The sequence below is a fragment of the Acinetobacter sp. AS5 genome, from assembly GCF_048957595.1.
Lineage (GTDB): Bacteria > Pseudomonadota > Gammaproteobacteria > Pseudomonadales > Moraxellaceae > Acinetobacter.
Genome location: NZ_JARDAL010000030.1, coordinates 1 through 50,912 on the forward strand (window position 1 = coordinate 1; position 50,912 = coordinate 50,912).

46 protein-coding genes are annotated in these 50,912 nt (G+C 43.0%); 26 read left to right on the forward strand and 20 right to left on the reverse strand.

Going from position 1 to position 50,912, the window contains the following annotated elements:
• Positions 1-79 precede the first annotated feature (79 nt).
• From PV763_RS10735 to purL, 3 genes are all read right to left on the reverse strand, one after another.
• The gene (locus tag PV763_RS10735) at positions 80-844 is read right to left on the reverse strand and encodes an IS5 family transposase (protein ID WP_262043250.1); all 765 of its coding nucleotides are present in this window, start codon (positions 842-844) and stop codon (positions 80-82) included.
• A 158-nt stretch (positions 845-1,002) separates the two neighbouring features.
• Entirely contained in the window at positions 1,003-1,128 is a 126-nt protein-coding gene (locus PV763_RS10740) for a KGW motif small protein (RefSeq protein ID WP_005103832.1), read from the reverse strand.
• Between the two features lie 311 nt (positions 1,129-1,439).
• On the reverse strand, positions 1,440-5,273 hold the full coding sequence (purL, locus tag PV763_RS10745) for a phosphoribosylformylglycinamidine synthase (RefSeq protein ID WP_420937811.1): 3,834 nt from the start codon (positions 5,271-5,273) through the stop codon (positions 1,440-1,442).
• Between the two features lie 1,302 nt (positions 5,274-6,575).
• Between purL and PV763_RS10750 the strand changes: the two genes are divergently transcribed.
• From PV763_RS10750 to ruvB, 5 genes are all read left to right on the forward strand, one after another.
• Positions 6,576-8,213, forward strand: a complete 1,638-nt coding sequence (locus PV763_RS10750) for a sodium:solute symporter family transporter (RefSeq protein WP_253112055.1) — start codon at positions 6,576-6,578, stop codon at positions 8,211-8,213.
• A gap of 11 nt (positions 8,214-8,224) precedes the next feature.
• The gene (locus PV763_RS10755; protein ID WP_004645659.1) at positions 8,225-8,356 is read left to right on the forward strand and encodes a putative transporter small subunit; all 132 of its coding nucleotides are present in this window, start codon (positions 8,225-8,227) and stop codon (positions 8,354-8,356) included.
• A 195-nt stretch (positions 8,357-8,551) separates the two neighbouring features.
• Positions 8,552-9,892, forward strand: a complete 1,341-nt coding sequence (locus PV763_RS10760) for a deoxyguanosinetriphosphate triphosphohydrolase (RefSeq protein ID WP_005106412.1) — start codon at positions 8,552-8,554, stop codon at positions 9,890-9,892.
• A 117-nt stretch (positions 9,893-10,009) separates the two neighbouring features.
• On the forward strand, positions 10,010-10,612 hold the full coding sequence (ruvA, locus tag PV763_RS10765; RefSeq protein WP_004731726.1) for a Holliday junction branch migration protein RuvA: 603 nt from the start codon (positions 10,010-10,012) through the stop codon (positions 10,610-10,612).
• 335 nt (positions 10,613-10,947) lie between these two features.
• Complete coding sequence (ruvB, locus tag PV763_RS10770; protein WP_420937812.1) at positions 10,948-11,955, forward strand: Holliday junction branch migration DNA helicase RuvB; 1,008 nt, start codon at positions 10,948-10,950, stop codon at positions 11,953-11,955.
• A 14-nt stretch (positions 11,956-11,969) separates the two neighbouring features.
• Here ruvB and PV763_RS10775 read toward each other — a convergent pair whose 3' ends face one another.
• Positions 11,970-12,602 carry a hypothetical protein gene (locus tag PV763_RS10775; RefSeq protein WP_420937813.1) on the reverse strand — a complete coding sequence of 211 codons (633 nt, stop codon included), beginning with the start codon at positions 12,600-12,602 and terminating at the stop codon, positions 11,970-11,972.
• 134 nt (positions 12,603-12,736) lie between these two features.
• Entirely contained in the window at positions 12,737-13,966 is a 1,230-nt protein-coding gene (locus tag PV763_RS10780) for an acetamidase/formamidase family protein (RefSeq protein ID WP_121979862.1), read from the reverse strand.
• Between the two features lie 369 nt (positions 13,967-14,335).
• On the opposite strand from PV763_RS10780, the gene PV763_RS10785 reads away from it, so the two are divergent.
• The 7 genes from PV763_RS10785 to pal all read left to right on the forward strand — a co-directional run bounded on the left by PV763_RS10785 (position 14,336) and on the right by pal (position 20,913).
• Positions 14,336-15,679 carry an amidohydrolase gene (locus PV763_RS10785; RefSeq protein WP_420937814.1) on the forward strand — a complete coding sequence of 448 codons (1,344 nt, stop codon included), beginning with the start codon at positions 14,336-14,338 and terminating at the stop codon, positions 15,677-15,679.
• A 267-nt stretch (positions 15,680-15,946) separates the two neighbouring features.
• Positions 15,947-16,354, forward strand: coding sequence for a tol-pal system-associated acyl-CoA thioesterase (gene ybgC / locus PV763_RS10790; RefSeq protein WP_004645668.1), 408 nt, complete (start codon positions 15,947-15,949; stop codon positions 16,352-16,354).
• Between the two features lie 27 nt (positions 16,355-16,381).
• The gene (tolQ, locus tag PV763_RS10795) at positions 16,382-17,080 is read left to right on the forward strand and encodes a protein TolQ (protein ID WP_004645669.1); all 699 of its coding nucleotides are present in this window, start codon (positions 16,382-16,384) and stop codon (positions 17,078-17,080) included.
• The gene (gene tolR, locus PV763_RS10800; RefSeq protein WP_420937815.1) at positions 17,080-17,529 is read left to right on the forward strand and encodes a protein TolR; all 450 of its coding nucleotides are present in this window, start codon (positions 17,080-17,082) and stop codon (positions 17,527-17,529) included. Before tolQ ends, tolR begins: the two co-directional genes overlap by 1 nt.
• Before the next feature lie 3 nt (positions 17,530-17,532).
• Complete coding sequence (gene tolA / locus PV763_RS10805; protein WP_420937816.1) at positions 17,533-18,798, forward strand: cell envelope integrity protein TolA; 1,266 nt, start codon at positions 17,533-17,535, stop codon at positions 18,796-18,798.
• A gap of 204 nt (positions 18,799-19,002) precedes the next feature.
• Positions 19,003-20,286: a Tol-Pal system beta propeller repeat protein TolB gene (gene tolB / locus PV763_RS10810; RefSeq protein ID WP_171056997.1), complete on the forward strand. Its 1,284-nt coding sequence runs from the start codon at positions 19,003-19,005 to the stop codon at positions 20,284-20,286.
• Between the two features lie 54 nt (positions 20,287-20,340).
• The gene (pal, locus tag PV763_RS10815; RefSeq protein WP_420937817.1) at positions 20,341-20,913 is read left to right on the forward strand and encodes a peptidoglycan-associated lipoprotein Pal; all 573 of its coding nucleotides are present in this window, start codon (positions 20,341-20,343) and stop codon (positions 20,911-20,913) included.
• Between the two features lie 79 nt (positions 20,914-20,992).
• On the opposite strand, the gene PV763_RS10820 is transcribed toward pal, so the two are convergent.
• Positions 20,993-21,178 (reverse strand): NF038105 family protein, encoded by a 186-nt coding sequence (locus PV763_RS10820; RefSeq protein ID WP_420937818.1) that lies wholly within the window; start codon positions 21,176-21,178, stop codon positions 20,993-20,995.
• 181 nt (positions 21,179-21,359) lie between these two features.
• Between PV763_RS10820 and PV763_RS10825 the strand changes: the two genes are divergently transcribed.
• From PV763_RS10825 to PV763_RS10845, 5 genes are all read left to right on the forward strand, one after another.
• Positions 21,360-22,334 (forward strand): class 1 fructose-bisphosphatase, encoded by a 975-nt coding sequence (locus PV763_RS10825; protein ID WP_420937819.1) that lies wholly within the window; start codon positions 21,360-21,362, stop codon positions 22,332-22,334.
• Positions 22,335-22,385: 51 nt separating this feature from the next.
• Positions 22,386-23,162: a TrmH family RNA methyltransferase gene (locus tag PV763_RS10830; protein WP_004279118.1), complete on the forward strand. Its 777-nt coding sequence runs from the start codon at positions 22,386-22,388 to the stop codon at positions 23,160-23,162.
• Positions 23,163-23,329: 167 nt separating this feature from the next.
• Positions 23,330-23,944, forward strand: coding sequence for an RNA polymerase sigma factor (locus PV763_RS10835; RefSeq protein WP_129717051.1), 615 nt, complete (start codon positions 23,330-23,332; stop codon positions 23,942-23,944).
• Positions 23,941-24,258: a hypothetical protein gene (locus PV763_RS10840; protein ID WP_004645680.1), complete on the forward strand. Its 318-nt coding sequence runs from the start codon at positions 23,941-23,943 to the stop codon at positions 24,256-24,258. Before PV763_RS10835 ends, PV763_RS10840 begins: the two co-directional genes overlap by 4 nt.
• The gene (locus PV763_RS10845) at positions 24,248-24,658 is read left to right on the forward strand and encodes a DUF3106 domain-containing protein (RefSeq protein WP_420937820.1); all 411 of its coding nucleotides are present in this window, start codon (positions 24,248-24,250) and stop codon (positions 24,656-24,658) included. Before PV763_RS10840 ends, PV763_RS10845 begins: the two co-directional genes overlap by 11 nt.
• 51 nt (positions 24,659-24,709) lie before the next feature.
• Here the strand turns inward: PV763_RS10845 and PV763_RS10850 are convergent, their stop codons facing one another.
• The 4 genes from PV763_RS10850 to cxpE form a co-directional block, all read right to left on the reverse strand.
• The gene (locus PV763_RS10850; RefSeq protein WP_420937821.1) at positions 24,710-27,121 is read right to left on the reverse strand and encodes a CSLREA domain-containing protein; all 2,412 of its coding nucleotides are present in this window, start codon (positions 27,119-27,121) and stop codon (positions 24,710-24,712) included.
• 9 nt (positions 27,122-27,130) lie between these two features.
• The gene (gene rbtA, locus PV763_RS10855) at positions 27,131-28,930 is read right to left on the reverse strand and encodes a rhombotarget A (RefSeq protein WP_420937822.1); all 1,800 of its coding nucleotides are present in this window, start codon (positions 28,928-28,930) and stop codon (positions 27,131-27,133) included.
• A gap of 120 nt (positions 28,931-29,050) precedes the next feature.
• Positions 29,051-29,755 (reverse strand): DnaA regulatory inactivator Hda, encoded by a 705-nt coding sequence (gene hda, locus PV763_RS10860; RefSeq protein WP_278357081.1) that lies wholly within the window; start codon positions 29,753-29,755, stop codon positions 29,051-29,053.
• 14 nt (positions 29,756-29,769) lie between these two features.
• Entirely contained in the window at positions 29,770-30,990 is a 1,221-nt protein-coding gene (cxpE, locus tag PV763_RS10865; RefSeq protein ID WP_420937823.1) for a chloramphenicol efflux transporter CxpE, read from the reverse strand.
• 135 nt (positions 30,991-31,125) lie between these two features.
• On the opposite strand from cxpE, the gene purM reads away from it, so the two are divergent.
• Entirely contained in the window at positions 31,126-32,196 is a 1,071-nt protein-coding gene (gene purM, locus PV763_RS10870) for a phosphoribosylformylglycinamidine cyclo-ligase (RefSeq protein WP_420937824.1), read from the forward strand.
• A gap of 6 nt (positions 32,197-32,202) precedes the next feature.
• Positions 32,203-32,832 carry a phosphoribosylglycinamide formyltransferase gene (gene purN, locus PV763_RS10875; protein WP_420937825.1) on the forward strand — a complete coding sequence of 210 codons (630 nt, stop codon included), beginning with the start codon at positions 32,203-32,205 and terminating at the stop codon, positions 32,830-32,832.
• 64 nt (positions 32,833-32,896) lie between these two features.
• Here purN and PV763_RS10880 read toward each other — a convergent pair whose 3' ends face one another.
• Positions 32,897-33,700 (reverse strand): alpha/beta fold hydrolase, encoded by an 804-nt coding sequence (locus tag PV763_RS10880; RefSeq protein ID WP_004279132.1) that lies wholly within the window; start codon positions 33,698-33,700, stop codon positions 32,897-32,899.
• The gene (gene sppA, locus PV763_RS10885; RefSeq protein ID WP_420937826.1) at positions 33,697-34,719 is read right to left on the reverse strand and encodes a signal peptide peptidase SppA; all 1,023 of its coding nucleotides are present in this window, start codon (positions 34,717-34,719) and stop codon (positions 33,697-33,699) included. The genes PV763_RS10880 and sppA overlap by 4 nt, the downstream gene beginning before the upstream one ends.
• A 125-nt stretch (positions 34,720-34,844) precedes the next feature.
• Here sppA and PV763_RS10890 point away from each other — a divergent pair, with 125 nt between their 5' ends.
• Complete coding sequence (locus tag PV763_RS10890; RefSeq protein WP_420937827.1) at positions 34,845-35,819, forward strand: lysophospholipid acyltransferase family protein; 975 nt, start codon at positions 34,845-34,847, stop codon at positions 35,817-35,819.
• On the opposite strand, the gene PV763_RS10895 is transcribed toward PV763_RS10890, so the two are convergent.
• The 3 genes from PV763_RS10895 to PV763_RS10905 all read right to left on the reverse strand — a co-directional run bounded on the left by PV763_RS10895 (position 35,808) and on the right by PV763_RS10905 (position 40,268).
• Complete coding sequence (locus PV763_RS10895; RefSeq protein WP_420937828.1) at positions 35,808-38,270, reverse strand: DNA internalization-related competence protein ComEC/Rec2; 2,463 nt, start codon at positions 38,268-38,270, stop codon at positions 35,808-35,810. The two genes, PV763_RS10890 and PV763_RS10895, sit on opposite strands and share 12 nt — an antisense overlap.
• An 86-nt stretch (positions 38,271-38,356) precedes the next feature.
• On the reverse strand, positions 38,357-39,040 hold the full coding sequence (gene lolD / locus PV763_RS10900; protein WP_004645694.1) for a lipoprotein-releasing ABC transporter ATP-binding protein LolD: 684 nt from the start codon (positions 39,038-39,040) through the stop codon (positions 38,357-38,359).
• On the reverse strand, positions 39,033-40,268 hold the full coding sequence (locus tag PV763_RS10905; RefSeq protein ID WP_312325528.1) for a lipoprotein-releasing ABC transporter permease subunit: 1,236 nt from the start codon (positions 40,266-40,268) through the stop codon (positions 39,033-39,035). The genes lolD and PV763_RS10905 overlap by 8 nt, the downstream gene beginning before the upstream one ends.
• A gap of 26 nt (positions 40,269-40,294) precedes the next feature.
• Here PV763_RS10905 and PV763_RS10910 point away from each other — a divergent pair, with 26 nt between their 5' ends.
• Positions 40,295-40,858: a PilZ domain-containing protein gene (locus tag PV763_RS10910; protein ID WP_262466902.1), complete on the forward strand. Its 564-nt coding sequence runs from the start codon at positions 40,295-40,297 to the stop codon at positions 40,856-40,858.
• A gap of 20 nt (positions 40,859-40,878) precedes the next feature.
• Here PV763_RS10910 and PV763_RS10915 read toward each other — a convergent pair whose 3' ends face one another.
• Positions 40,879-41,793: a DMT family transporter gene (locus PV763_RS10915; RefSeq protein ID WP_262466901.1), complete on the reverse strand. Its 915-nt coding sequence runs from the start codon at positions 41,791-41,793 to the stop codon at positions 40,879-40,881.
• Between the two features lie 21 nt (positions 41,794-41,814).
• Positions 41,815-42,300, reverse strand: coding sequence for a YaiI/YqxD family protein (locus PV763_RS10920; RefSeq protein WP_171054293.1), 486 nt, complete (start codon positions 42,298-42,300; stop codon positions 41,815-41,817).
• Positions 42,301-42,550: 250 nt separating this feature from the next.
• On the opposite strand from PV763_RS10920, the gene PV763_RS10925 reads away from it, so the two are divergent.
• Complete coding sequence (locus tag PV763_RS10925) at positions 42,551-43,483, forward strand: hypothetical protein (protein ID WP_219308810.1); 933 nt, start codon at positions 42,551-42,553, stop codon at positions 43,481-43,483.
• A 410-nt stretch (positions 43,484-43,893) separates the two neighbouring features.
• Here PV763_RS10925 and PV763_RS10930 read toward each other — a convergent pair whose 3' ends face one another.
• Together PV763_RS10930 and serC are read right to left on the reverse strand one after the other, a co-directional pair.
• Positions 43,894-44,025, reverse strand: coding sequence for a hypothetical protein (locus tag PV763_RS10930; RefSeq protein WP_420937835.1), 132 nt, complete (start codon positions 44,023-44,025; stop codon positions 43,894-43,896).
• Between the two features lie 40 nt (positions 44,026-44,065).
• Positions 44,066-45,145, reverse strand: coding sequence for a 3-phosphoserine/phosphohydroxythreonine transaminase (gene serC, locus PV763_RS10935; protein WP_420937829.1), 1,080 nt, complete (start codon positions 45,143-45,145; stop codon positions 44,066-44,068).
• A 360-nt stretch (positions 45,146-45,505) separates the two neighbouring features.
• Between serC and PV763_RS10940 the strand changes: the two genes are divergently transcribed.
• Genes PV763_RS10940 through PV763_RS10955 form a run of 4 tightly spaced genes read left to right on the forward strand, consistent with a single transcriptional unit; the run spans position 45,506 to position 50,335 of the window.
• A complete protein-coding gene (locus PV763_RS10940; RefSeq protein ID WP_420937830.1) occupies positions 45,506-46,966 on the forward strand; it encodes a TolC family protein in 1,461 nt (486 codons plus the stop codon).
• Between the two features lie 11 nt (positions 46,967-46,977).
• Positions 46,978-48,108: an HlyD family secretion protein gene (locus PV763_RS10945; RefSeq protein WP_420937831.1), complete on the forward strand. Its 1,131-nt coding sequence runs from the start codon at positions 46,978-46,980 to the stop codon at positions 48,106-48,108.
• Positions 48,108-49,238: an ABC transporter permease gene (locus PV763_RS10950; protein WP_420937832.1), complete on the forward strand. Its 1,131-nt coding sequence runs from the start codon at positions 48,108-48,110 to the stop codon at positions 49,236-49,238. Before PV763_RS10945 ends, PV763_RS10950 begins: the two co-directional genes overlap by 1 nt.
• Positions 49,235-50,335 (forward strand): ABC transporter permease, encoded by a 1,101-nt coding sequence (locus PV763_RS10955; RefSeq protein WP_420937833.1) that lies wholly within the window; start codon positions 49,235-49,237, stop codon positions 50,333-50,335. Before PV763_RS10950 ends, PV763_RS10955 begins: the two co-directional genes overlap by 4 nt.
• 27 nt (positions 50,336-50,362) lie before the next feature.
• Here PV763_RS10955 and PV763_RS10960 read toward each other — a convergent pair whose 3' ends face one another.
• On the reverse strand, positions 50,363-50,788 hold the full coding sequence (locus tag PV763_RS10960) for a DUF3887 domain-containing protein (protein ID WP_420937834.1): 426 nt from the start codon (positions 50,786-50,788) through the stop codon (positions 50,363-50,365).
• Positions 50,789-50,912: the final 124 nt, after the last annotated feature.

Consider the following 50,912-nt stretch of genomic DNA (forward strand, 5'->3'; position numbering starts at 1 on the left):
ATTTTGTGTGTAGGCTTCTTCATTTGAAAATTATATCGCTGAAAAAGCCTTTACAGATAGGTTTGTGCAACAAAGCCTTTCAAGTATAGAATTTACCCGATAAAGGTAGCCAAATAAATATACAAGCTAATGCAACTGCCCCCTCATAGCTACACTTTAGCTTATCATATCGTGTTGCTATTCCTCTGAACTGCTTTAACCTACAAAATGCATTCTCAACTAAGTGTCTGATTTTATATAAATACCAATCCATATGATCATTATTTGACTGAGTATTTGATTTTCTTGGAATATTCGCTTTAGTTTTTTTCACAGATATTTGTTCTCTTAATGATTCAGAGTCATATCCTTTGTCTGCACAACATACTTCCGTTTCACCCAAATCAAGTTTTTCAATCATTTTGGGAGCAATCTTGACATCATGTATCGTTCCATCGGAGATAATAATTTCGATTGGATTGCCATCCGCATCAACAGCTAAGTGTATTTTAGAACTATTTCCACCAATGCTTTTAGAAATATCCTGATCTTTTATTCCAGCAGAATGTTGGTGTGCCCGAACATGACTAGCATCAATAAAAACCCATTCCATATCAGCATTTGAAGAAATTAATTTAAATATTTTCATTAACTTATCATTTTTACACCAACGATTATATTTTTTAAAGATTGAGTTATACGAACCAAATTCTTTAGGCAAATCACGCCATGGGCAGCCTGTTCTTATTCTATAAAGTATTGCTTCGACAAAATTTCTCAAATTAGATTTGAAATAGATATCAAAATTTCGGAAAATAGAAAGTAACTTAGACCAGTGTTGATCATTCAGCATTGTACGGGGCATAGCGAGAAGTAAATTTGGTTTGGCGATTAAATTTTACTTTCTCGCTATTTTTTTGAACAGAAAATGTAAACAGACCCTATATAAATTCATAAATAATTTTAATTTTTTTCTTTTTACTAAAAAGCCACCTCTCGGTGGCTTTTATCTAAATCTAAATATCAAGAACCCTGTAGTAAATAACTACCAACCAAAAACAGCATCTGTAAACCAACAACAAAACCAAATAACCACCAACCTTTCTGACGCATTGCTGCCTTATCCATGATTCTTAGTGTCTTAGCCATGTCATTACCTCATCTTTGAGAATTGATACTGAACCGATCTATTCCATCTTTCTTTTATAGTGCAATAAAGTTGTGCATAAAATATACCATAGCACTTTATATACAATATGAAAGCAAAATCTAAACCAAGTCCGTAGAGAGAAGGAAAATTAAAAAATCAAAATCCTTAAAAAACAAAAAGCCACCTAAAGGTGGCAATTGATGAAGATAGTCTAAACAAAAGCTGAAAGATTTTCCAGTTTTGCAGCTATTCCAGTGATTTCTTCAATAAAAAGGGCTGCTTCCGCAACCCTTTTTCAAGCTAAAACAAATTAGCCAATAAATTTACGTGCATTACGGAACATACGTAACCAAGCACCATCCTGATCCCAGTCTTCTGGTTTCCAAGAATGCTGGATCGCGCGGAAGTTACGTTCAGGGTGCGGCATCATAATCGTTGCACGGCCATCCTGAGAGGTTACACCGGTAATACCTTCCGGTGAACCATTCGGGTTCAACGGATATTGTTCAGTTGCATTGCCATGGCTGTCGACATAACGTAGAACCACCTGATTCGATGCATTCAGTGCAGCAAAGTTTTCCGCCGTTGCAACTGCACGACCTTCACCATGCGCCACAGCGATCGGCAGAATCGAACCTTGCATGTCTTGTAACAATACTGAATTCGATTTTTCCACACGAACGTTCACTGCTCGCGCTTCAAATACTTCAGACGTATTGCGATGGAAACGTGGCCAAGCATCCGCACCCGGAATTAATGGAGCCAATTGAGACAACATTTGACAACCATTACAGATACCGAGCGAGAAGGTTTCTTGACGGTTGAAGAATTTCTCAAACTGGTCACGCAATTTAGCATTGAACAATACGGATTTCGCCCAGCCCCCACCAGCGCCCATCACGTCACCATACGAGAAGCCACCACACGTTACCAAACCTTCGAAATCATCCAGGCTGATACGACCTGCCAGCAAGTCACTCATGTGGACGTCAACGGTATTGAAACCGACTTTGTCGAAAGCTGCCGCCATTTCAATATGACCATTCACACCCTGCTCACGCAGAATTGCCATATTTGGACGACGCAAGTTAATGAAAGGTGCTTCAATCGCTTCGTTCAAGTCGAATGTTGGTTGGGCGATAATACCTTTGTGCGCTTTATCAGTAATTAAGGCAAATTCCTGATCTGCAGTTTGTACGTTGTCACGTAGGCGCTGGATTTGATGAGAAACTTCAGTCCATGCCACTTGCAGGTCAGCACGGTCTAAGCTCAAGCCATTTACAGTTAAAGTATCTGTGTTGTTTACAGTACCCACCACTGCAATTGCATCTTTAAGCGTAGATGCTGCAACTTCAGCTTGCAGAGCTTCCCAGTCTGCTTTCGAGATTTGCAGCACTGCACCGATTTCTTCAGCGAATAAGCTTTCAGTTGATTGATCTTCTAATGCCACACCCAGACGTGAAGCAAACATCATTTCTGCAACAGTTGCCAATAAGCCACCATCACCGATGTCATGATACGCCTTGATCAAACCACGGTTGTTCCAGTCTTGAACCAATGCGAAAAATGCTTTGAAGTCATCAAAGCTATCCACATCAGGAGTCACAGAACCGATTGCTTTATACACCTGCGCCAGGATCGAACCACCTAGACGGAATTGACCTTTAGACAAGTCAATACGTACCAGTACAGACTCAAGGTTTTTCAATTCTGGAGTCAATGTTTGACGTACATCAGTTACTGGTGCAAATGCAGTGATCACGCCTGACATGGGCGAAGTCACAGACTTGTCTTCACCTTCATCATTCCAGGTGGTACGCATAGACAATGAGTCTTTACCGACTGGAATCGCGATACCCAGTGCAGGACACATTTCTATACCGATGGCTTTCACGCCTTCGAACAATGCCTGATCTTCGCCCGGTTGACCGGCAGCAGCCATCCAGTTTGCAGACAATTTGATGTCGCTGATTTTTTCAATCTTCGCAGACATGATGTTAGAGATCGATTCAGCAACAGATAAACGTGCAGATGCCGCAGGGTTTAATAACGCCACTGGTGGACGCTCACCCATTGCCATCGCTTCACCAGTGTAACCCACAAGGCTGGTTGTTGTTACAGCAGCATCCGCGACAGGAACCTGCCAGCGACCCACCATCTGGTCACGCGCTACCATACCGGTAATCGAACGGTCACCAATACTGATCAGGAATGATTTAGAAGCCACTGTCGGGTTTTTCAGAACGCGATAAATCGCATCTTTTAAATCCGTAACTTTAGCCGCGTCAAAATCATCGCCTTTACGTTCAATCGTTTCATAGGAACGGCTCATACGCGGAGTACCGCCAAGCATCACCTGCATTGGCATATCCACCGGTTTGTTGCCGAACAATGGATCTTCAACGGTTAAGTGACGTGCTTCAGTCGCCTCACCCAGTACTGCAAACGGACAACGTTCACGCGCACAGATTGACTCAAATAATTCTAAAGAAGATGGACGAATCGCCAATACATAACGTTCTTGCGCTTCGTTTGACCAGATCTCCATTGGCGACATGCCAGGTTCTAAAGATGGAATCTTACGAAGATCTAGCACCGCACCCAATTCGTGATCATTCACCAGTTCAGGCATGGCATTTGATACACCACCCGCACCGACATCATGTACCGACACGATTGGGTTGTGGTCTTCCATGCGCCAGCAAGTATCGATCACTTCTTGGCAACGGCGTTCCATTTCCGGGTTTTCACGTTGTACTGAGGCAAAATCAAGGTTCTCGCCCAATTTGCCGCTATCTACAGAAGATGCAGCACCCCCGCCAAGACCGATCAGCATGGCTGGACCACCGAGCACGATCAATAAGTCACCCGGTAAGATCGGATCTTTTTCAACGTGATCTGGACGGATATTTCCGTAACCACCAGCGATCATGATTGGCTTATGGAAACCTTTAACATCGCCATTGACGTTTTGTTCAAAAGTACGGAAGTAACCATTTAAAGCTGGACGACCAAATTCGTTATTGAACGCAGCACCACCCAATGGGCCTTCAATCATGATTTGTAACGGCGATGCCATACGCGATGGTTTGCCGTAGTTTTCTTCCCAAGGCTGTTCAAAGCCCGGAATATTCAGGTTAGATACGGTGAAGCCGGTTAAACCTGCTTTCGGTTTACCACCACGACCGGTCGCGCCTTCATCACGGATTTCACCGCCTGAACCTGTCGCTGCACCGGCAAATGGCGCAATCGCAGTTGGATGGTTGTGGGTTTCCACTTTCATCAGGATGTGAGCAGCTTGGCTCTTGTATTTATAAACCTGATGGCCGTTGTCTTCTTGAGTTGGATAAAAACGCTGGGTATCTGAACCAACAATCACCGAAGCATTGTCTTTATAAGCTGACAATACGTCTGTTGGTGACTCTTTATAGGTGTTTTTGATCATCTGGAACAATGACAATGGCTGAACTTCACCATCAATCGTCCATTCCGAACCAAAAATTTTATGACGACAGTGCTCAGAGTTGGCTTGCGCAAACATCATCAGTTCGATGTCATTCGGATTACGACCCAGCTTGATGAAAGCTTCAGTCAGGTAATCAATTTCGTCCATTGATAATGCAAAACCAAACTCGTTGTTGGCTTTTACCAGTGCTTCTTTACCTTCACCCAGAATATCAATCGAGTTCAGTGGTTTTGGCGCAGTTTCCACAAATAATACTGCAGCATCTTCAATCGCATTGAATACGCTTTCGGTCATACGGTCGTGAAGTACTTGCAATGCTTCTTTTGAAAGCTCTTTTACGCCCTTCAAAGTAAATAAAACGCCGCGTTCAAGTCGATGAACCGGCGTATTACAGTTTTTGAAAATGTCCGTCGCTTTAGAGGACCAAGGAGAAATGGTTCCTACGCGCGGTGTGACTAAAATCTGGATTTCATCACTTGCAGCCTGGTGCAATTCAAAAGATTGACCATCGTTGAGAAGCTGTAAAGCTGATTGCTGTTGTTGCTCGCTGAGCGCTTGGTCAAAGAGGTAGACCCATTGACTTTCAATTGAATGAACAGAACTAATTGACGTCAAACGCGATAATAGTTGAGTTTTCTTAAAAGAAGAATGTGCGGGTGCACCGGCAACGATAAACATGCTGATTTTGGCTCCACGGGATGGTCTGAACAACCATGCCACAATGTGACTTGAGAGAGCGCATATTCTACTGTGAAATAAGGAAATCGGCTAGATGCCAAATCAGAAAACTACGTCTGAAATATCCTGGACTTTTAAAATATTTCGTTTATTTTCAGTCAGGAAAATTGAATGTAGTCGCACAGGTTATCACATTTTTTTAAAGAAAAATCAAAACCGCTTCAGAATAATTTTATATGTAAAAATTGTATTATTTTTCAACAACAATCAGTGCAAACTCAAATTCAGGTTTTATTGTCATGACCTGCCAAAACTCCGATTTAGGCCAAAATGAAATACTTGATTACAAGATTTCATGAAGTCGTATTTTTTGAGACTGTTTTTAATTCTTTTGAGTGACTCCTAACTTTGACTTCTAAGATTAGAAAACTGGTTAAAAGTCTTCTGCCGTTCTGCAATACAAGGAACAGTTCTCCGCTCATCTCCTCCATTACAGCACCAGAGGCAAATTACTCTGCCATATAAATGAGTAATTAATAATGAGTGGCATTTTAATTTGACATAATCTTCAGAATAAAAACCGGACATCTATTCTCATCTTCCAAAAGAATAAAAATAAAATTCCTTATTTTGATCCTTTTATTTTTTCATATTTGATGTTTATCTTCTCAGATCATAATTAAGCGGAATTTACTCATCTAAAAGACCAAAAATCATATCCATAAAATTACTCCACCATATCTAATATTTTGAAATTTCATCACTTATTCATTAGTTCTATTATGCGTAAAAAGCACAATATAAATAGCAAAACACCACTCGTATTTATAAGAAAATTCACCAGGAATTATGAGGCTCATATAAAAAAATAATGAAGAAATGATTAATAATAAAATTTTGTTACTTTTTTATTTAATCCTTATTACCATGTTTTATTTAACTTGAAAATTTAAAATAAATATTTGTAATTAATAGAAAAATATCAAAAATTTTCTTTTTTATTCAACTAACAGAGCTACAGACTCACATGTCTATATCAGCTAAAAATCTTACCAAATAGACACTTCATCAGTAAATTTGATGATTTTATGTTAAGCTCTAGCCGAATTGCTGAGGAAATGTCCAAATTCTGAACCTAGCAATGGTTTTTCCTTTCTGCTGTAGAGATGAATATAAATTCTATATTCGGACACTAACTTTTTGATGTTCTATAGCTTCACTGCTCTGTCTATTTTAGAGCCTTAATCTGTCACCAATGATTTAATTTTCAAAAACAAAAGGTGACCCGCTTAAGGAGTATGTATGTTTCAATTCACTAGTACAGCAACTGTACTATTGATGGTGCTTTTCTATGGCATCACTTTTTTACTATCGTTACGTATTAAACAGAAAAATGAAAATGTTGATGGCTACATGGTCTCGAATGGCTCCATCGGATTTGGAATGTCTGCGGCCAGTATGACCGCCACCTGGATCTGGGCCGCCTCGTTTTATGCAGCAGCTTCATCCGGATATACATACGGCGTTTCCGGTGCCCTACACTATGGTTTGTGGGGTGCGCTGATGATTTTATTTATCTATCCCTTTGGCAAGCGCTTTCGTGAACTGGCGCCTAATGCCCACACCTTGGCAGAAATTATGCATGCCCGGCATGGCAACCAAAGCCAGATGATTCTGGCAGGTTCCAATATTGTGGGCAGCGTGATCAGCCTGATGGTGAACTTTACCGCCGCTGGGGCACTGGTTGAGATTTTATCTCCTTTAAGCTTTATCCATGGCGTGCTGATTACCGGTATCGGTGTGCTGTCCTATACCCTCTGGTCGGGCTTCCGTTCTTCGGTGTTTACCGATTTTGGTCAACTGGTGGCGATGATTGTCGCGGCTGTGATCATTATTCCAACCTTGTTCTTCACCTTAGGTGGACCTTCCCTGTTTCAAAGCGGGATTCATAACCTGCAACCGGAGCAGCTGGATTTTTTCTCTAAAACAGCCTTCTTGGAACAAGGCGCACCATTTTTTGTTGCCGTATTGGCCTACGCGATTGGTAATCAGACCATTGCCCAGCGCCTGTTTGCAGTCCGTGAAGACCTGATCAAACCAAGTTTTATCACTGCAACCATTGGTTATGCTGCAATTGTCATTGGTCTAGGCATGCTGGGGTTATTGGCACTATTTGCAGGTATTCAGCCCATTGATGGCAACCTGAATAACCTGATTCCGCAAATGGCAGCGACTTATCTTTCTCCATTTATGGTCGCGCTGTTATTCATCATGGTGATTGGAGCATTGTCTTCTACCGCTGACTCGGATCTGTCTGCCCTGTCTGCGATTGTCATGACGGACATTTATGGCAAACAGATTGCGAAAAACCGTCCTGATCCAAAGAAAATGCTGTTTATTGGCCGTATGACCATGATCGTTGCCACCATGCTGGGGATTGTGATTGCCACCTTGAAGTTTGACATTTTGTCGATGCTGATTTTTGTGGGTGCGCTTTGGGGTTCTATTGTATTCCCGGTGATTGTCAGCCTGTATTGGGACAAGGTGAATGCCCGGGCCTTTAACTGGTCAGTGGGCCTCGCATTTTTCAGCTTTCTGATAGTACGTTTTGAATGGCTTCCGATTCAGGGATTGATCGCACTTGGCTTTGAACTCGTTGCGACCCTGGGGATTGGTGTGGTGCTGGGTTTGATGACCTTTGGTTTCTTCGGCAAGAAAGTGGGTCTGGTCGTTGGCATATTGGCCAGTATTGGCTTCATGCCATGGACCATCGGCTTCTTGCGTGAATACGGCACCTTGTTAAGCTCACTGACAGCGTATGGCAGTAGTGCGCTGGTATGTACTGTGTTGACGCTACTCTACAGCAAAGAAAAATTTGATTTTAAGCAAATCAACAAGATGGTGATTGAATTTCACCAGCTATCTGAGAAAAGTAAATAAGGAGATTTCAGATGACAAGTCAATTATTGACCCTATATGTACTTTTTTGGCCATTGGTGGCAAGCCTGGTCTTGTTCACGATTTGCCTGAATGTCTATAAAGACACACAACAGGCCAAGAAAAATGGTGAAGAGCTAATTTGATTCTTCATCCTAAACAAAAAGCAGGCCATTGAGCCTGCTTTTTATTGTTCATTTGATGATTTCGATTTTTAATTCTCAGTCTTTTCCAGCTGACTAAAATAACAATAGGCAGCATGACAATTCATGTCGCACTGCCCTAGTGCAGGAGCTAGTTTTTTGGCATGATGCAAATAGTGGATCACTGAATAATGATAAATGACTCAAATGCGTTGGTTAGAACTGCTTTCGACAGTTCGGATTGGTAGTAAAAAGCAGAGCACTGAACTGGCACGCAGCCCGTTTCATAAAGATTATGACCGTATTATTTTTTCGCAAAGCTTCCGGCAGTTAAACCGCAAAACCCAAGTCCATCCACTGACCCAGCATGATGGTATTCATACCCGTTTGACCCATTCGCTAGAAGTCTCCTGTATTGGGCGTTCATTGGGTATGCTGGCTGCCGAAAAAATCAAAGATAATTTACCTGCCTGGATTTCTCCGGCTGATGTCGGTGCCATCATTCAGGCCGCCTGTCTGGCACATGATATCGGTAATCCCCCTTTTGGGCATGCCGGTGAATACGCCATTCGGGAATGGTTTGACGATGCATCTCATACCGACTTTTTAAAAGATTTGAGTCCTGAACAGGAAGCCGATGTACGCCAGTTTGAAGGCAATGCCCAAGGCCTGCGCCTGCTGACCAAGATCGATTACCATCCTTATGATGGCGGCATGCGCCTGACTTATGCCACGCTTGGTGCCTATCTTAAATATCCGTGGCTCTCTGAGGCCATTGACCCCACTGGTAACACCCCCGCCAGCCGGCGTCCAAAATTTGGTTGTTACCAGTCTGAAAAAGAAATTTTGCAGGAGATTGCTGAACAGCTAGGATTAATCCAGCTTGGTGAATATCATTATTGTCGTCATCCGCTGACCTATCTTCTAGAAGCTGCGGATGATATCTGCTATGCCCTGATTGATCTGGAAGATGGCATCAGCCTGAATATGCTCAGTTACACCGAAGTCGAGCCAGTTTTCCTGAACTTGCTGGGAGAATATGGCACACCTGAAGAAATCAATCTGCCTAATACCACCTGGCAACAAAAAATTGCGGCCCTACGTGGCCGGGTGATGAAACGTCTGGTAGATGAAGTCACCACAGCCTTTGCCCGACATCAGCAGGAAATTCTGATGGGCCAACTGCAAGGCTCATTGTTGGGTTATTGTAGTGCCGACATTGAGATTGGCATTAACCGGGCCAAAGAACTGGCAAGAGACAAAATCTTCGAACATCCGCAAAAAGCCGGTCTGGAAATCATTGCGCATCAAAGTTTACAAACGATTCTGGATGCCTTTATTCCACTGACCACACCGCACAAAACCTTGAGCTTTAAGGAACAGCGTTTAATGGCCATTTTAAAACGCTCGGGTGCGCAGTTTAGTGCTGATCATTATGACAACATTATGCAGGTGCTGGATATTGTCTCCAAGTTTTCTGATCATCAGGCCTATAATCTGGCGCAGGAACTGCATGGCAATAAAGCCGGGTTACTCTAATGCGAACGAGCCCCTGATGATAATCTTAGCAAAATCACTGCTTTTAACTGATAGAGTTTTGCCTTTATCGAAAATGCTGACTACTATGCCTGTATTAAATTTGAGTATGTATAAAAAATGATTGGATGCCTGATTGGGGAAGTGCTGGCGCTGGAAGCACCGACTGTTTTATTAAATGTGAACGGCGTTGGTTATGAGATTGACACCCCTTTAACCACTTTCTGCCAGTTGCAAAAAGGTCAGAAAATTACCCTGTGGACCCATCTGGCTGTTCGTGAAGATGCCCAGTTACTTTATGGCTTTATCAATGCGCAGGAAAAAACCATTTTCCGTACCTTATTAAAGGTGAACGGCGTTGGTCCGAAAATGGCGCTTGGTATTCTTTCCACTTTAAGTGTGGAAATGCTGATCCACACCGTTGAACATGAAGATATCAACACTCTGGTCAAAGTTCCAGGGGTGGGTAAAAAGACTGCAGAACGCCTGATGATTGAATTACGTGACCGCTTTAAAGCCATGGCTTCAGGTGCTGCACCAAGCAATTCAACTGCACCACAGATTCAGTTTATGGGCAATTCAGCCGTGGCTGAAGCGGAAGCTGCATTACAGTCCTTGGGCTATAAACCTGCTGAAGCACAAAAACTGGTGAATGCTGCCAAAGGTGAATTTACAGAAGCCAGCGATATCATCCGTGCTGCATTAAAGTCGATGAACAAATAGAGATGATATCCAAGTTACAGGATAAAATCTGATACGCGTAAAAGTCATTCGCAACTGTTTGAGGCAGGACACATTTATAGTTAAATGTTTCTGCGACATATTCGATAAGAATCAATATTCAACGAGTTTTGCGAATGACGGTGGTTTTGCTTACTTTTGCCGAAACAAAAGTAAGGCGAACCGCAGGTTAATACTCAGATATAAATCTGATTGGAAAGACTCTGCAAAAATTCAATTCCTCGCCTAGGCGAAAATCTTAGGATTCAGATCCATATTTGAGGCCGTGTCAAAATTACCAGCTCAAAGGATCATTAAAACATTGGTATATAAACGTTATGCAAGACCGTCTCATCAGTGGTTCTGAAAAACCCGAAGATCATTTTGATCGTGCCATCCGCCCGACTTCTCTCAATGACTATATCGGTCAGCCGGTGGTCCGCGAGCAGATGGAAATCTTTATTGGTGCAGCCCGTGGTCGTGAAGAAGCCCTCGATCACACCCTGATCTTTGGCCCGCCTGGTCTGGGTAAAACCACACTGGCCAATATTATTGCCCGAGAAATGGGTGGCAATCTCAAGTCAACTTCTGGCCCGGTACTGGAACGTGCCGGTGATTTGGCAGCCATGCTAACGAATCTGGAAGAAGGCGATGTCCTGTTTATTGACGAGATTCACCGTCTTTCACCCGTGATTGAAGAAATCCTGTATCCGGCGATGGAAGATTATCAACTCGATATCATGATTGGTGAAGGCCCTGCTGCGCGCTCGATTAAACTGGATTTACCGCCATTTACCTTGGTAGCTGCAACCACACGTGCCGGTCTACTCACCTCTCCGCTGCGTGACCGTTTCGGAATCGTGCAACGTTTAGAGTTTTATTCGGTTGAAGATTTAACCCACATTGTCAAACGTTCAGCCAACTTGATGGATGTGCCTATGACGGGAGATGGCGCAAAAGAAATTGCCCGTCGCTCACGAGGCACACCACGTATTGCCAACCGTTTATTGCGCCGTGTCCGTGATTACGCTCAGGTCAAAGGGACTGGTGAAATCAATCAGGATATGGCCCAACGTGCTTTGGACATGCTCAAAGTCGATAAAGATGGTTTAGATACCCTCGACCGCCGTTACCTGTCGATGTTACTTGAGCGTTTTGATGGCGGCCCTGCCGGTGTTGAGGCACTCGCAGCAGCTATGGCGGAAGACTCAGGCACGTTGGAAGATGTCATTGAGCCTTACCTGATTCAGCAAGGTTATGTGATGCGTACTGCGCGTGGTCGTATTGCCACCAATATGGCGTATTTGCAGTTTGGGATGACACCACCTGAACCGAAAGAGAAGTGATTTCAAGAAGCAGCTTAGGCTGCTTCTTCATTTAGCATATTAATTAAAAATATGTTTAAACTTGCATTAATATATCCCAACTTATATTCAAGTTCTTCTAGTTGGTCAGTACAATCCTTATCTCCCAAAATACAGCTAATTAACTGCGTTGCCATATCTAATAAGTCAAATAACTCCTTTCTAACTTGTTCATCTAGCACCTCACCTGGTCTGATATATGAAAGCACCTTGGTTATACTATTTTCAAACTGATGGTAATTCAGCTTTAAACTTTCATTATCTAAACTGGCTATGTTTTTAGTAATCAAATATCGAAATTTAGCATTACTTAAAAAACCAATTCCATATGATGAAATTTCAGAAATTATAACTCTAAGGTTTTCTGCCCTACGTTGTTTATAGAGCGTTTTTAATTCTTTAACTTTTATTTCATTTTGGGATTTAATCAAGTCCTCATTAGACTTGATCTGTGATTCAGTTGATTTTTTTACAACGTATATAGTAATTAAAAATCCAATAAAGCTGATAATTGCGGACGCTATAACACTGATTACAACTACCCAATCTGTCGAATGTTGCACATCTAAATACACTTTCTGATCTTTCGGCTGCTGTAAAGCCATAGCTTGAGTTTGTTGTTCCTGCACGTTTCCCCACATATTTTAATTTAATTATTTATTTCTCACATTCTAAACATTTTCAAAGCATTACAAAAGAAAAGCCAACTGACCATGCCTGAATCAGCTGGCAAAAGCACAAAATAAAAAACTGAATAAAGAAATTACTTCTCTTCTTTCTTAAACTCCTTAAAATCCGCTTTACGAATCATGGCATGAATACCTTTGGTCTTATCCACCACTTGAGACACTTCAAAGTCAGTGGCAGCACTTAAGTAGGCATAGGCAATTTCTTCAGAAATGCCATATTCATTGACCAGAAAACGGATCGCTTCACGGGTGGATTTACGCATGGCTTCATCTAAGTCTTCATCCAGACCCGGCGTGATCCAGAATTCAGCATTTTCAGCCAAAGGCTGTTTAATCTCTGCACCTGGAATTTTATCCTTGCCAGATTTAAGTAAAGTGAATTTTAAAGTCGCACGTGCCGAACCTTCCAAGGCAGTTAAAGCCACCTCACCATCACCTTGTACAAAGTGACTATCACCTGTATAGAACAAAGCACCTGGCACCTGTACAGGATAATAGGCCGTAGCCCCTGCTCCTAATTCATTGATGTCGATATTCCCGCCATAAAATGATGGTGGCACAGAGTGCACAGGCTCACTGGTATTTGGTGCAACGCCCATCGTGCCCATAAACGGATTCAGCGGGAAACGAATCGCTTTACCAGATTCAGTTTTTAAAACGCCTTCCCATACACCATCCGCATTTTTCTCAATTGGGGTAAAAATGGACACGTTGCCATAAGCATCAGGATTGGCTGGAGATGCATGCTCATGTTTCTGACGTTTCGGGAATTCGGGTAAGGTGCCTTTGCCATGACGGTTTGAAATCACGCCATAAGGTACACGCGGTTCAACTTTTAAAATCTCCACCTTTAGAATATCGCCCGGCATTGCCCCTTCTACATAGACAGGCCCGGTAATAATGTGTGGTCCATCTTTATGGAAATCATGTTTCAATTTGGAATTCGTGATCAGCTTGGCTTCATCCAATACATGCTCAGGCTTGACGCCTTTTGATGTGAAATATTTCTCTGCATTGCGGCCTTGATCTTCCAGCAGCCCTTCATGCGAAACTGTATCGAAAGTAACTGTGCTACCTGAAGGGACAGTCAAGACAGGTTTTGCATCTTTATTTGGCAGATAACCCCACGTAATCGTATTTAAGGTACTCGGCACATAATAATGACCTTTATATTCACCACTTTTGAGTAATGTCGGTTTATTTTCCAGCTGTTTCAGTATCTTAAAGTCTTCAGCCCATAGGCTTGTCGAAATAAAACTTAAGCTTGAAGCTACTGCCAGAGATAAAGCCAAAGGTTTTAACATGTGTTCAATTTCCGTCATAAAAAATATTACGAAAGAGTGAAAGCAATCTAAGTGCCAAAATAAGTTTAAGAGGTTTAAAAAATCTTCACTTCATTCAGATTATTGATATAGAGGTAATCGTTTTTATCCCTTTTTAGCCTGAAATTTTTATAATTTTCATACCTTATAAATATAAAAAATCAATTTATATACATACTTTTACAATGTAAAAGAACAAATAAAGCTCTTTGAGAACAGATATTAACACCCAGAATACCTTTAAGGTATCAAAAAATACTTAGAGAGTTTTGGTCGAAATTAGATCAGTATGCCATCCTAAAGAATCTCTTTAACCATTTAAAATTCTTAAGGTTCTCCTGAAGTATGAACATGTATAAGCAGATATCCCTTTGTCTCCCTCTTCTTTTCTGTAGCCAGCTCAGCCTGGCCGACTGGATTGATGATTCTGTACAAGCTGCTGAAGCACACACCATCAAATTACGCCAACATATCCACCAGCATCCTGAACTGGGCAATATGGAATTCAAAACCTCGGAGCTGGTCCAAAAAGAATTAAAATCCTACGGCATTGAAGTACGTAAAGGCTATGCCAAAACTGGTGTAATCGGTGTATTAAAAGGTGCAAAACCCGGCCCTGTGATGGCATTACGCGCAGATATGGATGCATTGCCAATTAAAGAAACTGCAACGGTGCCTTTCGCCAGCAAGCAAAAAGCCATTTATCAAGGTAAAGAATCTTATGTGATGCATGCCTGTGGACATGATGCACATACCGCCATGTTATTGGGTGCAGCCAAAGTGCTGGCCGCCAATAAAGATAAAATTGCGGGGACAGTGGTGTTTGTATTCCAGCCGGCCGAAGAAGGCGGTGCAGATATTGATAACTTCACTCATGGCGATCAGATTGGCTCACGTAAAATGATTGCCGACGGTGCATTAAAAAATCCAAAACCTGAAGTCATTTTCGGGATGCATGTAATGGCAGGTATGCCAAGTGGCAATATCTTCTACAAAGATGGTGCGATTTTAAACAGTGCCGATCATTTACGTATTCAGGTCAATGGTAGTCAGGTGCATGGCTCCATGCCTTGGGCAGGTAAAGACCCAATTTATGCCTCTGCCCAGATGGTCACCAATTTACAAAGCCTGATCAGCCGTAAAGCCGACCTGACCAAAGGAATGGGTGTGGTCAGTATTGGCAGCATTCAGGGCGGCACCACCGGCAACGTCATTCCAGATCAGGTCAATATGGTCGGGACTATTCGCTCCAATAGTGAAGATGTACGTCAGGGCATTTTAAAAGACTTGCCAAAAATGCTGGAACACAATGCCGCAGCCAATGACGTCAAGGTGAAAGTCGAAATTGCACCTTATGCACCAGTGACCACCAATGATAAAACCTTGACTGAATTGATGCGCCCGACATTGGCGAGCGTGCATGGTGAAGATAAATTGCATGTTTTAGACAACAATGCCAGCGCCAGTGAAGGCTTTGCTTATTATGGCCAGCTCATGCCATCGCTCTTCGTGTTTGTCGGTGCCACACCAGCAGATCAGGATCCGGCAAAAGCCGCACCGAACCATAACCCGAATTTCATTGTTGATGATGCGACCCTGAAAACCGGTGTTGAAAGCCATGTCCGTTTTATTCTGGACTATCCAAAAGTGGCTGAGCAGGTTCAGGCCAACTGGAAACAGAAAAATAAAGGCTAATCCTCTGCTACAAAAAATGCGCGGCTCCATGGACTCGCGCATTTTAGTATCTGCTGCTGTTTTATAAATGAGCTGTTAGCTGTTCTATACTTCCTCGATACCACTTCTGTCCAGATTTGACACCTTGTGCCATTGGTCTCAAAACTCACAATGCTAAACTTTGAACCGCTAAATTGCTTGACTTTTGGCAGGAATCCGGCAAATTCTAATCCCTCTCCTGCATCTAAAAACAAGCAAAAATTTCGAAAATCTGCATGGAACAAAACTATGGCGAATCACTTTGAATTCAATATCCGCGTTTATATTGAAGATACTGATGCGGGTGGCATTGTCTATCACGCCAATCATATTCGCTATATGGAACGTACCCGTACCGAATGGTTACGTGCCGCTGGAGTGAGCCATTACTGGCATCAGACAGACTACAACTTTGTGGTGCATAAAATTAATGTCAAATATATGCGTCCGATCCTGATGGATGATTTAATTACTGTTACGGCACGTGTCATTTCATGTAAAGCTTCATCATTTGTATTGCAACAAAATATTTATCGTGGTGAAATCATGCTTGCATCAGGTGAGGTTGAGTTGGCATGTATCAGTGCAGAGATGCGACCACGTCGACTCCCGGATGAAATCCGCGAACTAATTCAAAAAGAATTGGAACAAGACTAAAAAAATTTATTGGCACACGTAACAACTATGGCGACTCAGTTAGAATCATCTCTTCAAGTTTCAGATCTTATTTTACAAGCAAGCCCTGTCGTACAACTGGTGATGCTTTCTCTCCTGTTAGCCTCAATATATAGCTGGTATCTGATTGCCAGGCTCTATATGAGTTATAAAAAAGCCCAGGCCGATGATGAACATTTTCAGAAAATCTTCTGGTCTGGTGCTGAGCTGAATACTCTGTATAACAATGCACAACTCAATTCTAAACGCACTGGCCTTGAAGATATTTTCTATCAGGGTCTGGGCGAGTTCCTGAAACTAAAAAAACGCCATGCGCCGACTGCCCAGTCGATTGAAGGAACAGAGCGTATTCTGCGTGTCGGTTTAAGCCGTGACCAAGGTCATCTGGAACAAGGTCTGGGCGCTTTGGCCAGTATCGGCTCGGTCGCGCCTTATGTCGGTCTATTCGGTACAGTCTGGGGCATTATGAATGCCTTTATTGGCCTAGCCGATGTCGATCAGGTAACGCTAGCAACAGTCGCACCCGGTATTGCCGAAGCCTTGATTGCAACGGCGATCGGTCTGTTCGCAGCTATTCCAGCGGTATTGGCTTTCAACCATTTTACGGCCAAAGGTGAAACGGTCTACTCTGACCGTGCGCTGTTTGCCGAAGAAATGGTAGCGCTATTGCAACGTCAGTCTGTAGGCGTAACTCAGGACAAAGACTAATGGCAATTCAAGGTTCAGGACGCTTTCAGCGTATTAAAAAGCCACTGAAAAGTGACATGAATGTGGTGCCGTATATCGATGTCATGCTGGTACTTCTGGTGATCTTTATGGTCACCGCTCCGATGATTACCAGCGGTATCAAGGTTGACTTGCCTCAGGCCAATGGATTGCCGATCGAATCCAAGGATGCCCCGACCATTGTCACACTCAAAGAAGATGGTTCATATTATCTAGAATATAAAAATCAGGCGACTGGCCCAGTCACACTGGAAGAATTGACGCGTACTCTGGTTGATGCCCAAACCCAGGCGAAAAATGACAACAAGGTGCTCAATGTCGTAATCAATGGCCATAATACCCGTCCTTATGGCGATGTCATGGCCTTGATGTCCAGCCTGCAGGATGCTGGCCTTTCTCAAGTCGGTTTACTGACCAAGCCATTAGAATAAAGTATGAAAGACTATAAAAAGCCACCATTTCAGAAAAAAGCCATCGCACTTGGATTCACCTTAGGTATCCATGCAGTGGCTTTGGTGGGCCTACTTTATCTAGGCATGAGTAACCCCCCTGAACCGCCAAAACAGATTAAAACCGTTCTGATCAAGCCAGAGGACCTCAAACCGGTGACTCGCGAAGAAACCGAATTTGAGGAAGCTGCACATGAAAATGTCGCAGAAGAAATCACTCAAACGGCAGAACCCAGTATAGAACCTGCTCCTGTCATTCCGACAGCAGCCCCTGCTGTACCTGTGACTCCACCTGTGCCAAAAGCAGATACACAAAAAGTCCAGCAGGAACTGAAAGCGGCAGAGGCAGCCCAAGCCAAGGCTGCGCAGCAAGCAGCTGAAGCAGCGAAACGTGCCGAAGCCGCTGAACAGGCGAAACAAGCAGCGGCCAAAGCCAAAGCGGATGCAGCACAAAAATCCAAGGCTGAAGCCGAAGCTGCACGCCAAGCTGAACTGAATGCACAGCGCAAAGCCGATGCTGCACAAAAAGCCAAACTGGAAGCACAGAAAAAAGCCGACCTAGCTGCCAAGCAAAAAGCGGATGCTGCAACAAAAGCCAAAGCAGAGGCTGATGCCAAACGTAAGGCTGAAGCTGCTGCTAAAGCAAAGGCAGATGCGGCAGCAAAAGCCAATAATGATGCAGCGGCGAAACGTAAAGCAGATGCTGATGCGAAAGCTAAAGCCGATGCAGCGGCTAAAGCCAAAGCAGACGCGGCAGCTAAGGCTAAAAATGATGCAGCGGCGAAACGCAAAGCGGATGCTAAAGCTAAAGCCGACGCTGATGCCAAACGCAAGGCAGATGCCGACGCTAAGGCCAAAGCGGATGCAGACGCCAAGCGCAAAGCAGATGCCGAAGCAAAAGCCAGAGCTGATGCAGATGCCAAAGCTTCAGCCGCGAAACAGGCTGCTGAAGAAGCTGCACAGAAAAAAGCGGAATCTAAACGGATTGCCTCTACTGCGAAGCGCGATTTTACCAATAAAGTTAAACAGGCTTGGAATACACCAGTGGGTTCATCTGGTAAAACTGCCAACGCTCGCGTCACGCTAAGTGATAGTGGTTCTGTCATTTCTGTAGTGGTAAGTGCAAGTGATCCCGATATGAAAGCCAGTGTAGAAGCTGCAGTTCGTGCTGCTGCACCTTATCCAATGCCTTCCGATCCAGATGCACGCCGTGAAGCACGAAGCTTTACTTCAACCTTTACTGCGCAATAAAAACGGAGCCATCACATAAATAATGTTGTGATGGCTTTTATTTTTTAAGCTAAACTTCACTTTAAATTGATTAAATAATATTCACTTTTCACAGTGTCATAACAGTTTGGTCATAAATTCATGGTTTTATTCTATTAAATCCATGCGATGATGTAGGCCAAGCACCTATACAATAAATCCGTTGATTTGAGTAAATAACGAATGATGGAAAAGACTCGCAAACATCTACTCTGCCTCGCAATCATTAGCGCTTTAAGCCCTGTATTGGCAACCCAGTCCTATGCCCAATTGCATCTGGAAATTACCAAGGCACCTGAGGCAGCACCTAAAATTGCCGTTGTACCTTTCAGTCAGGATCAGAGCATTTATCCTATTGTGGAAAATGATCTGAATCGTTCTGGCCGCTTTACCAGTGCTTCAAAAAATCTGCCTGCAACAGCGACATTGAATAATCCGAATGCAGAAGCTTGGGCATCGGCTGGTGTTCCCTATGTGGTCACCGGTTCATCCAAGACCACAGCCGATGGTTCTTTTGAAATCCAGTATCAGCTCTATGATGTCGAAAAAAAACAATATCTATTAAATGAATTGCTGACTGTTCCAGCCTCACGCACCCGTCAGGCAGCGCATATGATCAGTGATGCCATCTATCAGGCATTGACCGGCATTCCTGGTGATTTTAGCGGACGTATTGCCTATGTGCTGCGTAATCCTGCTACGCCGGAACAACGCTATACCTTGCAGATTGCCGACACCGATGGCGAACAGCCAAAAACCATTTTGACCTCACGTGATCCAATCCTTTCTCCGGCATGGACACCAGATGCCAAAAAAATCGCTTATGTGTCGTTCGAAACCAAACGCCCAGCGATTTATGTACAGGATCTGGCGACTGGACAACGTGAAAAACTGGCCAGCTTCCGCGGTTTGAATGGCGCGCCGAGCTTCTCTCCAGATGGCAAGAGCATGCTGTTTACTGCTTCTATGCACGGCAATCCGGAAATCTACCAGATGAATCTGGAAACGCGTCAGCTACAACGTATGACCAATGATAGTGCTATTGATACTGAAGCACGTTATTCGCCAGATGGAAAATCTTTTATTTTCACTTCTGACCGTGGCGGTTCTCCACAAATTTACCGCCATGATCTTGAGTCAAGTAGCAATAAACGCCTGACCTTCCGTGGTGCATTCAATGCGCGTGGTACGCTGAGCGCAGATGGTAAAAAACTTGCATTAGTTCATCGTCCAAGCGGCAGTAACTATCGAGTTGCGGTTCAGGATATGACTTCCGGTGTAAACAACATTTTGACACCAACGACGCTGGACGAATCGCCAAGCTTCTCACCAAATGGCCAAATGGTGGTCTATGCCACCCGTGAAGGTGCACGCGGACTCTTGTCGATCATGTCGCTGGATGGTCGTTTCCGTATGAATTTACCAAGTGAAACGGGCGAAGTCCGTGAACCGGCTTGGGCACCAAAATAACATTTTTATATTGATAAACCCTTTACCCCATAATCAAACTTCATGGAGATGAAGATGAACAAAGTAAAATTATTTACCTTGCCACTTTTAGCAGCAGCTGTTGTCATGACAGGTTGTGCGAGCCGTAAGCCTGCCGCTGAAGTTCAAACGGGCGGTTTAGATACGACCGGTACAACAACTGTGAATACTCAAGGTCTGAGTGAAGATGCAGCACTGAATGCACAAAACATGGCAGGCGCTTCTGCAAAAGGCGTTACTGCAGAAAATAAAGCATTCTTGGCAAAACGCATAGTGCATTTTGACTATGACAGTACTGAACTCAGCAATGAAGATCTAAATACATTGCAAGCCCATGCGCAGTTCCTAATGGCCAATGCCAATTCACGTGTAGCCTTAACTGGTCATACAGATGAACGCGGTACTCGTGAATACAACATGGCGCTTGGCGAACGTCGTGCCAAAGCAGTTGAAAGTTTCCTGGTGACGACTGGTGTTAATCCTGGTCAATTGGAAGCAGTCAGCTATGGTAAGGAAATGCCAATCAATGCGGGCCATGACGAAAATGCCTGGAAAGAAAACCGCCGTGTAGAAATTAATTATGAAGCGGTACCACCATTGTTGAAATAATTTTCATTCATGATGGTTTCATTAAATAAAAAGCACTCAATCCTGAGTGCTTTTTATTGGGTTCAATGAACGAATCTGTTTACTCTGGAATCTGGTCTGATTCAGCCGGTTGCATCGATTCGATCAGGTCATGCTTATTGAATTGTTTGTACTCTGGTTTTGCTTCATAATCCCGCCATGCTTCTTTCATTTTGTCTTCAGAGATATCATCTAAAGTAATGCCTTCGCTTGGCGTTGGAGTCGCATCAAACTTCAATGTTGTCATATTTGTGCCCCTATTCTCAATTTTCCCTTGCATTCAACATAGCACTTTCTACAGGAGTTGCAAGGGCAAAATCGATACAAATAATCCAGTTTGATTTTTCTTTTAGTACGTTCTCATCTAAAATATAGCCGCATATCGTTTTGATCATTTTTTCCCGATTTAAGTCTTGGAGTTTCCCCCTATGTCATACCGCACTTTATCCCAGTTTTTACAACAACAAAGCGGGAATCTCACACCTGAGCTTGCACAAGTCATTGAAACGATTGCAAACACTTGTAAAGATATTGATCAGTTACTGCAAAAAGGAGCTTTAGCTGGTGTATTGGGAAGTGCGCAGCATGAAAACGTTCAAGGCGAAGAGCAAAAAAAACTGGATGTCATTTCTAATGACTATCTGATTGATGCTTTGCAACAGCATCCGAATGTCGGTGGTTTGGCCTCGGAAGAACTGGATGAATTCACCCCTGCACAAGAAAATGGTCAATTTCTGGTATTGTTCGATCCACTAGATGGCTCAAGCAATATCGACATCAATATGTGTGTGGGTACTATTTTCTCGATTCTTCCTGCGAAAAATGCCGTGACTCAGGCAGAAGACTTTATGCAGGCGGGTATCAACCAGGTCGCTGCAGGTTATGTATTGTATGGCCCGTCTACCATGATGGCGCTGACTGTAGGTGCAGGAACTGTCTTCTTCACATTCGACCCAGAAACTCAAGAATTCTTGCTGACTTCTAAAGATATTCAAGTCGCTGCAGATACCAAAGAATATGCGATCAATGCCTCAAATCAACGTCATTGGGAAGCACCAGTACAGCGTTATATCGATGAATTATTAGCGGGCAAAACCGGCCCTCGTGAAAAAGACTTCAATATGCGCTGGGTGGCTTGTATGGTGGGCGACATTCACCGTATTCTTTGCCGTAGCGGTATCTTCATGTATCCATACGACCTTAAAGATCCGGCTAAAGCTGGCCGTCTACGTTTAATGTACGAAGCCAACCCAATGAGCATGCTCATGGAACAGGCTGGCGGTGCATCGACTACAGGTCGCGTGCGTATTCTTGAGATCGAACCGATAGATCTACATCAACGTGTACCAGTGATCATTGGTTCTAAAAACGAAGTTGATCTTGTGACCAGCTACCACAACTAATTTTTATAGCGGCAGTCGATATTGAATCGGCTGCCGTGGATTATATCTCCCATGCCAACTTTTTTTCTTGATTCAAAAGACAATCCAAAGATTAAACACTTACGTGGTTTAATTGAACAAAATACCTATCGTAAAAAACAGGGTCAAACGGTTTTAGAAGGCACGCATCTATCTCTCGCCTGGCTCCATGAAAACCGTAAGATTGATTCTATTTTCACCACTGAACATGCACTTTCACATCCTGATTTCGAGAAAATTCTCGCAAAATACACCGGTATGGTCTTTGTTCTAAGCGAGTCTTTATACAAAGATTTAAGCACTTTAGGAACATCTTTAGCCTGTTTAGCTGTGGTCACTCTACCGACAGCAAATTATGCATTGGATTTTAAAGCAGACACTTTGATTCTGGAAAATGTACAGGATCCGGGTAATGTAGGCACCCTGCTTCGCTCTGCTGCTGCTGCCGGTATTGAACAGATTGTGTGTACCAAAGGTTCTGCATCGCTCTGGTCTCCACGCGTATTACGTGCCGGTATGGGTGCACATTTCACACTGCAAACCTTTGAAAATATTGCGCTTGAACAAATTCTTGAGCAATTTCAAATCCCTGTCTATGTGACTAGCTCACATCGCGCTGAAAGCCTGTATTCAAAAGACTTACGTAAACCTTGCGTATGGATTCTGGGCAATGAAGGTCAAGGCGTATCTGATTATGCGATGCAACATGCTGAAGCAGTGAGCATTCCGCAACCCGGTGGTCAGGAATCACTGAATGTCGCAATTGCAGGTTCGATCTGTTTCTTTGAAATGGTACGTCAACGTATCTAATTAGGGATTTAGGTTACAGTGTTTTAATACGACCCTGCCCGTGTATAAAATAGATTAAACTACAAAAATAATAAACTTAATTGTCAACCAAACCAGAATTCCCAACGTTATATGATTATGAACTTGGGAATAATGGTGGGTGTCCAATGACAGGATTTTCCATCTCTATGGATTTAGCACCAAAACAGCTGCAAACACATGATGTAAGTATTCTGAAGAGTACGGCTGAAGCACGTCTGAAGAATTTCATGCAGGATGTGACTGGGCGTGCTTTGGTGATGATGGAAAGTGCAACTCAAGGTCATCATGGTATTGCCATGGATCTGGTTCAGGAAGCTTTCATTTCCTTACACAAATCCTATGCAGAAAAAAGCACTGAAGAATGGTATCCCCTATTTTATACCATTCTCAACAACAAGTTACAGGACTGGCGCCGTAAAGAGTCACGGCGTGGTCAAATATTCTCATTTTTCAAAAAAGTCAGTCTCGATGACGACGAAATTGAATTCGATGATGTCGTCGATGAATCAACACCAACGCCTCTGGACTTTCTCGATCAGGCAGTTACTGCTGAAGAAATCCAGGAAGCGATTGCAAAATTGCCTGTGCGTCAGCAGCAGGCATTTATGCTCAGAGCCTGGGAAGGATTTGATACGCATACCACCGCACAAATTATGAACTGCACAGAAGGCAGTGTAAAAACCCATTATCACCGTGCTATCCAAGGTTTACGCGCCTCCTTAGCACATTTAAATCCATATCTGGGAGGGTCATCCGAATGAATCAAGATGATTTCTTAAAACAAGTAACTTCCAAACTTGATGGACTGGCACAACAACATAAAGACAAACCTGTTGTCATGCACCATGTTCTTGAAGAAATTCAGGATTCAAAACATTCACGCTTTGCATTTCTAAAAATGTCTGGCTTTGCTTTGGCAGCTGCGATTGCAGGCGTTGTGGTATTACCGAATCTTTCGGACCATAACGAGCCGCAAACTCAAATGGTGTCAGTCCCAAAACTGTCTCCGCAAATGCTTGAAGATTTAGAAATGTTAATGGTTTTAGGTGAGGACAAAGTTCCACATGGCAGCTAAAAAATTGGCGATTGCTTTTTGTGCATTCAGTTTTCTGCAAACCAGCTTTGCAGGATTTGAACGTTTTTGGCTATTTTCCAAGGATGCGAATACCCAAGTAACTGATACTTGGGATAGTCTCTCTGATTCTGAACAATTAGCACTGATTAAACGTTACCAATCTCTAAAAGAAATTCCCGAACAACAAAGTGTCAGCTTACAGCAGCGTATGGACTGGTTTACCCAACTCCCTGATGCGGAAAAACAGAGAATGCGTGAGACTTGGCAAATGATGAGCAGTCAGGAACGCAAAGAACTGGGCGCACGTATGCAAAAAGCATCTCCTGAGCAACGCCTTGCCATTCGCGAAGAATACATTCTCAAATATCAGCAAGTGACTCAACAGCCTAACTCGCATTAAACACTTAATATAAAAAGCCTCCATATGGAGGCTTTTTATATTTATCATATTTTATTTTCTTAAGCGGCGATAACCTGCAAGTCCTAATAATCCCAGAAGTCCCCAAATACCAACTCCCCCTCCACCACTTGAGGAAGTATTCGTATTTTTAACTGTATTACGCAACAAGATTACTGCTGTTTCTGACATTTTTTCATCAGCATCAAAAATTGTATACTCCATGCTGTAATCGGCTTGGCTTAGATTATTCTTCACACTAAATGTCAGCTGCCCACCATAACAGGTTTCTCGTTCATAAGTATCAGGACAAGCTCCTTGTCGCTCTGCCTTCAGCGAAACTCCCGCAGGAAGCTTAACAATACGAATCGGAATCTCTTTTCCATCTTTGTCCTGATAAAAAACTGATTTACCGGATGGCAGCGGCCCATCCCCGTCATCGCTATCATTTTCGAGCGGATTTACATTCACGGTAAGATTATTCTCTGGACTAATCCGGTATTCATCATCTTTTGCGATAGGTGCAATGTTTTTAAAAGCCGCTCTCAAGAGTCCTAAACTGCTCGCACCTGTCGCCTTGTCTTTCAGCGTATAAGTACAGAACTCCATATCAATGAGGCTGGTTTCTTTACCATCTGTGCGATACATCATGATCCGGTTTAAATCAGGTTTCCACTCACATTTAAGATTTGGATCATTTGGGTTTCCCTCTACACTGGTTGAATTACCTGTACCAATTAACTTACCAACACCCAAAGTTTTTACACTTACGTCATAATTTTTTGAGTTAAATACTTTAGTTTGAACTGTATTTCCGGACAGTGTTTCTTGAGGCATGGCTAAGACAAAGGGATTAATATAAATTGCACGGTATTGCTGATATTGCTTGGTATATTTCAGCAGATCTTCGTATTCTTTTAATTCTTCCTTTAAGCCAGGCAGCTCATCTACCGGGGTATTTTTATCCGCAATAATTCTTTCAATATCATCTATATTTTCTTGATAAAAGGCATTTAACCCCACCAAGTTGTTATTGTTCAGATCCGTAATATCTGCTGCAGTCAGACGTCGAATTTCAACTGAACCAATTTCGCAGGTGTTTTTTGCATCTGGATTCAATGTCAAGGTTGATCCAATCACACGATCAATCACACGTTGATCTCGATCACTACAACCACTAACTCCGATATCGACTAAATCTGTTGTCGTCTGATTATCTCGTGGGTAATACATGCCTAGAAAACGGTTATCAATAGCAGGTTCAAGATAATGTGTTAACAAACTGCTGATCGCACTGTTAGAAACATCCAGATTAGTTGACGTGACATCCTCTTTTAATGCCGGCAACACACAACGCGAAGGTCCAGTATTTGCAATTGCATTTCGATTTGTAGAGGATTCAACACGTTGTTCCGTAGTCGGATTTCCATCATTTAAGGCATATTCACAAGATAACCCCTGATTAAAGGCTAAGATGTTAAAATTTAAATACTTATAACCAGTATTGTCATAAAATAAGGTGGATTGAGCTGTATTTTCAACAATAGTATTACTCAATGCCGTTAAGCTAGAGAATGTACTGAGTGGACGATTCGCTTGATTCGTCATGCGTACAATATGTCCTGTGGTACTTGCAGTATTCTTCGCAATGGTAGAATTAACAATTTCTACTGTGGCATAGCCACAAAAATCAATAATACTGTTAGTAAGATCTGAACCATTTTTAACAATACTACTGGAATTAATTTTCACATTGGTTTGAGTTGTACCTAAATTTCCCTGACAGTCCATCGCCAGAACGCTACCATATGAACTCGCCTGATTTTTTTGAATCAAAGAATCCTGAATGATAATATTCCTTTCTGTATTCATCGCTACGCTATAAATAGCCCCACCTTCTGCATCGGCTCTGGAATTGACTATTTCACTGGTATTAATACTTAAAGGTCCTGCTACATAGAAAGTACCACCATTGCCTTTATCCAGACTGTTTGTTGCTGCATAACCATCCTTTAAGATCAGATGATGAATGTCTAGACTGGATTGACTGGCAATACTGTTAAAAATACGGGTTTTCCCCTGACCCGAAATCGTGGTTTTTAAAGCTTCTCGGGTTGGATATAAATTCGTAATCGGACTACGACTGGTATAACTAAGTGGTGTTTTTCCATAAATTTTGAGTGCAGATTCTACGATCAACTCTCCATCCAGTTTGTATTCGCCTGCTTCAAGCTGGATGACATCTGGTGCTGAGCCATCTAATCGAAGTGTACGTCCTACATTACATCCACCATAAGATTTATCCAGTTTTGCAGTCCTAATGGCTTCTCGCAAAGAACAGGCATTATTATTCTCGCCATCTTCATCCACAAAAGTAGTGACATATATCGTTTTATCTTCGGCTGCCATTAAACTCATGGCAGATAAAATCATGGCCGCAAGCAGTCCTTTTTTATAATTTTTCATGATTTATCCTTAATCTTTTAATCCACGGCGTAAACCTATTAACCCGAGTAAAATCAGTAATCCACCATATCCTAATGAGCCACCTGAAGTTTTGACTGCTTTGTCTTCCATTTCATTTTTTGGTTCCTGAACAATCTGAGTAGTAATAGCCATATAAGGTTTACTTTTATTAAATCGTGTAGATGAGGTCACCACTTGTAGTTCGAAAATATCTGCTCCATGCCAGGTAGAATCCGGGGTATAAACGACATTGCCATGAATATCGATGACTGTTTTACCCTTGGAAGCTGTTTTGGTTTGTACTACTTTCAAACAACCATCTTGCCAAGGCTCACCCGTCGGATTCTGACCAACAATGGCATTACACTGTTCTTTTGGAATTAAATCACTATCTCCCAGATAAGATTCAATTGAAAACTTGGCATTTTCACCCTTTAACAGGTCTTGTCCCACCAGACTACCCGAAGTCGGGATCGTGATTTCAACTGCACCTCGATCACAAAACAGGTTATCCATCAAACGGTTGATCCCACGCTGATCTGCTGCCTCACATGTTACCGTTGGATTTGCCAGATTCAATCCTGTGCCTCTATTCACAATTGGCGATTCATTCACAAGCATATAGTTCAACAAAATTCGTGGGCGCATATAACCGAGAAATTGTCCTTTAGGAACGCTGTATGGACAAAGTATGGCATTATTATTTTCTTCTAGGGTCTGACAAGCACCTTCACTTTTATCTGAGGATTCAGCAAAAAGTCGTGTACCACTCCAGAACTGATTTGGTGCGACTGTATCCCCTACACCACAGGAGGCTGTCAGCAGATTATTTTGCGACAAAGTCTTGTCACCAGTGATAATTTGGCAATCCTGTGTACCATTTCTTAAAATAATACTATTCGCTACATAAGCTCTGCCATACGGCGCATGGATACGTAAAGCAGTATTTTCATTATCAACCATGGTGAGATTATTCAATCCCATCCCGTCCATGACATTAATAAGTACACCCTTATTTTTTAGTATCGTACTACTTAATACCTCCCCACTAATACCTTGATCTTTACTGGAGTCAGCAAACTGTCCCGCGCTATAAATATTGGTTGCTGAATTATCCAGTGTCTGGTTATTTTTAAGTACACTTTGCAAAATAAGGAAATCAGGTAGCTCGCTATACAGGATCGCGCCTCGTTGGGCTTTGTTATTTTCGATCAGACTATTTTTAATTTCTGCACGGCTTGTTAAGTTCTGACCAAACTTGCCAGCATTATAAATTGCCCCACCCAAGTTGGCAGCAGCATTAAATAGACGGTTATATTCTAGATTTAGCTGACCTTTATTATAAATTAGGCCACCTTGTTCAGCACAACTGGTTTTACCACAGCCTTCGAGATCCAGTTCTTTCAAATTTAACTGAACCAGTGTATCTGTACTATTGATCCGAAAAAGATTATCGGTACCTTTCATTTGAATATGGGCATTATGCAAGCCTAATGCTTTTTCATCCGTACTGAATTCGCTATCACTTTCTGCGACCGAACGGATGGTAAGAGATTTTTTAATCGCGATATGCTGGTTCAACACATAGGTATTTTTTTCTTTTAAAATAATGGTACTGGATGAGTTCTCCCCACCACAGCCCATAAAACCTGCTTTAGCTAAGCCACGGTTAACATACTCAACAGCTTCTCGAAGTGAACATTCCTTGTCATCTTTTTCAATATCTTCTGTAGTGGTTACAATAATATCTGCACTATACGACTGCCCCGCTATACATAGCAAAGCTATGCCTATGCTCTTCTTGAGCATAACCTTCTCCTTAATTTTTATTTCTTTCTTTTTCTTCTAAAGTTGCAGAATCCTTGCAACAGAGAATTATTTTGCCTTACTGTGGCATAGACTGAGTAATTACTCAAGATTTTTTATGATTTACCGATATTCGTCAATCAAGGCATATATCTGCCGCAGATTGGCATTGCTGACTTTCAGCTTTTCTCCTTTAAGTAATTGAATAATCTGCTCTAATCTTTGAAGCAGCACTGAAGTTTGATGTGGTCCATGGCTTAGTAAATAGTCAAATATTTGAGGGTCTAAATGGATCCCACGACGATCGAGTACCGAGGAAACCAGCGCATAGCGATCAGCATACAGGCTACCACTCGGAACACGAGTACTGACCGCCTGCGTGAGACGAGATTGTAAATCTGGCAATTCAAGTTTGAGTTCTATAGGTGCAAAACGTGACGAAAACACCAACTGTCCACCACCTTCATTATTATAATTAATCAAGTGAAAGACGGCGCGTTGCCAATGAGGTACGCCGCTAATTGCTTCGATATCATCAAGTGCCACCAGATCAAAACGATCCAGAGAAGTAATCGCCTCAGTCGGTGCATCTAAAAGCTCAAGCAAAGATACCTGAATTGCAGATTTACCCACTTCAAGATAAGAGTCACAGATGGCAGACAATAAATGACTTTTACCTGTCCCGGCTCCACCATAGACATAAAAGCGGTTGATCAGGCTTGCATGTAATTGACGGACAGCATCAATGACATGCCCCCAACCCGGCCCTGAAAAATCACTGATTCGGGCATCGAGCTGAGGTTCTATATCTAACTGCAATTGACGCATATGATTTTTTGGCCTTATGAGTCTTTACGATGAGGATCGTGAATTTTACTTGAGTTATCCTCTGCTTGCAGCGGTTTTTTCTGTGGCTTTTTCATTTCAATATCAACATCTAAATCTGCTGTTTCAATGTTGATTGAACCGGTAGAGGCATCTTGCATGACAACAGCCCGATCACCATAAAATGGCGTATGTTCATAATACTCACGGATATGCCGCAGTAGTACCACAATCACGGCTGCCACCGGTAAGGCAATCAGCATGCCCAAGAAACCGGCCAGTTGCGCACCTGCCAGAACTGCAAATACTACAGCTACAGGAGAAAGACCGATTTTATCACCCAACAGGAATGGTTGTAGAATATAGCCTTCGACTGCCTGCCCGACCATAAAGACAATCCCGACCAATACCAGTTGCCACCAGTCGATTCCAAATTGGAAAAAGGTTGCAATGACTGCGGCAATAATTCCAACCGCAAAACCAAGATACGGAATGATACTGCACAATCCGGCAATCATCCCGATGATCAAGCCAATCTCTAGGCCAATGAGTTGGAGTCCCACTGCATAAACCACGCCCAGCAGAAGCATGACCAGGAACTGACCTTTGACAAAGGCACCTAAGACACTATGACATTCACTCACAATATTTAAGGTTGTTTTTTCATAAGGACGGGGAATTAGACGACGTAAGCTGTCCAGCATACGATCCCAATCCAGCAAGAAATAAAAGGCAATAATCGGAATCAGGACAATCGTGCCACCAATCTGGATAAAGTTCAGACCAGATTGTGCCAGTTTCAGCAGCATTGCCTGAATACTGTCCGCACTATAATTGGTCTGAACATAGTCCATTACTACTGAGGAAATCTGATCGGTATCGATTTCCATCGGGACCAGATTAAAGCTATCGGAAAGCCAAGGTAGGAACGTGTAATTGATCCAGTGAATCCCGGCCGGAATGCTATCACGCGCATACATTAGCTGCTGCCAGACCAGTGGCACCAGATACCACATCACCAATGTAACCACGATCCCAATTCCGATAAATACAATACTGATCGAGAGCCATCGAGCCAGCCCAATGCGGTGTAAAACATCAACCAAGGGGCTAAATAAATAAGCAATTAGAAAAGCTGCCACAAAAGGAACCACAACTGGTTTAAGCAGATATAAAACCCAAAGTATCAATGCTATACCAGCAAGTATAAGAATGCGCCGTAAAGTACGATCGACCATAGAATCTTGCCTTTTCTCTATTAATCATTCTAAAAATTAAAATATTTTAATAAAGATAGCATTTTAGGCCACAAATACCATAAGAGTTTTACATATTCAGGTTATAATCGCACCCGCGAATGCGGAGACTTCATTATGAGCAACTCAACTTCTACCCCAAACACTGGTTTAAGCTACAAAGATGCAGGTGTCGACATTGAGGCGGGCGACGCGTTAGTCGATCGTATCAAATCTGTCGCTAAGCGTACCTCACGTCCCGAAGTTATGGGCGGCCTAGGTGGCTTTGGTGCACTTTGTAAAATTCCTAAAGGTTATGAAGAACCTGTTCTCGTATCTGGCACAGATGGTGTTGGTACAAAATTACGTCTGGCACTGAATTTGAACCGTCATGACACAATTGGTCAAGACCTGGTTGCAATGTGTGTGAATGACCTTCTTGTCTGTGGTGCTGAACCACTGTTCTTCCTTGATTATTATGCAACTGGTCACTTAAATGTTGATGTTGCTGCAAATGTAGTCACTGGCATTGGCGCTGGTTGTGAACTTGCTGGCTGTGCATTAGTTGGCGGCGAAACTGCTGAAATGCCAGGCATGTATGAAGGCGAAGATTACGATCTTGCAGGTTTCTGTGTCGGTGTTGTTGAGCAAAGCAAAATTATTGATGGCTCTAAAGTCAAAGCGGGTGACGTTTTAATTGGTGTAGCTTCTTCAGGTGCGCACTCAAACGGCTACTCACTGCTTCGTAAAATCTTGGACGTGAAAAACGTTGATCTAACTCAAATCGTCGATGGTCGCCCACTTGCAGATGTTGCAATGGAACCGACACGCATTTATGTAAAACCAATTCTTGAGCTGTTAAAACACGTTGATGTACATGCGATGGCACACATCACCGGTGGTGGTTTGCCGGGTAACTTACCGCGCGTACTTCCTAATGGCGCTCAAGCACTGGTAAATGAATCTTCTTGGGAATGGCCTGAGCTATTCAAGCTTCTACAACGTGAAGGCGGCGTAGAACAGTTTGAAATGTATCGCACTTTCAACTGTGGCGTCGGTATGGTGCTGGTTGTTGATGCAGCTGATGCAGACAAAACTGTTGAATTACTCAACCAGCTTGGCGAAAAAGCATGGGCAATGGGTCAGATTCAAGACAATGCTGAATCGGTTGCAGGTGCAGACGAAAAAATTCGTGTGATCTTTGCGTAATTTCGCATGATTAAAATTGCTGTACTTGTTTCAGGTAGCGGATCAAATCTGCAAGCCTTGATTGATGCCAATCTTTCGGGGAAAATTGTGGGCGTGATTTCCAACAAACCTGAAGCCTTTGCTTTAACGCGTGCACAACACGCAGGCATACAGACTGCAGTTATTGAACACAAGCAATATCCAAACCGTGAGGCTTTTGATGATGTGATGCATCAACAGCTTTTGGACTGGGATGTGGATCTGGTGGTACTTGCCGGCTTTATGCGAATTTTAAGTGGAAAATTTGTGAAAGCCTGGGAAGGGAAAATGTTAAATATTCATCCTTCCCTGTTGCCTTATTATAAAGGTATGCATACGCATCAGCGTGTACTCAATACCGGTGATGTTCTGCACGGCTGTACGGTGCATTATGTTACGGCTGAGCTGGATGCAGGGCAAGCGCTTGCTCAAGGTGTTCTCAAGGTTTCTCATCACGATACGGTAGAAAGTTTGGCAACACGTGTGCATAGCCTCGAGCATGTGATCTATCCACAAGTCGTAGAATGGATTTGTAGCGGAACGATTCAACATACTAAAGATGGTGTGTTATATCGAAATGAGAAAATGCAAGCGCCTGTTCAATTCTGCAAGTTTTAAAAAAGTTTAGATATAAAAAACGCATCCTCGGATGCGTTTTTTTATTTCCAATATATTCAATAATTCAAGCAGACTGTTGCTGAATCAGCTGTTTGACCAAGCCAGCTACTTGATCAGGTTGTTCCAATGGGAACATATGTCCACCATCCACCACGGTAAAAGGAATACCAAACTTCTTTTGCACTTGCTGCGGGAACTTGCGGGCCAGAAATGGACCTTTCTCGGCAACGACCAGATGCACAGGAATTTTTGGTTTTGCCTGAGGCAACCACCATAGCGACGGATTGGTTCTAAAGACTGCGACCTCATCCCTTTTAGGGATAGTGAGTTCTACTCCACCCCGGATGGGATCCTCCTGCAAGGCATGGTCAATATAAGCTTGGAAACAATCCGCATCAAAATCCTGATAAAAACCTTTAGGGCGCAGCAATTCAGCGGCTTGTTCACGTGAATCCCAATGGTCACGACGGCGTTTCGACAGACCTGCTGGAGACATTTTATCCAATGCTTTTAAGCGCAAAGTCTTTGCAATATGTAAGGCAAAGGCTTCTTTACCCATAATCATCGGCGGGTCCAGCATGATCATTTGCGAAAACAGCTCTGGGCGCTGCAAAGCCGCCTGCAGAGTTAACACGGATCCCAAAGAATGCCCCAGACCAATGACAGGTCGCCCATGTGACTGGCGCACAATACTATCAATCACTTGCTGGGTCAGGCTTTTCCAATGGTTATCAATCGGATAACGCTTATCTGGCCCTAAAAGCGGCACATAGATAATATCGTAATCATCTTGCAATCCATCAAACAGCTTTTTATAGACTTTGGATGGCACGCCATTGGCGTGCGCGAAATGAATCAGTGGTTTCATTGCAGTGTCGTGCTGTTTTCTGACTGAAGCTTCTGTGCAACCGAAGAAGCAATTCCATCCCCAATCGATGACCCCATACGACCCAAGACTGATTCAAATGGACTATATTCAATGGTGTAATTCAACGCTTTTTCAGTTTTCAGTTCACGTTTCAAGGTATTTAAGCTACCGATACGATCCGCAATACCTAATTTCACCGCCTGATCACCGGTCCAGAACAAGCCAGAGAAAATGGCAGGATCATTGGATTTCAACTTAGCCCCACGTCCCTGTTTCACTGCATTAATAAAGTGACCATGCACATTATCTAGCACACCCTGTACATGAGCTTTTTGCGCAGGATCAACTGGCTGAGTCATCGACAGTAAGGCTTTGTTTTCGCCTGAGGTCATAGTGCGATCTTCAACACCTAATTTTTGCAATAGATTAGTCACGCCATAATTCGGCATGATCACCCCAATTGAACCGACCAAGCTCGATGGATTGACAATAATTTCGTCCGCAGCTGAAGCAATATAATAAGCACCTGAAGCCCCAGTATCGCCAATCACGGCATACAGTTTTTTCCCAGGATACTGTTTTTTCAGATACTGAATTTCCTGCCAGATTTCATCCGACTGTACCGGCGAACCGCCAGGTGAGTTAATATTCAGCACCACTGCTTTACTTTGTTTATTTTCAAAGGCTTTTTTCAATGATTTGATAGTATTGCTACTGTTGACACTCTGCTTGTCAGCAGCAATCGTCCCCACAATATCCACGACTGCGATATGCGAACCCGCAGCAGTACTGGCATCTGAAGAAACGGAACTACAGCTTTTGCCTAGCGCCAAAATAACGACAAGCAGATAAGCAAAAGTCAGAAATTTAAAGAAAATCCCCCAACGGCGCGCGCGGCGCTGTTCTTCTACCGAAGCTAAAACCGCTTTTTCCAGCAGTTTCCATTCCGGACCAGTCGGTTGAACTGGCTGTTGCGTATTTTGTATTTGATTTTCAGGTTTTGGTGGCCAATCGGACATAAATAATCCAATAAATTGATTTATATTGAACCCATTATATACACTGAATCGGGTAATTCTGTCTAAACAAAACGTTTTCGCCTATAATAAATTTTGTTCTCTTTTTTTGTACTTAGACGAAATCAATGACGAAACAGGGCTCACGGAATTCAGCTTACGGTTTACTCAAATACATTAGCCGCCAACCGCTTCCGGTTTCTCGCTGGATGGCCCGTATTCTGGCCTTTATTGTGAACAGTTTTAAAGTCACTAAAACTTCGGAAGTCATTCGCCTGAATCTTGAAATCAGTCTTTCAGAACTGTCCGGTCAGGAACGTGAAAAGATTAACCGTGCTGCGGTTCGCAATGAATTAATGTCATATTTCGAGTTCTTTACTATTTGGGGCTCAAGCAATCAGAAAAATCTTAAACGCGTTCATCGCGTTATTGGCGAAGATCTACTTCATGATGCCCTTGCACAAAATAAAGGTCTGGTTTTAATTGTGCCGCATTTTGGTACCTGGGAAATCATGAATGCCTATATCGCCCAGTTCACTTCAATGACCATTATGTACAAACCTGTGAAAAATCAGGCTGCAGATCAATTTGTACGAACCGCCCGTAGTCGTGAACAAGCGCATCTGGTGCCGACCGATGAATCTGGCGTTCGTCAGATTTTTAAGGCCTTAAAACAAGGCGGCACTACGGTCATCCTTCCTGATCATACCCCGAATATTGGTGGTGAATATATTCCTTATTTCGGTGTGCCTTTAGCTACGAGTAATTTGAGTGCTAAGCTGATTCAAAAGACCAAAGCGCGCGCCCTGTTTTTATATGCTCTACGTAATACTGCAGATGGATTCGATATCTTTATCGAAACGGTTGATGAAAAAATTTATAGTGGCAATGCCAATCAAGGTACGCAAGTCATTATCAACAGTATTGAAAATTTAATTCGCCGCCATCCGGAACATTATCACTGGAGTTATAAACGCTTTAATGCGCATCAAGATTTAGGAAATCTCTATAAACTTGAACATGAACAAGCCTTGGACAAAGTAAATGCGTTGAGAACACAAGACGCCCATGAAGTTTTGCCGATGCTGGAATCAGTGACTTAAAGGCTGACGATACAACCACCGCCATTCATGTCGTTCGGCAGAAAGCACCAGTTCTGAGCCTTGTTGCTGGAAGTGTACACTCCCCTGTTCTGCCGTGGTCAATAAGGGAATATTAAGAGCTTTTAACCGTTGCTGCGTCAGTTGGCTCGGGTGGCCATAGCGATTAAATTTCCCAGCCGAGGCAATCGCCAATTTAGGTCGCAAAACTTCTAAAAATTGATAGGCTGAACTGTGCTGACTGCCATGATGGCCGAGTACCAGCACATCGACTTTAAGTTCCGGATAATTTTGGAGTAACTGATATTCAGTTTCCCAACCCGCATCCCCCATCAGTAAAAATTTTTGATACGGTCCGGCATTTTTAACTTGCAGATATATCACACAAGATCGGTCGTTTTTATTGAAGTTTGGCGTATTTAGCTGCTGCTGCCGAGGTGCCAGAATTTTAAAGTTAATCGTCTCAGACCATTGCCATTGCTGTCCTGCATAACAAAACTGAAAACTTGAAGAAGCAGCTGTTTCAGGCATCTGATTGGATGACACTTGTCGGATGTTTAGTTGATCTTTAATGCTGTGATATGCACCGCTATGGTCCTGATCCAGATGGGTCAAAATCAGTTGATCCAGTTCTCCAACACCTTGCACAGACAAAAATGGCATAATCACTTGCCGACCAATACTGAATTTTTCTTCATTATAATAACCGCCCATATCGATCATCATGCTCTTTTGCCCTTCCCGAATGAAGATGGCCTGTCCCTGCCCGACATCCAGAACAGACAGCTGAAATGCATGCTGATTAAGTTGAGGAATGCACAGTGGTAAACAGGCAAGTGCTGTCCAGCTTTTGGGTACTAAGCCCCGTGGTAAAAAGACAATTAACAAGCCCAAAATACATAGAGCAATCATCCAGACATTCATAGCCACCGGAATCAATTGGGGCGCAAACAGCTGATCAAGCAGATTCAAAAATGCCAGCAGTATATGAATAAAAATATCATTGAGCTGAAACAGCAGACTCGAAAGTGGTTCAGAAATGAAAAATAATAAAGCCGCCAGAATATCTACGGGAACTATTAGCAGGCCAATCCACGGGATGGCTACTAGGTTGCTTAGCGGGGTAATCCAAGCCACCTGCTTAAAAAACAGCATCATTAAGGGAAACAGGGCCAGAAAAATTTTCCACTGCGACTCCACTAAAACTTTCATTGCAAAATACAGACGTTGTAATGCTGTTTGTATTGTTTGATTCGGTTGCTGCTGAATGGTTTGATAGATTCGCAGCAAGACAAAACAGGCACCATAAGACAGCCAGAATGCGGCCGATAAAATACTAAAAGGATCAAAGAGCAACAATAAGGCAGCACTTAGAATCAACAGCTTTAATGGCTGCACGCTTTGCCTGAGCAACAGTGTAAAAGTCACAATCACACAAATCAGTAAAATACGTAGCGCCGGAATTTCAAAACCGACGAAGGCACAATACAGCAGTACACAGAGCAAAAAAGGCAGACTCAAAAAATACTGCCTTGGCCATTTCAGATAAATCTGCGGCGTGTACCTTGAAATCAGATATTGCAAACTGCCACAGATGATAAAGGCAAAGATCAGGACATGTGGTCCAGAAATTGCCAATAAATGACTCATGCCAAACCGTTGAAACTGCTGTTCCGTCGCTTGATCCAGTAAACTTTCATCACCGCTTAATAGAGCCAGCAACAAGCCTTTCTGCTGTACGGGTTGTCTAGCCACAAACTCTCTTAAGGCCAGTCGCTGTTGTTCTACCCAAAGTAAAAATCGCTGACCCAAATTTTGCTGCTGACGTAGATATTTGCCATAACCTAACGCATAGAGTTGTTGCGGTTGCAGCTCTTGGATGTGCTTGATCCTAAACCCGGCCATGACATTTTGCTGTAATGCCCATTTTTCTGCATCAAAGGCACCTGGTGTGGCATAACTATGGTTAGGTCGAATCTGGCCTTGTAATAAATAGTAGCGTCCCAGTTCAAGAGTTTGTTGTTTGGTTTCATCATTTACCAAACTAGATGTGACAGGATCTGAAACTGGCAGAAAACCCATCCACTTAATTGTAGTACCGTCAGGATTAAGCACGTGCAGGGCTTGCTGGATATTCTGATCACCAAGCTTATTCAGCTCTTTGATATACACTACGATTTCTTTTTCAGCGACTTCGTGCTCTCGCTTGGATAAACGTTCAGCCAATTGCAGATTGGCATAAGCATGACCTAAAAACAGTCCCAAAAGCAGGCTTGATCCAGCGATCAACAAGCTTCGCAGCGGTGTATTCAAGATGAACTTTAATTTATGGCAACACAGATACCACAGCAGCGCAATGATCAAAACTGCCGTCCCGCTCAGTTGAACAGACAGGAAACTTTTCCCCATACAGGCAAGGCCTAAAATCCAGCCAATACATAGCCACTGCAACATTGAATCTTATTCTGTCTTGTTATTATTTTGCCCAATAATAAAGCCCACCGGAGTGAGCTTCAATCAAATGCGAATATTCTCGTTATTTATGGTTCAATCCAGAGACCATCCTGCATATGTAAAATCCGATCTGCTGCATGGGCTAGCTGTTCATCATGCGTCACAATCAGCATCGCCATATTGAACTCACGTTGCAATTCGGTCAGCAGTTCAAAAATCTTTGCTGCAGTCTTGCGGTCTAGATTTCCGGTCGGTTCATCGGCCATCATCAGTTTAGGTTTACCGACCACTGCACGCGCCAAAGCTACACGCTGACGCTCACCTCCGGATAATTCACCCGGCTTGTGAGTCAGACGATGCGAAAGACCAACACGTTCCAGCAAATATTCGGCCTGCTGTTTGGCTTCCTTAAACTTCATGTTGTCGCGTAACATCAGCGGCATGGCCACATTTTCCAGTGCCGTAAATTCTGGCAACAGGTGATGAAACTGATAAACAAAGCCCAAATGCTCATTCCGCACATAACCGCGTTCTGCTTCAGACAAGGTATCAAAACGGCGGCCATTCACCATGACCTGACCTGACGTCGGGCGATCCAATCCACCCAAAACATGTAATAAGGTACTTTTGCCTGAACCACTTGAACCTACAATCGAAACAAACTCACCTGCTTTTACCTGTAGCGACAAGCCGCGAATCACATCGACAGTGGCCTTGCCATCGGTAAAGGATTTGTGAATATTCTGGGCATCTAAAATCAGATTACTCATAACGCAAAGCCTCTGCCGGTTGAATTTTTGCTGCACGTAAAGCCGGATAAATTGTCGCGACAAAACTGAGTGCCAGTGACAAGCCTACAATCACCAAGACATCCTGCCAGCGCAGATACGAAGGTAAGTAGTTAATAAAATAGGCATCAAACATATTCAGGCCTAAAGTATTGTTGAGCCAGCCAATAAAGCTACTGATACTGGTTGCCGCAATAATCCCGAGGATGGCCCCTGCACAAGTTCCAATCACCCCAATCACGGTACCTTGCACCATAAAGATTTTGGTAATGGTGGCAGGTGAAGCCCCCAAAGTCCTTAAAATGGCAATGTCCGATTTTTTATCCGTCACCACCATCACCAGTGAAGACACAATATTAAATGCCGCGACTAGAACGATCAGGAATAAAAGCAGGCTGACCATGGCTTTTTCCATCTGAATCGCGCTGAACAGATTACCATGGGTATAAGTCCAGTCCGAAGCATAGAAATTCCCCGGCAAATCACGCACAATTTCCTGAGACACTTGTGGTGCCAGGAAAATATCATCCAGCTTCATACGCACACCCTGCGCACCATCCGGTAGACGCAGTAAAGTTGACGCATCATTTAAAGCGATATAACCCATCATCGAGTCAACTTCAGCCCCAATACTGAAAATTCCCACCACTTTAAAACGTTTAAAACGTGGGACGACACCGGCGGGTGAAGGAGTCGCTTCTGGCAGAACCAGAGTAATATTGTCATTTAAACCTACACCCATGGCATCGGTCATTTGCTTGCCTAAAACAATACCAAATTCACCTTTTTTCAGGCTGTCGATACTGCCCTCAACCATATGGTTTTGTATGATCGAAACTTTTTTCTCATACTCGGGTTCGATCCCGCTGACCATAATGCCGGCGACCTGACCCTGTGCGGTCAGCATGCCTTGTAATTGAGTAAAAGGTGCAACCCCCTGGACATGTTCATGCTGCTCAATCTGCTTTGCAAGTTCAGGCCAATTTGTTAAAATTTGCGTCGAGGAAACAGTCGCTTGAGGTATCATTCCCAAGACACGATTTTTCAACTCTCGGTCAAAACCATTCATCACAGACAAGACTGTAATGAGGACTGCCACACCGAGTGTAAGGCCGATCATTGAGACCAACGCGATAAAAGAAATGAAGTGGTTACTACGCCGTGCGCGAGTATATTTCAACCCTATATACAGCGAGATTGGTTTGAACATAACCATCTAGTCCGAGGTAATAAATTATGAAAAATGTACAGCATCCAAACGGATTTGCGGAAAGACGCGTCATGTCTCGAATCGATGCTGCCTTACGAATTAATTATCAGATTATTTCCGATGATGTTGCCTTGAATGATCCTTACGATCCTAACTTCGTGTTGCCCCGCTATTTTCTACTACTTGCAGAACTAGATCAATTTGATCATGCGGTTAACTACGAATTAGAACAATTATCTGAAAAAGATCAACAAATTGCTCGAATCTTATCCTTATTCAACCAAAAATTAAACCTTATTACCGGTTCTTTGTATGACGCAATTGTACAAAGCATGTTACCTGTACCGGAACAGGTGAACTTTTCAGAAACCGGTTTTAGCTTCTTTAATGAGCGTCCTATCGCTGAAGGCACTTATCTGCACGTAACTTTGAGTCATCCGGAAAATTTCTTCCATATTGCAGCAACCGCTCAGGTGGCCTATAGTCGTGAAGAAGAAAATGGTAAATATCGGACAGGTGCGTATTTTATTACCATGCATCCACAGGACCGTGTCAAACTGGGTGAATGTGTTAAGGCTCGCTTTGCCTAAATCACTGCGTTAATCAATTTCTATTCAGTACCGGTGGATGATGAAAGGCGAGCGTTATAGCTCGCTTTAATTTCTCTGGAAAAATATAATAACAAACCAGCCAGTAAGATAACGACACCAAAGAAAGCACCGCCCGATAATTTTTCATCATTCAGAATTACCCCAACCAATAAGGCCAGCATCGGCGTCAAAACCGTAGTCAAAGACAAAGTGGTCGCCTTGATTTTCTGTACCAGTTTAAAATAGCAGAACATCGCAATCAGGGACGCCATGATCACCGCATAGCTGAGTCCGATCAGCGATTTAGCCTGCGGAATCTGGGTCGGTGCAAATTGCCAGATAAACGGCAGCATGGCACAGGCCATCACCGCTGAAACTGCAATAGAACCGGCCGCTTGCGCCATGGGTTCAAGAGGTGCATTGACTTTTTTCACCCAAAACATCGAAATACAGTAAATAAAAACACTGAGCAACATCAGGCCTATTCCGATCGGCTGAATATGCTGATCTTTGCCACCCACACAAATAATCCCCAGTCCCAGCAGTGCAATTGCCATGCCGCACCACTGCGAAGCATACAGCTTGAGCTGAAACACAAAACGGCCAATCAAACCGGTAATAATCGGTGCCAGTCCGAACATCAGGGCAATAATGCCCGAACTCAGATAATCCGTGGCCAGATAAGTGAAAATCTGTGAGCCGATAAAACTACATGCACCTGCCAGGTAACTGTGCATGGATAATTTATCTAAGGGAAAACGGGTTTTAAACAGCCACAATAAGGTAAATGCAAAAGGTAAAGCCAAAAAGAAACGCAATGCCAAAGCCCAGAGCGGATGCAAATCCGTCACACTCCAGACAATAGCTAGCGGTGTCGTTGCCCAGATAAAAACCAATAAAAGATAGGTGGCAATCATATTGGTTTGTGTGGGCATGCGAGTCACTCTGAATAAGGCTTAAAGCGCGGAAGTTTTACGTTTTTGTTTTTGGATGGTCTGATCGAGTGCGCTGGAAAATTCGCGTTTATCCCGTTCTGAAATCGGTGGCGGCCCGCCCGTTTGCACGCCTGCACCGCGTAAGCTGTCCATAAAATCACGCAAGTGTAAGCGCGCTTTGACATTGGCCGTAGTATAAATTTCACCGCGGGGATGAATCGCAATCCCGCCTTTTTCAATGACTTCCGCAGCCAAGGGAATATCTTGCGTCATGACAATATCATGCTCTTTCATACGCAGAATAATTTCCTTATCTGCAGCATCCGCTCCACTCATCACCTGAATTGAATTAATTCTAACCGAAGGTGTGATTCCGACTGGTTGATTGGCGACAAAAGTGACTTCCAGCTGATAGCGATCCGAAGCACGAATAATCACATCTCGCAGCATACGGGGCAATGCATCGGCATCGACCCAAAGTTTGAATGGCAACACAGGGCTTCCCATTAAGGTATTAATCATGGTTATTCTAGCAAATTGAGACGATCAGGTTGATGATTAAATCGCTCCATTTTCATTGCATCTGTCATCAATATTTTAAAAAGCATGTGCTGGGTAAAACTGGCGTGATTCACGCGAGAAAAAAATTTGACTTCATTTGACTGGCATTTTAATTTTAAAATTCATTCGATTGACTTGAAAAATCGCAATGACCCTCGATTAACTATAAATACGTCATCCAAAATCAATTGTGCATATGAAAAATCAGAATAGCCCAGAGATCATCACCATTGATGATCAAAATTTCGGTAGTCATGTCGAACACTGGACCTTGCTCACCGACAACCCTGGCACAGATGTACCACAGTGGTTAGGCAAAGCTCTTGATGAACCAATCATGCCGATGGGCCTTTGTACACAAGAATGTGATATGGATGCAGAGACCTGGCTGATTCAGGGACCAAGTAAAGCTGCGGTACAGTTGAGTCAAGTGATTGCCGTCGAAAACAATAAACCTCAAGCGGTAAAAACTGCATTCCCCTGCTTTGATAGCCCTTATCAGGTGAAAGCCACGATTGACCGGATTATTTCCTGTAAATCCAATACCCAAGCTGTATTGCGGCTAAATTTAGGTGCTAACAATATTATTTACGCTTTCGATAGCCTGTATAGCGTCAATCACCCGCATTATGAAAAAGACCAGTCCTATGTGGTGAATCTGAATGGCTGGGCCTATGAACTTGAAGCGGTCGCAGATCATGAGCATCTGGTGGTTGATGATCCCGCTTCGATCAAGCATCACCGTGCCTTGAATGATATTTTGGCTGCCAATAATGGTGTAGCGCCGGATAATTTGCAGGAACAGATTGATGCCTGGCAGCCGCAGTCCGAAGAAGATAAAGAACCTGTCACTGTAGATTTTTCTAAAATGGTGGCCTATTTATACGGCGAAACCATGGGTCAGGAAGATGAAGCCTGGTTCCAGGGCAATATTGTCGGTAAAACCACCATGCAATTTATGGATCAGGACTACACCCTGTATGATGTCACCCTGATTCATGATGAAGACCAGCCTGCGACCTTGATCCGGATTGCAACACGGAATGACCAGTACAAAAACTTCCAGATTGGTCAGTATATCCGTGGTAACTTATGGATTCAGGCCAATATTTATAGAAAAGCGGCCTAAGTTCAAACATATAAAGAAGATATTCATTTTGATGGGTATCTTCTTTTAATCCATCTATATTCTTATTTGTCATTTTAATTTTTGATTATTTTTTATACATATTTTCTGGCTTAATAATCTATTTAAATTCATTAAAAACCGAGTTATCCACATTTTCAAATTCAAATGAATTCATTTTAAATATTTAAAATAACCTTAAAAATCTTGTAAAAATAAGCGCTTGATTTCTCATATAAATAATCTGTCGTCGTGCAAATCTAATATTTAAATAAAATGAAAATTTATGCTCTTTAATTAAAAATGTACTTTATTTAATCAATTTTTTATGATAAAAATACTCACAACAAATTAGTATTAACGATAAATAGATCGGACAATAAATATCTATGAAAATCGTGCAAGAAGAAACATTACAACAGGTCGAGCATCATCTTAGCTCCCGCTATAATATTGATATGATGTCCTGCCTTTTTTTCATATTGGGGATGCTGATCTGCGGATTCATCCTGCATACTTTTATTTTCTAAAATTATTGAATCCATAAAAAGACCCAGCCTGTGCTGGGTTTTTTCGTTTCAGGAATTAACCATTGCGTTTGGCAAAGTCATCCATAAAGTTCACCAATGCCTGCACGCCTTCTAAAGGCACGGCATTATAAATACTTGCGCGCATACCGCCGACTGAACGGTGACCAGCAAGATTCAATAAATGTTGTGCTTCTGCTTCTTTCAGGAACTGTTTCTCAAGATCTGCATTAGCCAAGGTAAATGGGACGTTCATGATTGAACGGTTTGCTTTTGAAATCGGATTCGCATAAAAATCGCTTTGATCGATATAACCATAAAGCAAGTTAGCTTTCTCAAGGTTCACTTTGTGCATGGCATCTACACCGCCATTTTCTAGCAACCACTCAAACACCAGACCAGACAAGTACCATGCATAAGTTGATGGTGTGTTGACCATTGAGCCATTTTTCGCTTGATCTGAATATTTCAAGATGCTTGGAATTTCAGGTTTAGCTTGATCGAGTAGATCATCACGAATGATCACCAGCGTTAAACCAGCAGGCCCGATATTCTTTTGCGCACCCGCATAGATCAAACCAAATTTAGAGACATCTAAGGGTGCAGATAAAATGCTAGATGAATAGTCACAAACTAATGGCTTGTCTGTTTCAGGAATTGAGGCAAATTGCAGACCGCCAATAGTTTCATTATCCGCATAATGCACATAAGCTGCATCATCAGAAAGATTCCATTCGCTTTGTGTACTGATCGCATATTTGCCATCAATTTGGATACCCGCTTTTACAACATTGATATCGCCATAACGCTGCGCTTCTTTCAAGGCTTTTTCAGACCAGATGCCGGTATCGATATAGTCTGCTTTGTTGTTTTTGCCAAGCAAGTTCAATGGAATTGCCGAGAACTGTAGTGATGCCCCACCCTGCAAGAACAATACTTTGTAGTTCTCAGGAATATTCATGAGTTTGCGCAGGTCTGCTTCCGCTTTTTCAGCCATGGTAACATAGTCGGAACTACGGTGGCTCATTTCCATGATCGAAAGACCTTTGCCATGCCAGTCAAGCATTTCAGCTTGAGCTTTTTCAAGTACGGCAGTCGGTAATGCAGCAGGACCAGCACAGAAGTTGTACGCGCGCATGATTTTTCCTTTCAGAGTGAAACACAATCAAATGATGGCATTTAACCATATCTGGCAGGGTCTTGCACAAAATTATTTCAATCTATGAGTCAAGATAGAGTCAAAAAATCAATGTAGATTCACAAGATAAATTGACCAGTATTTTAGCCTGCTGTTTTTATCATCTTTGCACTAACAATTGAAAATATTCAAAATTAAGCTATTTTTTAATTTTAGATATTCCATCAAAAATAGCCGATAAGTATTTGAAATACAGATGTAAAAGAAACAATACTATAACTTTACACTAGTTCTATCTGCATACCTTTGATTTATACTAGCCGGATAACATTACCGACTTTAAATCAGTTTAGCGACTTTATGAACTTAAAGAAAAATAAAAGACAGCTTGTCTGGGGGTTAAATCTGCTTGCATCGATGATGTATGGCAGCTTTGCTCATGCGCAGAGCATCAGCTTTCAGGACGCTGAACGGCAGTTGTTGCAAAACTCTTATAGCAGCCAAGCCTATCAAAGTCTGGAGCAGGCTTCAAAACTTGAAGCTGAAGCAGTAAAAGGCGTAGGTCTGCCGCGTGTCGATCTGAATGTTCGTGCGTATGCCTTTCATAATGAACTCGATCTGCCTTTAGGTGCATTAAAAAATAATTTAGAGCAATCCTTAACGGATGGTGTCAATAATAGAATTGATGAACTGAACTTAGGTGATCTGGCTGACCCGCTAAAAAATAGTTTAAGACAACCTATTCAAAATGGAGTTGGCTTAATTCCTGATAGTTCGCATGTCGTGCTGGATGATCAGGTGATTCGCCCGACGGTTTCAGTCATGATGCCGCTTTATACCGGTGGACTGACAAGCAGCGCCAAAGAAATCGCCAATATTCAAGTAGGTCGTAGTCAGCTCAGCAACAAACAGCAGCAAGATACGCAGCGTTTTGAACTGATTCAAAGTTATTTCAATGTCCAGCTCCAAAAGCAACTGCATGCAGCAGCACTGTTTAACTTGAATGCCATGCAGCAGCATTATCGCAATGCCTTAAAGATGGAACAGCAAGGTTTTATCAGTAAAGGCCAGCGCATGCAGTTTGAAGTGGCACGCAATAATGCCGAGCGCAGCCAGCAAAATACGCAGGCCAATTTGAATGCTGCGCTGTTCCAGCTGAATAATCTGCTTCAGGAAAGTAGCATCACCGAACTTTCGACGCCTTTATTTGTCAATAAAACCGAGCCACAGGCCTTAAATCATCTGCTGAAAACCTTTAGTCAGAACTCTGCACTGATTCAAAAAATGCAGCTGGATACCCAATTAGCTCAAGCCAATGTCAAAGCCCAACAAGCAGCGAAAAAACCGAATGTTTTTGCTTTTGGTGAATATAGTCTGGATCAAAATGAAAACTGGATTGTCGGAGTTGCCGCACGCTATAACCTGTTTTCCGGAATTGATAAAAACAAAAGTATTCAGGCTGCCGAACTCAAACGCTCTGCCACAGAACTGCTCACTGCACGCACCCAGCAGGAAATTGAAAATCTGATTTATAAATCTTATAGCGAAGCACTCAGCGCACAGCAAAGTGATGCGCTTCTGGCACAAAACTTGAAAGCCGCACAGGAAAATTTACGCATCCAAGAATTGTCCTTTAAAGAAGATATGGGCACCGCCATACAGGTCATCGATGCACAAAATATGCTGAGCGGACTACGAGCCGAAACTGCCTTGAATGCTTACAAATATGTGATGTCACTGGCCACACTATTACAAAGCCATGGCTCGATTGCAGAATTTCCGAACTACATCCAACATACCAACACTCACTATATTCGCTAATGGAGTCGAACATGAACGAAGATCAAAAACCCAATGATCCTGTGAATGAAGCGGCTTCATCCAGCGATACAGAAAAATCGCCTGCACAACAGGTAGAAACAAAAACTGGAATAGAAAATAACGCAGCGACTTCGACAGAGCATGAACAAGCTCCTGAAATCTCCAAAAAGAAAAAATATTTATTGCTTGCCCTGATTCCAGTTCTACTGGCTGTCATCGCTTTTGGATTATGGAAAAGCTACCAACCGGCTCCGCTGGAATTGCAAGGTCGTGTAGAAGCTGAAACGGTCCAGGTGGCCACCAAAGTGCCGAGCCGTATTGAAGAAATTTATGTAGAAGAAGGTCAGCAGGTCAAAAAAGGCGATGTGCTGGTGCGCTTAAACAGCCCGGAAATTCAGGCCAAAAAACAGCAAGCCGCAGCGGCTTTACAATCTGCGCTGGCCTTACAATCGACTGCTGAACGTGGCTCGCAAGAAGAAAATATCGCGAGCCTGTATGCCAACTGGCAATCGCTGAAAGCACAGCAAAATTTAACCAAAGTTTCTTATGAGCGTGGTGCAAATTTATTTAAGGAAGGTGTGATTTCACGCCAGCGCCGTGATGAATTGTATGCAGCCAGTCAATCAGCGGCACAAATGACAGAAGCAGCGTATCAGCAATACGCACGTGCCAAACGTGGCAGCACCTCGCAGCAAAAGAGTTCTGCCGATGCACAAGTAGATATTGCCCAGGCTGCGCTGGATGAAGCCAATGCATTAGAGGCAGAAACCCAATTAGTAGCACCTGTAAACGGAACGGTGTCTAAAACCTATGGAAAAGTCTCGGAGCTGGTAGCCACCGCAGTCCCTGTGGTCAGCCTGATTGAAGATCAAATGTGGGTGAGCCTGAATATTCGTGAAGACCAATATGCCCCATTTCAGAAAATGAGCAGTATTGAAGGTTATATTCCCGCCCTAGATAAAACCGCCACTTTTCAAATCAAGCAGATCAGTGCTGAAGGTGAATTTGCCACCATTAAGACCACACGCCAAACCGGCGGCTATGATGTGAGAAGTTTTAAACTGCATTTGCTACCGACACAAACCATGCCTGAACTGAAAGTCGGTATGAGCGTATTATTTAAACTGAAAGAGACCCTATAATGTGGACGGGTATATGGCGCGAACTGCGCTATCTGCTCCGAGAAAAATGGGATCTGTGTCTGGTCACGCTGGCACCTGCACTGGTGATTATTTTATTCAGCAGCATGTTTGCTCAAGGGAAACCAGATCATTTACCGATTGCGATTATTGATCAAGACCAGAGTGCGCTGAGTCAAAGTATTTATCAGCATGTGGCGCTGAATCATACTCTTAAAATTGCTACGGTGTCGGAACAAACAGCTGAAATTGAGCGCCTGTTAAATCAAAATAAAATTTGGGGTTATATCCATATTCCAAGCGGTGCCGAGCAACGTCTGGTTCGTGCCCAGGATGCTGACATCAGTATTGCCTTTAACCAGAGTTATTTCAGTATCGGAAATACCATCTCCTCTGCCATGCTGGTCAGTACCCTACAAGCACTGGCTGAATTTGGCGGACAGCAATATCTGGGCAACCGGCTGCCTTCTCTCGAAGCACCGTCGCCGCATATCAAAATATCGCCGCTGTATAATCCACAACTGAATTATGAATTCTATCTGGAACCCTATGTCATTCCGGCAATTCTGCATTTACTGCTGTGTTGTTGTGTGGCATTTTCCGTCGGTCAGGAACTGAAGCGACAGACCTTAACAAGCTGGATCAGCAACTCGTCCATCTGGATGGCATTGCTGTCTAAAAATCTGGTCTATGTGGCTATTTTTAGTCTATGGACCTGGATCTGGATGTTCTGGCTGATTGAAATTCGCGGCTGGTTTGTTGCCGGCTCGCTCAGCCTGATTCTATTGGCGCAATTTCTGCTGTATAGCGCTTATGCATTTTTAAGCAGTGCAGTGGTTCTGGCAACCAAAGATTTAAGTAAATCTTTCGGCATCATTGCGGTCTATGGCGGTTCATCTTTAAGTTTTGCCGGTGTGACCCTCCCTTTAAATAATGCGCCCCTATTCACCCAGTTTTGGTCCAATATTATTCCGTTTACGCCCTATGCCAAATTACAAACTGAACAATGGGTGATTGGTAGTCCATTGCATATTTCACTGCAAGCTGGATTCATGCTGCTCATCTATGCCCTAGTCTACGCTCTGCTGGCTTATCTGTTTCTTAAAAAAATAGCCAAAGGAGCAACACCATGAAATCCCTTTGGTTTTACTATCTACAAAGCTTTAAGGATATTGTCAGTCATGGCACGATCTTTACCACGTTGATTCTATCTGTCTTGTTTTACAGCTTTTTCTATCCAACCGCTTATCAGGCACAGCAGGCTGAAGCCTTACCGATTATTATTGTCGATGAAGAACAAAGTAGCTTAAGTACCCGCATTATTGGTCAGGTGGCACAAAGCCCCAATGTGGAGATTGAGGCGATTACCGGCAATTTTTCCGAGGCCAAACAATGGATGGAATCTCAAAAAGCCGATGGCATTTTACTGCTACCGGACAATTTATCGCAAAGCTTAAGGCATGGTGAAACAGGCGGCATTGGACTGTATTTAAGCACGGCCAACTTTTTAGTAACCAAACAAATTGGTCTGGGCTTAGCCACATCGGTTGAGCAAACTTTGGCAGACTATACTGAACGCTTTGGTCAGGTCTCGGATTTTTCACCTGCCCTTTCTGTACATCAAATTCCTTTATTTAATCCGCTGTCCGGCTATGGCAGCTATGTCTTTCCTGCGGTTGCACCTTTAATTATCCACCAAACCATTCTTTTGGGTTTGAGTATGCTGATTTTGGTATATCGGGAAAGAAAAATAGAATTAAACACAAATGCATTGATTGGGATGTGTTTAGCGGTCTTCACCATTGGTTGTCTGGGATGTTTCTATTTATTCGGCTTTAGCTTCTGGCTATTTGATTATCCACGTGGTGGCAACCTGCTCGGGATGCTGCTGGCTGTTGCGGTTTTTATCTACACGATAATTGGCATGACCTGCCTATTTGCCAGTTTTCTGGATCTGCCGGAACGTGCGGGGCATGTTATTGTATTCACTTCTATTCCACTGTTCTTTTTATCTGGTGCGGCCTGGCCGCATGCTGCCATGCCCATCTGGATGCAAATCGTTGGCGAAATCCTGCCTTCCACCCAAATTGTGCAGATGTTTATTCAACTCAATCAAATGGGTGTGCCTACCGCACTGGTCTTGCCTAAACTGCTCTATCTTGGAATGATCGGCAGCTTGTGTTTTTTCTTGGCTTATCGACGTTTAATTTCTGGTCATCAAAGCAGATAGAGCATTATAGCAATGCTCCTATTCCACTTATTTACTCGATTCGCCAAAGACTTGAATATTGAAATTACGAATCTTGTTGCTACCATTCGGCTTGTCAAAACTCACATCATACTGAACCAGATTTTCCGGATAGGCAATTTCATAGCTGACCTTATATTGCCCAAGCTGATTGGTTGCTTCTTCAATCTCTTTGGTCATTAAAGTCTTAGACTTGTATTCACCTTGAGGAATTGAACGTGAAAAGCGTTTCATCAGCTTTTCATTGTCCTTAAACTGGGTTTGCAACTGCGGCTCTAACTGATCCAAAAACTCGTCATACTTCCCATCACGCAAATCCTCATAGGCTAGCTGTGCCGCCTTTTGCTGTTCAGGACTCGGATCCGGAATATTGTCCATTGAATTACAGCCACTCAATGCAACCGCTGCTGCCAACAACATTAATTTGGTTTTCATCGCTTACCCTTATGCAGTCAAGGTTTATAAAAAAGGACGCCGAAGCGCACTGCTGTCCCATAGTTTGCTTTAAATAAAAAAACCTGAGTCCTAACAGTTAAAATATGAGTGCAAACAAACACTT

What these genes read in the sequence shown, in the direction of transcription:
- PV763_RS10755 (WP_004645659.1), top strand. Translation starts at nt 8,225, where the DNA reads ATGACAAGTCAATTATTGACCCTATATGTACTTTTTTGGCCATTGGTG.
- PV763_RS10825 (WP_420937819.1), top strand. Translation starts at nt 21,360, where the DNA reads ATGTCATACCGCACTTTATCCCAGTTTTTACAACAACAAAGCGGGAAT.
- purL (WP_420937811.1), bottom strand. Translation starts at nt 5,273, where the DNA reads ATGTTTATCGTTGCCGGTGCACCCGCACATTCTTCTTTTAAGAAAACT.
- tolA (WP_420937816.1), top strand. Translation starts at nt 17,533, where the DNA reads ATGAAAGACTATAAAAAGCCACCATTTCAGAAAAAAGCCATCGCACTT.
- PV763_RS10955 (WP_420937833.1), top strand. Translation starts at nt 49,235, where the DNA reads ATGAAATCCCTTTGGTTTTACTATCTACAAAGCTTTAAGGATATTGTC.
- PV763_RS10740 (WP_005103832.1), bottom strand. Translation starts at nt 1,128, where the DNA reads ATGGCTAAGACACTAAGAATCATGGATAAGGCAGCAATGCGTCAGAAA.
- PV763_RS10835 (WP_129717051.1), top strand. Translation starts at nt 23,330, where the DNA reads ATGGATTTAGCACCAAAACAGCTGCAAACACATGATGTAAGTATTCTG.
- PV763_RS10840 (WP_004645680.1), top strand. Translation starts at nt 23,941, where the DNA reads ATGAATCAAGATGATTTCTTAAAACAAGTAACTTCCAAACTTGATGGA.
- PV763_RS10915 (WP_262466901.1), bottom strand. Translation starts at nt 41,793, where the DNA reads ATGCCCACACAAACCAATATGATTGCCACCTATCTTTTATTGGTTTTT.
- PV763_RS10780 (WP_121979862.1), bottom strand. Translation starts at nt 13,966, where the DNA reads ATGTTAAAACCTTTGGCTTTATCTCTGGCAGTAGCTTCAAGCTTAAGT.
- PV763_RS10750 (WP_253112055.1), top strand. Translation starts at nt 6,576, where the DNA reads ATGTTTCAATTCACTAGTACAGCAACTGTACTATTGATGGTGCTTTTC.
- purN (WP_420937825.1), top strand. Translation starts at nt 32,203, where the DNA reads ATGATTAAAATTGCTGTACTTGTTTCAGGTAGCGGATCAAATCTGCAA.
- PV763_RS10940 (WP_420937830.1), top strand. Translation starts at nt 45,506, where the DNA reads ATGAACTTAAAGAAAAATAAAAGACAGCTTGTCTGGGGGTTAAATCTG.
- PV763_RS10910 (WP_262466902.1), top strand. Translation starts at nt 40,295, where the DNA reads ATGAAAAATGTACAGCATCCAAACGGATTTGCGGAAAGACGCGTCATG.
- ruvA (WP_004731726.1), top strand. Translation starts at nt 10,010, where the DNA reads ATGATTGGATGCCTGATTGGGGAAGTGCTGGCGCTGGAAGCACCGACT.
- ruvB (WP_420937812.1), top strand. Translation starts at nt 10,948, where the DNA reads ATGCAAGACCGTCTCATCAGTGGTTCTGAAAAACCCGAAGATCATTTT.
- PV763_RS10925 (WP_219308810.1), top strand. Translation starts at nt 42,551, where the DNA reads ATGAAAAATCAGAATAGCCCAGAGATCATCACCATTGATGATCAAAAT.
- PV763_RS10845 (WP_420937820.1), top strand. Translation starts at nt 24,248, where the DNA reads ATGGCAGCTAAAAAATTGGCGATTGCTTTTTGTGCATTCAGTTTTCTG.
- PV763_RS10785 (WP_420937814.1), top strand. Translation starts at nt 14,336, where the DNA reads ATGTATAAGCAGATATCCCTTTGTCTCCCTCTTCTTTTCTGTAGCCAG.
- PV763_RS10945 (WP_420937831.1), top strand. Translation starts at nt 46,978, where the DNA reads ATGAACGAAGATCAAAAACCCAATGATCCTGTGAATGAAGCGGCTTCA.
- serC (WP_420937829.1), bottom strand. Translation starts at nt 45,145, where the DNA reads ATGCGCGCGTACAACTTCTGTGCTGGTCCTGCTGCATTACCGACTGCC.
- tolR (WP_420937815.1), top strand. Translation starts at nt 17,080, where the DNA reads ATGGCAATTCAAGGTTCAGGACGCTTTCAGCGTATTAAAAAGCCACTG.
- ybgC (WP_004645668.1), top strand. Translation starts at nt 15,947, where the DNA reads ATGGCGAATCACTTTGAATTCAATATCCGCGTTTATATTGAAGATACT.
- PV763_RS10850 (WP_420937821.1), bottom strand. Translation starts at nt 27,121, where the DNA reads ATGAAAAATTATAAAAAAGGACTGCTTGCGGCCATGATTTTATCTGCC.
- PV763_RS10820 (WP_420937818.1), bottom strand. Translation starts at nt 21,178, where the DNA reads ATGACAACATTGAAGTTTGATGCGACTCCAACGCCAAGCGAAGGCATT.
- PV763_RS10920 (WP_171054293.1), bottom strand. Translation starts at nt 42,300, where the DNA reads ATGGGAAGCCCTGTGTTGCCATTCAAACTTTGGGTCGATGCCGATGCA.
- PV763_RS10880 (WP_004279132.1), bottom strand. Translation starts at nt 33,700, where the DNA reads ATGAAACCACTGATTCATTTCGCGCACGCCAATGGCGTGCCATCCAAA.
- tolQ (WP_004645669.1), top strand. Translation starts at nt 16,382, where the DNA reads ATGGCGACTCAGTTAGAATCATCTCTTCAAGTTTCAGATCTTATTTTA.
- PV763_RS10905 (WP_312325528.1), bottom strand. Translation starts at nt 40,268, where the DNA reads ATGTTCAAACCAATCTCGCTGTATATAGGGTTGAAATATACTCGCGCA.
- PV763_RS10760 (WP_005106412.1), top strand. Translation starts at nt 8,552, where the DNA reads ATGACTCAAATGCGTTGGTTAGAACTGCTTTCGACAGTTCGGATTGGT.
- rbtA (WP_420937822.1), bottom strand. Translation starts at nt 28,930, where the DNA reads ATGCTCAAGAAGAGCATAGGCATAGCTTTGCTATGTATAGCGGGGCAG.
- purM (WP_420937824.1), top strand. Translation starts at nt 31,126, where the DNA reads ATGAGCAACTCAACTTCTACCCCAAACACTGGTTTAAGCTACAAAGAT.
- tolB (WP_171056997.1), top strand. Translation starts at nt 19,003, where the DNA reads ATGGAAAAGACTCGCAAACATCTACTCTGCCTCGCAATCATTAGCGCT.
- PV763_RS10960 (WP_420937834.1), bottom strand. Translation starts at nt 50,788, where the DNA reads ATGAAAACCAAATTAATGTTGTTGGCAGCAGCGGTTGCATTGAGTGGC.
- PV763_RS10830 (WP_004279118.1), top strand. Translation starts at nt 22,386, where the DNA reads ATGCCAACTTTTTTTCTTGATTCAAAAGACAATCCAAAGATTAAACAC.
- lolD (WP_004645694.1), bottom strand. Translation starts at nt 39,040, where the DNA reads ATGAGTAATCTGATTTTAGATGCCCAGAATATTCACAAATCCTTTACC.
- sppA (WP_420937826.1), bottom strand. Translation starts at nt 34,719, where the DNA reads ATGTCCGATTGGCCACCAAAACCTGAAAATCAAATACAAAATACGCAA.
- PV763_RS10895 (WP_420937828.1), bottom strand. Translation starts at nt 38,270, where the DNA reads ATGTTGCAGTGGCTATGTATTGGCTGGATTTTAGGCCTTGCCTGTATG.
- PV763_RS10735 (WP_262043250.1), bottom strand. Translation starts at nt 844, where the DNA reads ATGCCCCGTACAATGCTGAATGATCAACACTGGTCTAAGTTACTTTCT.
- cxpE (WP_420937823.1), bottom strand. Translation starts at nt 30,990, where the DNA reads ATGGTCGATCGTACTTTACGGCGCATTCTTATACTTGCTGGTATAGCA.
- hda (WP_278357081.1), bottom strand. Translation starts at nt 29,755, where the DNA reads ATGCGTCAATTGCAGTTAGATATAGAACCTCAGCTCGATGCCCGAATC.
- pal (WP_420937817.1), top strand. Translation starts at nt 20,341, where the DNA reads ATGAACAAAGTAAAATTATTTACCTTGCCACTTTTAGCAGCAGCTGTT.
- PV763_RS10890 (WP_420937827.1), top strand. Translation starts at nt 34,845, where the DNA reads ATGACGAAACAGGGCTCACGGAATTCAGCTTACGGTTTACTCAAATAC.
- PV763_RS10950 (WP_420937832.1), top strand. Translation starts at nt 48,108, where the DNA reads ATGTGGACGGGTATATGGCGCGAACTGCGCTATCTGCTCCGAGAAAAA.
- PV763_RS10930 (WP_420937835.1), bottom strand. Translation starts at nt 44,025, where the DNA reads ATGGATTCAATAATTTTAGAAAATAAAAGTATGCAGGATGAATCCGCA.